The 55,661-nt window shown below is 67.8% G+C and carries 52 protein-coding genes, 1 tRNA gene and 1 riboswitch (2 of these 54 cut by a window edge); of the genes, 24 read left to right on the forward strand and 29 right to left on the reverse strand.

The genetic code is table 11. From position 1 onward, the window contains the following. The 4 genes from ACCD06_RS09770 to ACCD06_RS09785 all read right to left on the reverse strand — a co-directional run. Positions 1-779, reverse strand: the 5' portion of a protein-coding gene (locus tag ACCD06_RS09770; protein WP_109075694.1) for a homospermidine synthase. The gene continues 643 nt to the left of window position 1, outside the view; only the first 779 of its 1,422 coding nucleotides appear in the window; it begins with the start codon at positions 777-779; its stop codon lies beyond the left edge, outside the window. 144 nt (positions 780-923) lie between these two features. Beyond that, on the reverse strand, positions 924-2,207 hold the full coding sequence (locus ACCD06_RS09775) for a type III PLP-dependent enzyme (protein WP_413340341.1): 1,284 nt from the start codon (positions 2,205-2,207) through the stop codon (positions 924-926). A 439-nt stretch (positions 2,208-2,646) separates the two neighbouring features. Beyond that, complete coding sequence (locus ACCD06_RS09780) at positions 2,647-3,210, reverse strand: 1,2-dihydroxy-3-keto-5-methylthiopentene dioxygenase (protein ID WP_413340343.1); 564 nt, start codon at positions 3,208-3,210, stop codon at positions 2,647-2,649. A gap of 95 nt (positions 3,211-3,305) precedes the next feature. Further along, on the reverse strand, positions 3,306-4,526 hold the full coding sequence (locus tag ACCD06_RS09785; protein WP_413340345.1) for an MFS transporter: 1,221 nt from the start codon (positions 4,524-4,526) through the stop codon (positions 3,306-3,308). Positions 4,527-4,744: 218 nt separating this feature from the next. On the opposite strand from ACCD06_RS09785, the gene serS reads away from it, so the two are divergent. The 4 genes from serS to ACCD06_RS09805 are packed head-to-tail and all read left to right on the forward strand — an operon-like array spanning position 4,745 to position 8,746. Further along, a complete protein-coding gene (serS, locus tag ACCD06_RS09790) occupies positions 4,745-6,016 on the forward strand; it encodes a serine--tRNA ligase (protein WP_413340347.1) in 1,272 nt (423 codons plus the stop codon). After that, a complete protein-coding gene (gene surE / locus ACCD06_RS09795) occupies positions 6,016-6,798 on the forward strand; it encodes a 5'/3'-nucleotidase SurE (protein WP_109075689.1) in 783 nt (260 codons plus the stop codon). The genes serS and surE overlap by 1 nt, the downstream gene beginning before the upstream one ends. After that, positions 6,795-7,448, forward strand: coding sequence for a protein-L-isoaspartate(D-aspartate) O-methyltransferase (locus ACCD06_RS09800; protein ID WP_109075688.1), 654 nt, complete (start codon positions 6,795-6,797; stop codon positions 7,446-7,448). The genes surE and ACCD06_RS09800 overlap by 4 nt, the downstream gene beginning before the upstream one ends. 8 nt (positions 7,449-7,456) lie before the next feature. Beyond that, on the forward strand, positions 7,457-8,746 hold the full coding sequence (locus ACCD06_RS09805; protein WP_413340350.1) for a peptidoglycan DD-metalloendopeptidase family protein: 1,290 nt from the start codon (positions 7,457-7,459) through the stop codon (positions 8,744-8,746). Here ACCD06_RS09805 and ACCD06_RS09810 read toward each other — a convergent pair. Next, the gene (locus ACCD06_RS09810) at positions 8,703-9,569 is read right to left on the reverse strand and encodes an ATP-binding protein (protein WP_413340352.1); all 867 of its coding nucleotides are present in this window, start codon (positions 9,567-9,569) and stop codon (positions 8,703-8,705) included. The genes ACCD06_RS09805 and ACCD06_RS09810 overlap by 44 nt on opposite strands. A 252-nt stretch (positions 9,570-9,821) precedes the next feature. Between ACCD06_RS09810 and yajC the strand changes: the two genes are divergently transcribed. The 6 genes from yajC to ACCD06_RS09840 all read left to right on the forward strand — a co-directional run bounded on the left by yajC (position 9,822) and on the right by ACCD06_RS09840 (position 13,976). Beyond that, positions 9,822-10,250, forward strand: a complete 429-nt coding sequence (gene yajC, locus ACCD06_RS09815; protein ID WP_109075685.1) for a preprotein translocase subunit YajC — start codon at positions 9,822-9,824, stop codon at positions 10,248-10,250. 125 nt (positions 10,251-10,375) lie between these two features. After that, positions 10,376-11,974 (forward strand): protein translocase subunit SecD, encoded by a 1,599-nt coding sequence (secD, locus tag ACCD06_RS09820; protein WP_109075684.1) that lies wholly within the window; start codon positions 10,376-10,378, stop codon positions 11,972-11,974. An 11-nt stretch (positions 11,975-11,985) separates the two neighbouring features. Further along, positions 11,986-12,942 (forward strand): protein translocase subunit SecF, encoded by a 957-nt coding sequence (secF, locus tag ACCD06_RS09825; RefSeq protein WP_109075683.1) that lies wholly within the window; start codon positions 11,986-11,988, stop codon positions 12,940-12,942. 30 nt (positions 12,943-12,972) lie between these two features. After that, positions 12,973-13,350: an Mth938-like domain-containing protein gene (locus ACCD06_RS09830; protein WP_109075682.1), complete on the forward strand. Its 378-nt coding sequence runs from the start codon at positions 12,973-12,975 to the stop codon at positions 13,348-13,350. Between the two features lie 61 nt (positions 13,351-13,411). Continuing rightward, complete coding sequence (locus ACCD06_RS09835) at positions 13,412-13,627, forward strand: AbrB/MazE/SpoVT family DNA-binding domain-containing protein (protein ID WP_413340355.1); 216 nt, start codon at positions 13,412-13,414, stop codon at positions 13,625-13,627. Then, complete coding sequence (locus ACCD06_RS09840) at positions 13,614-13,976, forward strand: type II toxin-antitoxin system PemK/MazF family toxin (protein WP_413340357.1); 363 nt, start codon at positions 13,614-13,616, stop codon at positions 13,974-13,976. The genes ACCD06_RS09835 and ACCD06_RS09840 overlap by 14 nt, the downstream gene beginning before the upstream one ends. Positions 13,977-14,038: 62 nt before the next feature. Here the strand turns inward: ACCD06_RS09840 and ACCD06_RS09845 are convergent, their stop codons facing one another. The 4 genes from ACCD06_RS09845 to ACCD06_RS09860 all read right to left on the reverse strand — a co-directional run bounded on the left by ACCD06_RS09845 (position 14,039) and on the right by ACCD06_RS09860 (position 17,886). Then, on the reverse strand, positions 14,039-14,632 hold the full coding sequence (locus tag ACCD06_RS09845) for a superoxide dismutase (RefSeq protein ID WP_109075681.1): 594 nt from the start codon (positions 14,630-14,632) through the stop codon (positions 14,039-14,041). A gap of 5 nt (positions 14,633-14,637) precedes the next feature. Continuing rightward, positions 14,638-16,014: a hydroxysqualene dehydroxylase HpnE gene (gene hpnE / locus ACCD06_RS09850; protein WP_413340360.1), complete on the reverse strand. Its 1,377-nt coding sequence runs from the start codon at positions 16,012-16,014 to the stop codon at positions 14,638-14,640. Further along, the gene (hpnD, locus tag ACCD06_RS09855; protein WP_413340362.1) at positions 16,014-16,943 is read right to left on the reverse strand and encodes a presqualene diphosphate synthase HpnD; all 930 of its coding nucleotides are present in this window, start codon (positions 16,941-16,943) and stop codon (positions 16,014-16,016) included. The genes hpnE and hpnD overlap by 1 nt, the downstream gene beginning before the upstream one ends. Positions 16,944-17,013: 70 nt before the next feature. After that, the gene (locus tag ACCD06_RS09860; protein ID WP_109154610.1) at positions 17,014-17,886 is read right to left on the reverse strand and encodes a squalene/phytoene synthase family protein; all 873 of its coding nucleotides are present in this window, start codon (positions 17,884-17,886) and stop codon (positions 17,014-17,016) included. A 123-nt stretch (positions 17,887-18,009) separates the two neighbouring features. Here ACCD06_RS09860 and ACCD06_RS09865 point away from each other — a divergent pair, with 123 nt between their 5' ends. Beyond that, complete coding sequence (locus ACCD06_RS09865; protein WP_413340364.1) at positions 18,010-18,864, forward strand: phytoene/squalene synthase family protein; 855 nt, start codon at positions 18,010-18,012, stop codon at positions 18,862-18,864. A gap of 22 nt (positions 18,865-18,886) precedes the next feature. Here ACCD06_RS09865 and trmFO read toward each other — a convergent pair whose 3' ends face one another. From trmFO to ACCD06_RS09900, 7 genes are all read right to left on the reverse strand, one after another. After that, positions 18,887-20,230, reverse strand: a complete 1,344-nt coding sequence (trmFO, locus tag ACCD06_RS09870) for a methylenetetrahydrofolate--tRNA-(uracil(54)-C(5))-methyltransferase (FADH(2)-oxidizing) TrmFO (protein ID WP_413340367.1) — start codon at positions 20,228-20,230, stop codon at positions 18,887-18,889. A 33-nt stretch (positions 20,231-20,263) separates the two neighbouring features. Beyond that, positions 20,264-20,671, reverse strand: a complete 408-nt coding sequence (locus ACCD06_RS09875) for a nucleotidyltransferase substrate binding protein (protein ID WP_413340369.1) — start codon at positions 20,669-20,671, stop codon at positions 20,264-20,266. Then, positions 20,659-20,964 (reverse strand): nucleotidyltransferase family protein, encoded by a 306-nt coding sequence (locus ACCD06_RS09880; protein WP_413340371.1) that lies wholly within the window; start codon positions 20,962-20,964, stop codon positions 20,659-20,661. The genes ACCD06_RS09875 and ACCD06_RS09880 overlap by 13 nt, the downstream gene beginning before the upstream one ends. A gap of 132 nt (positions 20,965-21,096) precedes the next feature. Then, positions 21,097-21,294, reverse strand: coding sequence for a hypothetical protein (locus ACCD06_RS09885; RefSeq protein ID WP_109075673.1), 198 nt, complete (start codon positions 21,292-21,294; stop codon positions 21,097-21,099). Positions 21,295-21,356: 62 nt separating this feature from the next. Beyond that, positions 21,357-24,224 (reverse strand): excinuclease ABC subunit UvrA, encoded by a 2,868-nt coding sequence (gene uvrA, locus ACCD06_RS09890; protein ID WP_109075672.1) that lies wholly within the window; start codon positions 24,222-24,224, stop codon positions 21,357-21,359. 159 nt (positions 24,225-24,383) lie between these two features. Next, positions 24,384-25,991, reverse strand: a complete 1,608-nt coding sequence (locus tag ACCD06_RS09895) for a CYTH and CHAD domain-containing protein (protein WP_109075671.1) — start codon at positions 25,989-25,991, stop codon at positions 24,384-24,386. 84 nt (positions 25,992-26,075) lie between these two features. Further along, positions 26,076-26,594: a SixA phosphatase family protein gene (locus ACCD06_RS09900; RefSeq protein ID WP_136705614.1), complete on the reverse strand. Its 519-nt coding sequence runs from the start codon at positions 26,592-26,594 to the stop codon at positions 26,076-26,078. Between the two features lie 180 nt (positions 26,595-26,774). On the opposite strand from ACCD06_RS09900, the gene ACCD06_RS09905 reads away from it, so the two are divergent. Next, positions 26,775-28,922, forward strand: a complete 2,148-nt coding sequence (locus ACCD06_RS09905; RefSeq protein WP_109154617.1) for an RNA degradosome polyphosphate kinase — start codon at positions 26,775-26,777, stop codon at positions 28,920-28,922. Positions 28,923-28,945: 23 nt separating this feature from the next. After that, positions 28,946-30,514: a Ppx/GppA family phosphatase gene (locus ACCD06_RS09910; RefSeq protein WP_413340374.1), complete on the forward strand. Its 1,569-nt coding sequence runs from the start codon at positions 28,946-28,948 to the stop codon at positions 30,512-30,514. Between the two features lie 50 nt (positions 30,515-30,564). Here ACCD06_RS09910 and ACCD06_RS09915 read toward each other — a convergent pair whose 3' ends face one another. After that, positions 30,565-31,329, reverse strand: a complete 765-nt coding sequence (locus ACCD06_RS09915; protein ID WP_413340376.1) for an SDR family oxidoreductase — start codon at positions 31,327-31,329, stop codon at positions 30,565-30,567. Positions 31,330-31,938: 609 nt separating this feature from the next. Between ACCD06_RS09915 and ACCD06_RS09920 the strand changes: the two genes are divergently transcribed. Further along, positions 31,939-33,144 (forward strand): DUF2252 family protein, encoded by a 1,206-nt coding sequence (locus ACCD06_RS09920; RefSeq protein ID WP_247882749.1) that lies wholly within the window; start codon positions 31,939-31,941, stop codon positions 33,142-33,144. On the opposite strand, the gene ACCD06_RS09925 is transcribed toward ACCD06_RS09920, so the two are convergent. Genes ACCD06_RS09925 through ACCD06_RS09935 form a run of 3 tightly spaced genes read right to left on the reverse strand, consistent with a single transcriptional unit; the run spans position 33,120 to position 35,687 of the window. Beyond that, a complete protein-coding gene (locus ACCD06_RS09925) occupies positions 33,120-34,394 on the reverse strand; it encodes a CCA tRNA nucleotidyltransferase (protein WP_413340378.1) in 1,275 nt (424 codons plus the stop codon). The genes ACCD06_RS09920 and ACCD06_RS09925 overlap by 25 nt on opposite strands. A 43-nt stretch (positions 34,395-34,437) precedes the next feature. Continuing rightward, on the reverse strand, positions 34,438-35,076 hold the full coding sequence (locus ACCD06_RS09930) for a CoA pyrophosphatase (protein WP_109075664.1): 639 nt from the start codon (positions 35,074-35,076) through the stop codon (positions 34,438-34,440). A gap of 32 nt (positions 35,077-35,108) precedes the next feature. After that, positions 35,109-35,687, reverse strand: coding sequence for a DUF1285 domain-containing protein (locus tag ACCD06_RS09935; RefSeq protein WP_109075722.1), 579 nt, complete (start codon positions 35,685-35,687; stop codon positions 35,109-35,111). Positions 35,688-36,011: 324 nt separating this feature from the next. Here ACCD06_RS09935 and ACCD06_RS09940 point away from each other — a divergent pair, with 324 nt between their 5' ends. From ACCD06_RS09940 to ACCD06_RS09960, 5 genes are all read left to right on the forward strand, one after another. Then, positions 36,012-36,977, forward strand: coding sequence for an AAA family ATPase (locus tag ACCD06_RS09940; RefSeq protein ID WP_109075721.1), 966 nt, complete (start codon positions 36,012-36,014; stop codon positions 36,975-36,977). Positions 36,978-36,997: 20 nt separating this feature from the next. Beyond that, positions 36,998-37,915 (forward strand): DUF58 domain-containing protein, encoded by a 918-nt coding sequence (locus ACCD06_RS09945; RefSeq protein ID WP_413340380.1) that lies wholly within the window; start codon positions 36,998-37,000, stop codon positions 37,913-37,915. Positions 37,916-37,969: 54 nt separating this feature from the next. Further along, a complete protein-coding gene (locus ACCD06_RS09950; RefSeq protein ID WP_413340382.1) occupies positions 37,970-40,693 on the forward strand; it encodes a DUF4159 domain-containing protein in 2,724 nt (907 codons plus the stop codon). Then, on the forward strand, positions 40,694-42,799 hold the full coding sequence (locus ACCD06_RS09955) for a glutamine amidotransferase (RefSeq protein WP_413340384.1): 2,106 nt from the start codon (positions 40,694-40,696) through the stop codon (positions 42,797-42,799). It abuts the gene before it with no gap. A gap of 120 nt (positions 42,800-42,919) precedes the next feature. After that, a tRNA-Gln gene (locus ACCD06_RS09960) sits at positions 42,920-42,994 on the forward strand. Positions 42,995-43,211: 217 nt separating this feature from the next. Here ACCD06_RS09960 and ACCD06_RS09965 read toward each other — a convergent pair. Together ACCD06_RS09965 and ACCD06_RS09970 are read right to left on the reverse strand one after the other, a co-directional pair. Continuing rightward, the gene (locus ACCD06_RS09965) at positions 43,212-43,607 is read right to left on the reverse strand and encodes a lysozyme inhibitor LprI family protein (protein WP_109075660.1); all 396 of its coding nucleotides are present in this window, start codon (positions 43,605-43,607) and stop codon (positions 43,212-43,214) included. Positions 43,608-43,730: 123 nt separating this feature from the next. Next, on the reverse strand, positions 43,731-44,573 hold the full coding sequence (locus tag ACCD06_RS09970) for a helix-turn-helix transcriptional regulator (protein WP_109075659.1): 843 nt from the start codon (positions 44,571-44,573) through the stop codon (positions 43,731-43,733). Between the two features lie 98 nt (positions 44,574-44,671). On the opposite strand from ACCD06_RS09970, the gene ACCD06_RS09975 reads away from it, so the two are divergent. Then, the gene (locus ACCD06_RS09975; RefSeq protein WP_413340387.1) at positions 44,672-45,436 is read left to right on the forward strand and encodes a class I SAM-dependent methyltransferase; all 765 of its coding nucleotides are present in this window, start codon (positions 44,672-44,674) and stop codon (positions 45,434-45,436) included. On the opposite strand, the gene ACCD06_RS09980 is transcribed toward ACCD06_RS09975, so the two are convergent. Continuing rightward, complete coding sequence (locus ACCD06_RS09980) at positions 45,433-46,611, reverse strand: MFS transporter (RefSeq protein ID WP_413340389.1); 1,179 nt, start codon at positions 46,609-46,611, stop codon at positions 45,433-45,435. The genes ACCD06_RS09975 and ACCD06_RS09980 overlap by 4 nt on opposite strands. Before the next feature lie 130 nt (positions 46,612-46,741). Between ACCD06_RS09980 and ACCD06_RS09985 the strand changes: the two genes are divergently transcribed. Continuing rightward, positions 46,742-47,644, forward strand: a complete 903-nt coding sequence (locus ACCD06_RS09985; RefSeq protein ID WP_413340391.1) for a LysR substrate-binding domain-containing protein — start codon at positions 46,742-46,744, stop codon at positions 47,642-47,644. 71 nt (positions 47,645-47,715) lie between these two features. Here the strand turns inward: ACCD06_RS09985 and ACCD06_RS09990 are convergent, their stop codons facing one another. The 3 genes from ACCD06_RS09990 to ACCD06_RS10000 all read right to left on the reverse strand — a co-directional run bounded on the left by ACCD06_RS09990 (position 47,716) and on the right by ACCD06_RS10000 (position 49,979). Next, positions 47,716-48,198 (reverse strand): single-stranded DNA-binding protein, encoded by a 483-nt coding sequence (locus ACCD06_RS09990; RefSeq protein WP_413340393.1) that lies wholly within the window; start codon positions 48,196-48,198, stop codon positions 47,716-47,718. A 351-nt stretch (positions 48,199-48,549) separates the two neighbouring features. Further along, positions 48,550-48,978: a response regulator gene (locus ACCD06_RS09995; protein WP_413340395.1), complete on the reverse strand. Its 429-nt coding sequence runs from the start codon at positions 48,976-48,978 to the stop codon at positions 48,550-48,552. 206 nt (positions 48,979-49,184) lie between these two features. After that, on the reverse strand, positions 49,185-49,979 hold the full coding sequence (locus ACCD06_RS10000; protein ID WP_413340397.1) for a hypothetical protein: 795 nt from the start codon (positions 49,977-49,979) through the stop codon (positions 49,185-49,187). Positions 49,980-50,248: 269 nt separating this feature from the next. Between ACCD06_RS10000 and ACCD06_RS10005 the strand changes: the two genes are divergently transcribed. Beyond that, a complete protein-coding gene (locus ACCD06_RS10005) occupies positions 50,249-51,913 on the forward strand; it encodes a hypothetical protein (RefSeq protein WP_413340399.1) in 1,665 nt (554 codons plus the stop codon). 75 nt (positions 51,914-51,988) lie between these two features. On the opposite strand, the gene ACCD06_RS10010 is transcribed toward ACCD06_RS10005, so the two are convergent. The 3 genes from ACCD06_RS10010 to ACCD06_RS10020 form a co-directional block, all read right to left on the reverse strand. Then, positions 51,989-52,543, reverse strand: a complete 555-nt coding sequence (locus ACCD06_RS10010; RefSeq protein WP_109154633.1) for a hypothetical protein — start codon at positions 52,541-52,543, stop codon at positions 51,989-51,991. Further along, positions 52,540-53,142, reverse strand: a complete 603-nt coding sequence (locus ACCD06_RS10015) for a hypothetical protein (protein WP_109075651.1) — start codon at positions 53,140-53,142, stop codon at positions 52,540-52,542. Before ACCD06_RS10015 ends, ACCD06_RS10010 begins: the two co-directional genes overlap by 4 nt. 163 nt (positions 53,143-53,305) lie before the next feature. Further along, entirely contained in the window at positions 53,306-54,433 is a 1,128-nt protein-coding gene (locus ACCD06_RS10020) for an acetoin utilization protein AcuC (protein WP_413340401.1), read from the reverse strand. A 147-nt stretch (positions 54,434-54,580) separates the two neighbouring features. After that, positions 54,581-54,687: riboswitch (TPP riboswitch) on the forward strand. 35 nt (positions 54,688-54,722) lie between these two features. Between ACCD06_RS10020 and ACCD06_RS10025 the strand changes: the two genes are divergently transcribed. Together ACCD06_RS10025 and ACCD06_RS10030 are read left to right on the forward strand one after the other, a co-directional pair. Beyond that, complete coding sequence (locus ACCD06_RS10025) at positions 54,723-55,454, forward strand: ABC transporter ATP-binding protein (protein WP_413340403.1); 732 nt, start codon at positions 54,723-54,725, stop codon at positions 55,452-55,454. Beyond that, positions 55,451-55,661: the 5' portion of an ABC transporter permease gene (locus ACCD06_RS10030; RefSeq protein WP_109154637.1), read on the forward strand. It continues 557 nt past the right edge of the window; 211 of the gene's 768 nt are visible here — the first part of the coding sequence; the start codon lies at positions 55,451-55,453; the stop codon falls past the right edge of the window. The genes ACCD06_RS10025 and ACCD06_RS10030 overlap by 4 nt, the downstream gene beginning before the upstream one ends.

Raw genomic sequence — 55,661 nt, forward strand, 5'->3', positions numbered from 1 at the left:
AACTCGTGTCGACGGCCGTCGGGCGGCAAGGCCTTCTCATGCGTGCCCCAGCCCAGTTCGGCCGGCTGGCAGCCCTCGCTGACGAAGCCGTCGATCGACCAGGTGTTGACGAACTCGCCGATCTGCTTGGGCTGGTTCGACACCTGGGTGTCGCGCTCCGCTACATGGATGGTCTTGATCCCCAGCTTCTGCGCCAGCCGTCCCCAGCCGTCGCGATCGGTGGGGACATCGGTCTCGACCCCGGTGTCGGCGGCGATGTTCAGCAGCGCCTGCTTGACGAAATGCGACACCAGACCCGGATTCGCCCCATGGGTGATCAACGCGGTCGGACCGCCTTCGAAACGGCGGCGCAGCGCCAGCGCCGATTCGCGCAGCGCATAGTTGGAGCGCAGCGACGGCGACAGGTTGGAATCGGTATAGCCGCCGGCCCACGGCTCGGTGCAGGTGTCGGTGTAGAAGGCGCCGACCCGTTGGCAGAATTCGATCAGCGCGATCGACGACACGTCGACCGACAGGTTGACCAGGAAATCGCCCTTGTCGATCAGCGGCTTCAGAACCTGGAAGAAATTGTCGTTGTCCAGCGGGTTGTTGTGGAACGCGACGCCGTAAAGCTCCGCCTCCTCCCGACCGCGCTCCTCGGCGGTGACGATGGTGATTCGGTCAGCGGTAAGTCCGTCGATGTGACGGAGAAGCAGCGGCAAGACACCCTGGCCGATCGAACCGAATCCAATGATGACCATACGGCCTGTGAACGTGCAGAGCTTCGTGTCCAGGGCCATGATTTTTTGTCTCCCCGAGGTAGTTTAGGCCAACGACATAGCCCGACGCTCCCGCCCACTTCGGAGAAGAGGAATCGGGATGCGCCGGGCCACTGAATGTTACGGATGTCTTTACGCTTTATCCACGGAAAACCGGCCTCGATTTCAGGCCGCGCAGGAGCGCAGCTCGTAGCCGGGGGTGGCGAGCAGCGGTGCGTCCGACACTTCGACGACCCGCGCCTGATCGAAACCGTTGAAGGCGGTGCGCAGGCAGGAGCCGTAGGCGCCGAGCTGCCCCAGCTCGATCCAGTCGCCGGCCTTCACGTCGGCCGGCAGATGGAAGGGGCCAGCCATCTTGTCGGCGCTGTCGCAGGTCGGGCCGTAGAAGCTGAAGGCTTCGCTCTCGGCGTCGGTAATCGCCTCGAACGGGCGGATCAGCCGTGCCGGGAAGCGGAAGCCGGGCACGCCGGCATCCGACAGGGCGCCATAGACGCCATCGTTGATGAACAGCTCGCTCCCGCGACGCTTGACCACCTGCACCACCAGCGAGACGCCGGGGGCGACCAGCGCGCGGCCGGGCTCGCACCACAGGCGGCAGTGCGCCGGCAGGTCGATGGCGGCGATCCCGCGGGCGATGGCGGCCATGAAATCGCCGAGCGGCGGCGGGGTGACGCCCGGATAGGACACCGGGAAGCCGCCGCCGACGTCCAGCACGTCGATGGCGACACCGCTCTCCGCGATGACGCGGCCGGCCAGCGCGATGGCGCGCTCGTAGGCTGACGGGTCGAGCATCTGCGAGCCGACATGGAAGGACAGCCCGACCTTCGGCGCGACGGCGCGCGCGGCGCGCAGCAGGTCCACCGCGTCGGCCGTGGCGGCGCCGAACTTGCCCGACAGGTCGTAGACCGCGTTGCCCTTCGGCAGCGCCAGCCGCACGACGAGGCCGAGGTCGGCGGCACCGTCGGTCTCCGCCAGGATCTTGTCCAGCTCTTCCCGGCTGTCGAGCACGAAGTCGCGGACGCCATACTGGTGGTAGGCGTTGCGGATGGCCTGACGGCCCTTGACCGGGTGCATGTAATGCAGGACGGCGTCCGGGAACATCTGGCGGATCAGGCGGATCTCACCGGGGGAGGCGACGTCGAAATGGCGCACGCCGCCGGCCCACAGGGCGCGCAAAACCGCCGGCTCCGGGTTGCACTTCACGGCATACAGAACGTCGCCGCCACGGCCGATCGCATCCGTCGCACCGGCGAAGGCCGTCAGGAAGCTGCCGGCGGTGTCGGCCAGCACGCCGGGGCGGATGCAGTGCATCGGCTCTTCCGGGCGGTGCAGGGCGACGGCCTGGGTCACGGTCGAGCGGCGGCCGGTGGACAGCGAAACGGCGCTGCTGTCGTTCAGGCCGACGCGGCGGAGCGGGGTGACGGCGGAACGGGAACGCAGGAAACCCATGGCGCACTCCTATCCCCGGACGGCGGCGTGCAAACCGGCCCGGTGAGCAGACGGCGATCCCCGGCCGCGTCACGAACCGGCCAGCACAGGGCTTGGGCGCGGGTGGCGCAGCGGAATCGGCGATTGATCGGATTTTGGAAAGGGGGGGAAACGGAAATAGCCGGTGCGAGCAGCGGCCCCGGGCTGTGAAGCTCCAGGCAACAGCGCGTCGTTTACCGGCTAAAGGGCTACCGTCTCACAGCCCCACCGTGGGCAGCGTACATACTGACCTCCCTCTCGGGACCGACCCACTGGAATGGTCGGTTCTGCCAAAAAGGACGCGGTACGTCGTAGCATAACCACAGAGGGCCATAGGCACGTGCGGGTGCGTCGTGCCGATTGATTTACGCTTTTCCGCCCGTGATTCAAGTGAATTTTTTGGGACGGAAATGGGGCGGAGTCAGGCTGCCTCCACAGCCTCCGGTTCGAAAAGCGGGAAGCGTGCGGCAATGGTGTCGCCGGTCGGCGTCGCCACCCAGCCGTCGGGCCGGCTGAAGAAGCGGATGGTGGTGAAGCGCGGCCGCGGCCCCATGTCGAACCAGTGCGGCGTGCCAGCGGGAATGCTCAGCAGGTCCCCCGCCTCGCACACCACGCGGAAGACCCGCTGGTCAAGATGGATGTAGAAGGCGCCGGAGCCCTCCACGAAGAAGCGCGCCTCGTCCTCGTCATGGGTGTGTTCGTACAGGAACTTTGCGCGCAGGGCCTCGACGCCGTCGGTCTTGGGAGTGACGCGAACCACGTCCACGGTGCAGAAGCGGCGGCCCACCTTCAGCCGGTCGATGGACGCGGCATAGGCCCGCTGCACGGCGTCGCCATCGGCGGAGGCGGGCAGGGGGGCGTCGGCGGTCCAGCGTTCGTACAGGATGCCGATATGGGCCAGATGGCCCGCCATCAGCGCCGGTTCGGAGGTGCGGAGTTCCGGCCGGCGGGCATCGCTTTCCAGATAGACGGTCAGGTTACTCAACGCGCGCCCTCCTGCCGATCGAACCCCTACAGCCTGAGGCGCGGGAAAGCGCAACGCAATAAGGCGAATCGCTGGCGCGACCGTTCGCCGCGCCATCAGCGGCTGCGCTGCAACCCGGCCGTCACACCGACCGCGATCAGGATCAGCAGCCCGACGAAGGCGGCGACCCCGGTCCAGCCGAAGCCGTGCCAGAACAGCCCGCCCAGCGTTCCGGCGACCGTGGACCCCAGATAGTAGCAGAACAGATAGATCGATGAGGCCTGCCCGCGCGCCACCGCCGCCCGCCGGCCGATCCAGGCCGAGACAATGGAATGGGCACCGAAGAAGGCGAAGGTGAACAGTGCGATGCCGGGGGCGATGGCGAACAGGCTGTCGATCTCCATCATTGCCAGTCCAACGACCATCAGCGCCACCGCCGCCGCCAGCGTGCGGTTCGATCCGAATCGACCCGACCAGCCGCCGAACAGAGGTGAGCTGACCACGCCGAAGCTGTAGACCAGGAACACCGCACCGACGATGGCCGGCCGCAGCTCGAACGGCGGTTCACTCAGGCGAAAGCCGATATAGTTGAAGACGGTGACGAAGCCGCCCATCAGCAGGAAGCCGAGCGAGAACAGACCGAGCAGCGCCGGGTCGGTCAGCAACCCGCGCCACGCCCGCACCAGCGCCGGCAGCCCGGCGGCGCGGCGGACGAAATGGCGCGACGGCGGCAGGGCGAGCCAGACGGTGACGGCCGCCGCCACCGCTAGCGCTCCGACCACCCCCACCGCCAGCCTCCAGGTTCCGAGATCGGTGACGACGGCGGTCAGCACCCGGCCGGACATGCCGCCGATGGCGGTTCCGCCGATATAGAGCCCCATGGCGACGCCGGCCGATTTCGGATCGACCTCTTCGGAGACATAGGCCATCGCCACCGCCGGCAGGCCGCTCAAGGCCAACCCCTCCAGCGCCCGCACCGCGAGGAATCCGTGCCAGCCCGGCATCAGCGCGCCGATGATCCCGAGGATGCCGGCGCCGAGCAATGCCGCCACCATCACCGGCTTGCGCCCGATCCCGTCGGAGATGGCGCCCGCCACCAGCAGCGCCACAGCCAGCACGCCGGTGGTCAGCGACAGCGACAGGCTGGACTCGGCCGGCGTCACCCCGAACTCCTGCACGAACTCCGGCAGCAGCGGCTGGACGCAGTAAAGCGTGGCGAAGGTGGAGAAGCCGGCGACGAACAGGATACGGCTGGCACGGCGATAGGCGGGGGTGCCGGCCTGCAGATAGGCGACCTCTGCATTGGTCTCAGCACCGGTCTCGATCTCGTCGCGCACGCGCTCGGCTCCGTTTTTCTGACATTGGCGCCGTCCACTGCGGCGCACAACAGACATTGCCCCGCCGCACCCGTCGGTTCCAACAACAGCCGGGGCGCAGCCGCCATGCCGTTTGCGCAGATCCATATGGACCGTGTGGATGGACGGGCTTGCACTGGACCTTGGCGGGGTCGCGCCGTATAACCAATCCCCCACACAATTCGTTGATTGTTCGAGCCATGCACGACCTTCGCGCCATCCGTGAGAATCCCGAAGCCTTCGACCGCGGCCTTGGCCGCCGGGGATTGGCGCCGATGTCGTCCTCCGTGCTCGACCTCGACGGCCGCCGCCGCGCCGCGCAGACCCAGATGCAGGAAATGCAGGCCCGCCGGAACGAGGCGGCGAAGGAAATCGGCCTCGCCAAGCGCGAAGGCCGCGATGCCCAGCCGATCCTGGACGAAATGGCGACCCTGAAGGAGCGCCTGCCCCAGGTCGAGGAGGAGGAACGCGCGCTCGGCGCCGAACTCGACGCGCTCCTGGCCGGCCTGCCCAACATCCCGGCCGACGACGTGCCGGAGGGGCCGGACGAGACCGCCAACGTCGAGGTCCGCCGCTGGGGCACCCCGCCCGACATCGCGAACCCCAAGCAGCATTACGAGCTGGGCGAGGCGCTGGGCCTGATGGACTTCGAGGCGGCCGCCCGCATGTCCGGCGCCCGCTTCACCGTGCTGAAGGGCGGTCTGGCCCGGCTGGAACGCGCGCTCGCCGACTTCATGCTGGACATCCACACGTCGGAGCATGGCTTCACCGAGATCGCGCCGCCGCTGATGGTGCGCGACAACGCCCTGTTCGGCACCGGCCAGCTGCCGAAGTTCGAGGAGGATCTGTTCAAGACCACCTCGACCGACCATTACCTGATCCCGACCAGCGAGGTTCCGCTGACCAATCTGGTCAACGACCAGATCGTGGCGTCTGAGGAGCTGCCGCTGCGCTACACCGCGCTGACCCCCTGCTTCCGCGCCGAAGCCGGGTCGGCCGGGCGCGACACCCGCGGCATGATCCGCCAGCACCAGTTCTGGAAGGTGGAGATGGTCGCCATCACCACGCCGGAACAGTCGGAGGACGAGCACCAGCGCATGACCCGCTGCGCCGAAACGATCCTGGAACGGTTGGGTCTGCCCTACCGCACCATCGTTCTATGCACCGGCGACATGGGCTTCTCCTCGCGCAAGACCTATGACGTCGAGGTCTGGCTGCCCGGTCAGAACGCCTACCGCGAGATCTCCAGCATCTCCAATTGCGGAGATTTCCAGGCGCGGCGGATGAAAGCCCGTTGCAGGCCGAAGGGCGAGAAGCAAACTCAATTCGTGCACACCCTCAATGGATCGGGTGTGGCGGTCGGGCGCTGCCTGATCGCGGTGCTGGAGAACTACCAGCAGCCCGACGGTTCGATCCTGGTTCCCGAAGCGCTCCGTCCCTACATGCGCGGAGTGGAGAGGATTTCCATCTGATGTTCGACCTGCCGCTCGACCTGTCCCGGACACGCATCCTCGTCACCAATGACGACGGCATCCATGCGCAGGGATTGAAGGTCCTGGAAGCCATCGCGCGCGAACTGTCCGACGACGTCTGGGTCGTCGCGCCGGAGATGGAGCAGTCGGCGGCCAGCCATTCGCTGACCATCAACCGGCCGCTGCGCCTGCGCAAGCTGGACGAACGCCGCTTCACCGTCGATGGCACGCCGACCGACTGCGTGTTGCTGGCGGTCAACCATGTGATGAAGGACGCCCGTCCGACGCTGGTGCTGTCCGGCGTCAACCAGGGCTCCAACATCGGCGAGGACGTGACCTACTCCGGCACCATCGCCGCGGCGATGGAGGCGACCCTGCTGAACGTCCCCGCCATCGCCATGAGCCAGCATTACGAGCCGGGCCAGCCGATCGACTGGTCCGCCGCCGCCGCCCATGGCGCCGACGTGGTGCGCAAGGCCGTGACGGTGGCCTGGCCGAAGAACGTGCTGCTGAACGTCAACTTCCCGGCCCGCCCGGCGGCGGAGGTGACGGGCATTCAGGTGGTGCGCCACGGCAAGCGCAAGATCGGCGACGAGCTGTTGGAGCGTGTGGACCCGCGCGGCAAGCCCTATATCTGGATCGGCACCCTGCGCGGCGAGGCCGACGTGTCCGACGACACCGACATCCATGTCGTGTTCAACGGCGGCATCTCGGTGACGCCCGTCTATCTCGACCTCACCCACACGCCGACGCTGCAGACGTTGAGGCAGGCCTTCGTGTGACATACAACCCGCGCAAGATCCGCTTGCTGATGGCCCTTCGCGGGGCCGGAGTCACCGACACCAAGGTGTTGGCGGCCATCGAGCGGATCCCGCGCGAGCTGTTCGTCCCCGAGGCTTTCCAGGACCGGGCGTGGGAGGACACGGCGCTGCCGATCGACCTCGGCCAGACCATCAGCCAGCCGCTGGTGGTCGGGCTGATGACCCAGGCGCTGGAGCTGCAGCCGCGGCATCTTGTCCTGGAGGTCGGCACCGGCTCCGGCTATCAGGCGGCGGTGCTGTCGCGGCTCTGCCGCCGGGTCTTCACCATCGAGCGGCTGAAACCGCTCCTGTGCGAGGCGGAGGCGCGTTTCAAGGCGCTCGACATCGGCAATATCACCACGCGGCTCGGCGACGGGACGCGGGGTTGGCCGGAGCAGGCGCCCTTCGCCCGTATACTGGTCACAGCCGCCGGTGGGCCTGAGCCGCCAAAAGACTTGACGGATCAACTCGCCGTTGGTGGTGTCTTGGTCATTCCGTTGGGGACCGATCACCGCGACCAGAGGGTCGTGCGTTTCCGGCGCTCCGAAGCTGGCCTTATCCGGGAGGACCTGTGGCCCGTCCGTTTCGTTCCGCTGCTGTCCGACCCGCCGCAACCGGTCCGTTCCGCATGAAATCCGCCATGCCCAAGCGCCTGCTGTCCGCCATGGTCCTGTCCACCGCCGTCCTGGCGCTCGGCGCCTGCGAACGGGTGGGCGGGCTCGCCCCCTTCACCACCGTCTCCGATGTGCCGGATTCGGCCGGCGGCGCCGTCACGGTGCAGAAGGGCGACAGCGCCTACAGCCTGTCGCGCCGGTACAATGTGCCCCTGCGCGACCTGATCGAGGCGAACAAGCTGGCGGCGCCCTACCGGCTGGAGGTCGGCCAGCGGCTGGTCCTGCCGACCTCGCGCCAGTACATCGTGCAGAAGGGCGACAGCCTTTACAGCATTTCCCGCATGTACAATGTCGACGTCAGCGAGCTGACGCGGCTGAACAACCTGACGCCGCCCTATGCCGTGAAGGTCGGCCAGCCCCTGCGTCTGCCGGGCGCCAACGACGGCAGCGGCACCATGGTGGCCTCCGGCGGCGCGGCGAGTGGCGGTGCCATCGCCCTGACGCCGCAGGGGACAGCGCCGGGCGGCACTCCCGCCGGGCATGGCTCGATCCAGTCGGCCGAACTGCCGCCGCCGGGTGCGTCCTCCCCGTCGGGCGGCATTTCGGCCACGCCGCTGCCGCCGCCGTCGAAGCCAGGCGCCATGCCGGAACCGTCCGCCCAGCAGACGCCCACCGCGCCGGCCGCCCAGGGTGACACGACCTATCAGCCGGGGCAGGCGCCGACGATGCTGCGCCCGCCCGGCAGCAAGCCGGCTCCGACGCCGATCCCCGCCCCGGCCCCGGCGGCAACCACGCCGCCACCGGCTGCCGCTCCCCAGCAGGAGGTGGCCACCGCCGCGCCGCCGCCCAAGCCGGAGCCGAAGGCCGAAGTCGGCGCTCCGCCGCCGCGCGGCAGCGCCCGCTTCCTGTGGCCGGTGAAGGGCAAGCTGATCTCCGGCTTCGGGCCGAAGCCCGACGGGCTGCACAATGACGGCCTGAACATCGCGGCGCCAAAGGGCACGGCGGTGGTCGCCGCCGACAACGGCGTGGTCGCATACGCCGGCAACGAGCTGCGCGGCTTCGGCAACCTGCTGCTGCTGAAGCATTCCGACGGCTGGATCACCGCCTATGCCCATCTCGACAAGATCGAGGTGGAACGCGGCGCGACGGTGAAGCGGGGGCAGGTGATCGCCCGGGTCGGCCAGACCGGCGGCGTGTCTTCGCCCCAGCTGCATTTCGAACTGCGCAAGGGCAGCCAGGCCGTCGACCCGAGCGATCAGATGGACCGCAAGGTCAGCGAAGGGGCTGCCCGAGGCGACCGGCCAGGTCCTGGATGAACTGCCAGGCCACCCGGCCCGACCGGCTTCCGCGCGTGACCGACCATTCCACGGCCTCCGCGCGCAGCCGGTCCGCCGGGATGTCCAGTCCGAAATGGCGGACATAGCCCTCGATCATCGCGAAGTAGGTATCCTGGTCGCAGTTGTGGAAGCCCAGCCACAGCCCGAAGCGGTCGGACAGCGATACCTTCTCCTCCACCGCCTCCGCCGGGTTGATGGCGGTCGACCGCTCGTTCTCGATCATGTCGCGCGGCATCAGGTGGCGGCGGTTGGAGGTGGCGTAGAACACCACATTGTCCGGCCGTCCCTCGATGCCGCCGTCCAGTACTGCCTTCAGCGACTTGTAATGGGCGTCGTCATGGTCGAAGGACAGGTCGTCGCAGAACAGGATGAAGCGCCGCGCCTCTCCCTTCAGGCGGGTCAGCAGGCGGGGCAGGGTGGGGATGTCCTCCCGGTGGATTTCCACCAGCGCCAGCTCGCCCGGCCGCTCCAGGCAGATGGCGGCGTGGGCCGCCTTGACCAGCGAGCTTTTGCCGGTGCCGCGCGCCCCCCACAGCAGGGCGTTGTTGGCCGGCAGCCCGGCGGCGAAGCGGCGGGTGTTGTCCAGCAGGATTTCCCGCTGCCGCTCGATCCCCTGCAGAAGCATGATGTCGACGCGGTTGACCACCGGCACCGCTTCGAGCCGGTCCGGATCGGGATGCCAGACGAAGGCGTCCGCCGCGCCGAAGTCCAGCGGCCGGTCGGGCGGCGGGGCCAGACGCTCCAGCGCCTCGGCGATGCGGGTCAGCAGGGGGAGAAGCGACTGATCTGCACCAGCGCCCATGCCTGAGCTATTGACGGATTGCGACATAATTTTCCGGATATTTTTTCAGGATGTTCCATGGAAAGTGGGCGCCCGCGCAGCCATCTTTCCGACGCCTTCGCACGGTAACACAGCAGGGCAAGCACACAAGCTGTGGCCGCCCTGCGGATTGTGGCGCATCACCATTGCATCCCAGTCATGGGCGGCTATAGTCGCGGCGTCCCGGCGGAACGCCGATTGGGTGCCGAGACCAAACCTGTAAGGAGCTTCCAGATGTTCGTTTCGACGGCTTATGCACAGACGGCGGCCCCGGCTGGCGGCGGCGGTGACATGCTCGTCCAGTTTCTGCCGCTGATCCTGATCTTCGTCGTCTTCTACTTCCTGCTGATCCGTCCGCAGCAGAAGAAGATGAAGGAGCATAAGACCATGCTGTCGGCCATCCGCCGCGGCGACCGCGTCGTGACCGGCGGCGGCATCATCGGCACCGTCACCAAGGTCGGCACCGACGACGAGATCACCGTCGAGATCGCGGAGAACGTGCGTGTGCGCTGCCTGCGCTCCACCGTGAACCTCGTGCTCGCCAAGACCGAGCCGGCCGGCAAGTCCGGCGGCGACGCCACCACCCCGGCCACCGAGGGCGAGGCCAAGCCGGCTGACACCACCGCCGCCGGCGGGATCGGCAAGCTGTTCGGCCGCAAGTAAGCCGCAGCCGGGCCCCTCTTCCGCGGGTCGGCCCGAAGGCGCTTCCCGTCCGGCCCGGCCGTCGTCCGCCCGCAAGCGGCGGACCGGTCGCCCGGACCGGGTGTCTGATCGGATTCGAGTGACGCATGCTCTATTTTTCGCGCTGGAAGATTTACCTGATCCTGGCGACCTGCATCGCCGGCTTCATCCTGATGCTGCCCAACTTCCTGGGCCGCGACACGCTGGCGGCGCTGCCGTCCTGGTATGCCAACACCCGGGTGTCATTGGGTCTCGACCTGCGCGGCGGATCGCATCTGTTGCTTGAAGTCGACATGGCCACCGTCATCCGCGACCGGGTGGAAGGTCTGGTCGATGGCGCCCGGCAGCAACTGCGCACCGCCAACATCGGCTACACCGCGCTGAACGCCGGCGAGCGCGCCGTGACCGTCCAGCTGCGCGACCCGGCCCAGGCCGAAGAGGCGGTGAAGGCCCTGCGCCAGCTCTCCAGCCCGGTGGGCCGCACGGCGCTTGGCGGTGGGCAGCCGGACTTGGACGTGACCGTCAACGGCAGCACGGTGACCGTGGCGCTGAGCGAGGTCGCGCTGCGCGACCGCGCCACCCAGGCCATCGAACAGTCGATCGAGATCGTCCGCCGCCGCATCGACGAGACCGGCGTGAACGAGCCGACGATCGCCCGCCAGGGCAACGACCGCATCCTGGTCCAGCTGCCCGGCGTGGAAGACCCTGACCGCATCAAGCGGCTGCTGGGCACCACCGCCAAGATGACCTTCCGGCTGGTCGACGTGAACGCCGACCCCAGCACCGGCCGCGCCCCTCCGGGGTCGGAGATCCTGCCGTCGGCCGAAGGCGACCGCTACCAGTCCAAATACGTCATCCGCAAGAAGGTCGAGGTCGACGGCGCCACGCTGCAGAACGCATCGGCCGGCACCAACCCGCAGACCGGCGAATGGGTGGTGAATTTCGAATTCAACACGGCGGGCGCCAACCGCTTCGCCGAGGTGACCAAGCAGAATGTCGGCCGGCCCTTCGCCATCGTGCTCGACAACAAGGTCATCAGCGCCCCCGTCATCCGCGAGCCGATCACCGGCGGCCGCGGCCAGATCAGCGGCAACTTCACCGCTGCCAACGCCAACGACCTCGCCGTCCTGCTGCGCGCCGGCGCCCTGCCGGCCCCGCTGAAGGTGATCGAGGAGCGGACCGTCGGGCCCGACCTGGGCGCCGATTCGATCCGCGCCGGCCTGACCGCCGTCGTCGTCGGCTTCCTGATGGTCTGCGTCTACATGATCGCCTGCTACGGGCTGTTCGGTGCCTTCGCCTGCTTCGCCCTGCTCGTCAACATCGTGCTGACCATCGCGGCGCTGTCGCTGCTTCACGCCACGCTGACGCTGCCGGGCATCGCCGGCATCCTGCTGACGCTGGGTCTGGCGGTCGACGCCAACATCCTGATCAACGAGCGCATCCGCGAAGAGACGAAGAAGGGCCGCGGGGTCTTCGCCTCGATGGAGGCCGGTTTCAGTCGCGCCTACAGCACCATCGTCGACTCCAACCTGACGACGGCCATCAAGATGGCGCTGCTGTTCGTCTTCGGCACCGGCACCATCAAGGGCTTCGCCGTCACCATCACCTTCGGCATCCTCATCTCCATGTTCACCGCCACGGTGCTCGTGCGCCTGATGATGGTGACCTGGCTGCGCCGGACGCGTCCGGCCGCGTTGCCGGTCTGAGAGGTCTTACGATGTTCCATCTCCGCCTCGTCCCCGACAACACCAAGATCCCGTTCATGAACGGCCGCATCGCCGGCCTCGTCGTGTCGGCGATCCTGTCCATCGCGTCCGTCATCCTGTTCTTCCACCCCGGCCTGAATTACGGCATCGACTTCCGTGGCGGCATCGTCATCGAAGCCCGTACGCCCCAGGCCGCCGACTTCGCCTCGCTGCGCCATACCCTGTCCGGCCTTGGCATGGGGCAGGTGGCGTTGCAGGAGTTCGGATCGACGCAGGATGTGCTGATCCGCCTGGAACGCCAGCCCGGCGACGATGCCGCCCAGCAGGTGGCCGCCGACAAGGTGCGCAACACGCTGGCGCAGGCGATCCCCGGCACCCAGGTCCGCCGTGTCGAAGCGGTCGGCGCGTCGGTCAGCGGCGAACTGTTCGCCAACGGCATGCTGGCGCTGGGCCTCGCCATGCTGGCGATGCTGGTCTACATCTGGTTCCGCTTCGAATGGCAGTTCGGCTTCGGCGCGGTGGTGACGCTGATCCTCGACATCACCAAGATCGTCGGCTTCTACGCCATCACCGACATCCAGTTCAACCTGACGGCCGTGGCGGCGATCCTGACCGTCATGGGGTATTCGGTGAACGACAAGGTGGTGGTCTATGACCGCATGCGCGAGAATCTTCGCATCTACAAGAAGATGCCGCTGCGCGACCTGATCGACATGTCGATCAACGAGACGCTGAACCGCACCGTCGGCACCTCCGTCTGCACCCTGCTGTCGATCATTCCGCTGGCGCTGTTCGGCGGCGAGGCGCTGCAGGACTTCGGCATCGTGCTGATCTTCGGCGTTATCCTTGCGACCAGCTCGTCGGTTTTCATCGCCGCCCCCATCTTGCTGTTCCTTGGCGAGAACCGCCTGCGGCGCGGTACACCCGATGCCGCCTCGGCGGGCAACACCCCGGCGACCACGCCGTAACGCCGGACGTTTGGGGAAGGAGAGGGCAGCATGGCCGACATCATGCCGATGATCCCGTCTGACCGTCAGGTCATCGACGGCTATGGTCCGGGACAGTTCTGCATTTCCGGCCAGTGGCGCGTCGGCGCGGTGATCGTCCTGCCCGACCGCACCCTGGCATGGGAGGCGTCCGACGCCGCCTCCCTGTCGGTGGGCCACTTCACCCCCGTGCTGGAGGCGGAGCCGAAGGTGGAAATCCTTCTGCTCGGCACAGGCCCCACCATGCGGATGATCCCGAAGGACCTGCGCCTCGGCCTGCGCGAACAGGGCGTGGTGGTGGAGCTGATGGACAGCCGGGCGGTCTGCCGCACCTACAACGTCCTGCTGGCCGAAGGCCGGCGGGTCGCGGCGGCGATGCTGCCGGTTTAGCAACCATTGAAACTCTAGCATCTGGACACTAAGGTAAGGATGTTCCTTACCTTGGTGCCCCATGATCACCAGCAAGCTGACCAGCAAGGCCCAGACGACGATTCCGCAGCCGGTACGGGCTGCATTGGGTCTGCACGAGGGCGACGAGATCGCCTATCGCATCGAAGACGGCCGCGTCATCCTGACCCGAGCCACGCCGGCTGCGGTCGACGACCCGTTCCGCTGCTTTACGGAATGGGACAGCGAAGCGGATCGGCAGGCTTATGCCGACCTTTGAAATCTGGAACGTCGTCAAGGTCCCATTCCCCTACGCCGACCGTCCAGTTCGCCAGCGTCGACCGGCATTGGTCGTGGCTTGCGGTGATCTGCAGACAAATCACAGCCTGCTATGGGTCCTGATGATCACCAGCGCCGAAAACCGGGGCTGGCCGTCGGATGTGCCTGTCGGCGACCTTGAAACGGCAGGACTTCCAGCCTCCTCGGTCGTGCGTACGGCGAAGGTTGCCGTGATCGACGCGCGTGATGCGGAACTGCTCGGCTCGCTTGCCGCGGCGGATCGCGGGGCTGTCAGCCGGCAGGTGGGCCGCCATCTTGCAGAGATACTGAAGGCGGGCAGGGACGCTTGACCTTGGAAACGACAAAGGCGCCCTTTCGGGCGCCTTTGCGTTTTCAACCCTCGACGGGAAAATTACGCAGCCAGCTGCTCGGCGGCGAAGTCCCAGTTGGCGAGGTTGTCGATGACCGCCTTCACGAAATCGGCGCGGCGGTTCTGGAAATCGACGTAGTAGGCATGCTCCCACACGTCGATGGTGAACAGCGGCTTCTGGCCGTGCGCCAGCGGGGTGTCGGCGTTGCCGGTCTTGCCGACCTTCAGCTTGCCGCCGTCCAGGTACAGCCAGGCCCAGCCCGAGCCGAACTGGGTCAGGGCGGCCTGGGTCAGCTCTTCCTTGAACTTCTCGACGCTGCCGAAGTCGGCGACGATGCGCTGCTCCAGGGCCGCCGGCATCTTGCCGCCGTCCTTCTTCAGGCACTGCCAGAAGAAGGTGTGGTTCCACACCTGGGCGGCGTTGTTGAAGATGCCGACCTTGGACGCGTCGCCGGCGGAAGCCTTGATGACCTCCTCCAGGCTGGCGTTGGCCAGCGGGGTGTCCTTGGTCAGGTTGTTCAGGTTGGTGACGTAGGTCTGGTGGTGCTTGTCATGGTGCAGGTGCAGGGTCTCCGACGAGATGTACGGAGCCAGAGCGTCGTACGCATACGGAAGCGGCGGAAGTTCGAACGCCATTTGATTTACCCTCTCTTCTTTGATTGTCCTTCCGGGCCGGGCCTTGCGAGCACGGCACCTCCGTCCGTCCAAATAGGCCGATGACGGAAGCTTGTGAAGGCCGGAAACGGTCCCGACCGTCGTATAGGGTTATTTCCATTCGATAAAGTGGCATCGGCAGCCCGGTTTCCCGAGCGCACGGCAGCCTCCAACGTGGCAGGAAGCCCCGTTTCCGTCCAGTCGCCGGCCAGCGTCAGGTTGCTCCAGCGGGTGCGGGCGCCCGGACGGCGCGCGACCGATTCGGGCGACTGCTCCGGCGTCGCCCGCCGCTCTTTCACCACGCGGAAGGGCGGTGTCGCACCTCCGAGTCGCAGGTGCGGGGCGATCTCGGCCCACAGTCGGGCAGCGATCTCCTCGGCCGGCAGGTCGGCCAGCGTGTCGGCGTCACTGACGGTGACTGACAGCAGGTCGTCGCGGGCGAACAGCCATTCCGCGGTGCCGCCGACCAGCCCGACGAAGGGAAGGCCGCCCGGCAGCCGCACCGGCCCGTCCAGCCGGACATGCAGGTTGACGATGGCCGGTCCCGGCGGCGGCACGGTCAGCCCCGGCACCAGCCGCTCCGCCACCCAGGCCGGTGCGGCGAGAACCACGCTGTCGAGCGGACCGAGCGCTACCGCACTGCCGCCGGCGGAAAAGCCGGTCACGCGGTCCTCGTCGAAGGTCAGCCCCTCCACCCGCGCGCCCAGATGCAGCGCCGCACCGGCGGCCCGCAGCCGTGCCAGCACCGGATCGACGAAGGCGGCGGACAGGCCACGCGGAGCCAGCACCGGCCGGCAGGCCGCCTCGCCACGCAACAGCGTCTCGCGCAGCACGGCGCCGAACAGACGGGCGGAGACGCGCTCCACCGGCCCATTGAGCGCGGAGACCGCCAGCGGGCGCCACAGCGGCTCGAACAGCATTCCGTTGGGTGACAGGCAATCGGCGACCGACTGCCCCCGCCGGGCGGTCAGGCAACGGAGGGATGCCAGATAGTCTCGCGGCCGGCTGCCGGGCACCCGGCGGGCCGGGTCGAATAACCACAGCCCGCCAGGGCGAAGCGTCCAACTGGCGCCGTCGCGCAGGTCGAGGAAGGGAAAGGCCGCCGGCCGCAACTCTTCCAGTGCATCGCTACCGCCGGTCCGCTTCGCATAGTTGAGAAGCTCCCGATTGCCGCTGAGCACCATATGGTTGCCGTTGTCGATCGACCGGCCGAGCGTGGCGTCGTGAAAGCTGCGGCAACGCCCACCGGCCTGCGGAGCCTGCTCATAGACCGCGACACGCCGACCGGCCTCCGCCAGCCGGACGGCGGCGGCCAACCCGGCCAGCCCGGCGCCGATCACATGGACGATGCCCGCCTCGCTCATCAGGCGGCCGGGGGGAAGCCGAGCATGCAGCGCACCGCCACCCAGGCGCTTTCACGCCGGCCGACCCGGACACGCGCGTTCAGGTCGCGCCAGCCGGCGGCACGCAGGCGTCTCAGCAGCCGGTGATACAGCACCATCATGGCGGTGGCCGCCCACAGCGAACCCCGCGCATGACCTGCGATGGCGGAGCGCGCTTCGGCGAAGCGGGCCTCGGCCAGTTCGGCCAGCGCCTCGCAGGCGCGGGGCAGGGCGGGATGGGCCAGGACCTCGTCCGGGCGGTCGCTGTCGATGCCGGCGGCCAGCAGAAGTTCCCGCGGCAGGTAGAGCCGGTCCAATTCGGCATCCTCGGCCAGATCACGAAGGATGTTGGTCAGCTGCAGGGCCTCGCCCAATGCCAGGGCGAAGCGTTCCGTTGCCGGATCGGCGCGGTCGAACACGCGGATCGCCAGCATGCCGACGGCACCGGCGACCCTGCGGCAATAGAGCCGGAACGTATCGAGGTCGGGCGCCCGCATGCCGCCGGAACCGGGCGCCTCGCCAGCGACATCCATCGCCATGCCGTCGATCAGGGCCTCCAGCTCCGCCCGTGGCAGGCCGTACCGCTCGATCGCGCCCTTCAGTGCCGCGGTCAGCGGGCCGCCGGGAGCCCTGCCGACATAGAGATCGCGGATGTCGCACCGCCAGACGTCCAACGCCGCCCGTTTGGCGGCGGGCTCGCCCGGTTCGTCGGCGATGTCGTCGATGCGGCGGCAGAAGGCATAGATCGCGAACATCGCCGCCCGCTTGGACGCGGGCAGCAGACGCATCGGCCAGTAGAAGGTGCTGCCCGATTTCGCGGTGACGCTGGTCGCCGTATCGGGTGACTTGTCGTCCGGCAACGTCGTGGATACCGGTTCCAGCGGGGCCGTCTCCAGCGGCGGAGGGGTCATCTGTAGCATCCTGGGCATTGCCCGTCCTGACGTGCCTTTTGGCGCACGTCGCGACGTGTGGCCCAGGAGTTTATGCGGCGGAGAAGCTCCGCGCCAGCCCCCGCGCCACGGCGGCCAGCTTGTGATGGGCGCCCAGGGTAACCCGCGCCTTCATCGGGTCACGCGCTTTAAGCCGCCGCGACAGCGATTCGGCGAGGCTGAGGATCACCGCCGCCTCCATCCGCAGGCCACGGTGCTGGATCAGGCCGGGCAGGGCGGCAGCACGCTCCAGCAGCCGGTCGGTATGCTCCAGCGCCTGATCGAAGATGGCGCGCAGGCGGGCGTCGCTCTCGACCTCCACCAAGCGTTCGACGCTGATTCCCGCCTCGTCGAACCAGCCCAGCGGGATGTAGCAGCGGCCGAGCTGGGTCCAGTCCTCCCGCGCGTCCTGCAGATGGTTCAGTACCTGCAGCGCGGAGCACAGCGCGTCCGACGCCGGCCCGGCGGCCACGCCCTCGCCATGCAGATCCAGCAGATAGCGGCCGACTGGGTTGGCGGAGAAGCGGCAGTAGAGCAGCAGGTCGCTCCAGCTGTGGCAGCGGGCACCGACGGAGTCGCGGCGGAAAGCGCGCAGGATCTGGCGGGCATGGCGGTCGCTGACGCCGGTCTTCTGCAGGCTCTCGCGCAGCTCGGTGGCCGGCTTCAGATAAGCGTGCTTGGCTTGGCCGGAGGTCAGCGCCCGTTCCAGCGCCTCCAGATAGGCCAGCTTGGTCTCCGGCTCGAGATCCGGATCGTCGGCGATATCGTCGGCCAGACGCACGAAGCGGTAGAAAGCGATCACATGGGGACGCAGGTGCTTCGGAATCAGGCGGGAGGCGACCGGGAAATTCTCACCCGTCTCGTCCTTGCGGGCGACCGGGCCGGTCTTGCGGGGTTTCGTCGGGGCGATGTTGAAATCCGTCATGGGATCCCTGCCTGCTGCGCGTCGGGGCTGGCGGTGCGACCGTGTGTGCTTCATATAGGCGTAGCAACTGGCTTTGGCCCGTCCTTCCATCGCTCCTCCCCTCTTTTTCCAATCGAGCATCACATGGTGAAGGCTGCGACCGACCTGTCCTATTGCGGACGGGAGGTTCGGAAATATGACAACGACCACTTTCTGGCAGGTTTGTTTACCCCAGCCGACAGGCGGGAGGCGACTTTTGCGCTCTACGCCTTCAACCTGGAGATCGCGAAGACGCGCGAGGTGGTCAGCGAACCGATCCTGGGCCAGATGCGGCTGCAATTCTGGCGCGACGGCATCGAAGCCGTCTATGAGGATGGACCCGTACCGCGCCACGAGGTGATGGAGCCGCTGGCCCAGGCCGCGCGCGGACTGGGGCTGAGCCGTGCCCTGTTCGACAAGTTGATCGACGCGCGCGAAGCTGATCTGGACGACACCCCGCCGGCCGACCTGACCTGTCTCGTCAATTATGCCGAGGTGACGGGGGCGCCGCTGGTCCAGTTGGCCTTGGAGATCGTTGGCGTGCGGGATGTCGCGGCAATGACGGCCGCGCGTCATGTCGGCATCGCCTATGCCCTCTCGGGCATTCTGCGCGCGGTTCCCTTCCTCGCCCGCCAGCACCGGCAGCGTCTGCCGGACGACCTGATGCAGCGGCATGGCGCCGGCAGCGAGGATCTGTTCGCCGGCCGCTCGACGCCGCAGCTGCGGCCGGTGGTGGGGGAGATCGCCGAGGTCGCCCGCAAGCATCTGGCCGAGGCCCGCGCCCTGCGCCGCGAGGTGCCCAAGGCCGCGGTTCCGGCGCTGCTGCCGGCGACGCTGGCCGACCTGCATCTGGGCGTGATCGCGCGGGAGGGCCACGACGTGTTCGCCCCGCGCGTGATGCTGGCCAACCCGTTCCGTCAGCTTCGGCTGGGCTGGGCGGCGATGCGCGGGCGCTACTGACGCCCGCGCTTCTGGTTGCCGGTCAGTCCTTCAGCCAGCCGTCGAGATCGGCCAGAGCCCGACGGGTGTAGGCAAGCTTGCGGTCGCGGCCCCGGATCTTGTCGTCCACCGGAGGGAACAGGCCGAAATTGACGTTCATCGGCTGGTAGGTCTCCGCCTCGGCTCCACCGGTGATGTGGCCGAGGATGGCGCCGAGCGCCGTGGTCACCGGCGGCGTGCTGATCTCCTGGCCCAGACGCTCCGCGGCGGCGAAGCGGCCGGCGAGCAGGCCGACGGCCGCACTCTCGACATAGCCCTCGCAGCCGGTGACCTGCCCGGCGAAGCGCAGGCGCGGCAGCGACTTCAGCCGCAGGGCGCCATCGAGGATGCGCGGGCTGTTCAGGAAGGTGTTCCGGTGCATGCCGCCCAGCCGCGCGAACTCGGCGTTCTCCAGGCCGGGGATCATGCGGAAGATGCGCGCCTGTTCGGCATGGCGCAGCTTGGTCTGGAAGCCGACGAGGTTGTACAGCGTGCCCAGCGCATTGTCCTGGCGCAGCTGGACCACCGCGTAGGGGCGGCGCTCCGGCTTGTGCGGGTTGGTCAGCCCGACCGGCTTCATCGGTCCGTAACGCAGGGTGTCGACGCCGCGCTCCGCCATCACCTCGATCGGCAGGCAGCCTTCGAAGTAGGGGGTGTTCTTCTCCCACTCCTTGAAGTCCAGTTTCTCGCCGGTGATCAGCGCGTCGATGAAGGCACGGTAGTCATCCTTCTCGAAGGCGCAGTTGATGTAGTCCTTGCCGGTGCCGCCGGGGCCGGGCTTGTCGTAGCGCGACTGGAACCACGCCTTCGACAGGTCGATGCTCTCCAGATAGACGATCGGGGCGATGGCGTCGAAGAAGGCCAGCGACTCCTCGCCGGTCTGGCTGCGCACCGCCTCGGCCAGGGCCGGGGAGGTGAGGGGGCCGGTGGCGACGATGACGCTGTCCCACTCCTCCGGCGGCAGGCCGGCGACCTCCTCGCGCTGGATGGTGATGAGGGGGTGGGTGGAGACGGCCTCCGTCACCGCATCGGCAAAGCCGTCGCGGTCCATGGCGAGCGCGCCGCCGGCCGGCACCTTGTGCGCATCGGCGCAGCGCAGGATCAGCGAGCCGCAGCGCCGCATCTCCTCATGCAGCAGTCCCACCGCATTGTATTCGGCATCGTCCGACCGGAAGGAGTTGGAGCAGACCAGCTCCGCCAGCTTGTCGGTGTCGTGGGCCTCGGTCTTGCGGACCGGCCGCATCTCGTGCAGCACGACGGGCACGCCGCGGGAGGCAAGCTGCCACGCGGCTTCCGAGCCGGCGAGACCGCCGCCGATGACATGGACGGGGCGAAGGGTGTCGGTCATTGGACTTTCCAGAACACTGTAGGAGCAGGCGGATCAGGGGCGGGTTATGGCGCTCTGCATCGCCGAGATCCAGGATTCAATGAGTGCGGCATGGGCAGGTAGGCGCGAAAACAGCTCGTTCGCCTTTTCTTCATCGTAGGTGTGAACCGTCAGATTACGGTCGTTCATCATTCTCATTGCCGCCTCAGCCTGCTCCTCAGTCAGAAAACCGGCAATCTGGCTTTCTCGGACCATGGCTTTCGGACTTGCCGAAGTGAGGTGTTCGGCTCCCATCTGGTCGTCGATCACCGACCTTGCAGCTTTCCAGGCCGTCTCGGTTGCCAAGGCGAAGCGCAGAATTGCGGAATCGCGAACGACATCATCAACGGGGCGGGCGAGGACCTCCTGAAAACGTGCCAGGGCTTGGCGTGCGTTGTCGAGCTTCCGGCTTACCTTGTCCATTCGATACCTTCCCGTTCGACCTCCTGCCGGACCTCCTGTCCAGCCGTCCGGAGATCCACCACATCGACGAAGTATGGAACAGTGCTCTCTTCCAACTCTTCGTTGATCTCGCCGATCAGACCGGGAGGAAGCGGTTCGAGCGGGTCGATGGCTACGTCGATGTCACTCCAGTGCCCTACGTCGCCGCGGGCACAGGAGCCGAACAGGTAGACGCGGGCTGGATGCCCCGCCAATTGCTCAAGGACTATGTGCTTCACGGCGTCGAGAGCGCGCAGGCGTACCGGGTTCATCATGACCGCAGTTTAACACAATTCAGAACAGGATACGGTCACAGGAAAAGGCCGGCCCCCGCAAAGAAGGCCGGCTGCAAGTCGATCAGGAGTCAGTCAGAACATCGAGCCAGAAACGTCAACCGGAGCGACGGCTCACTCGCTCTTCGTCGTCGTGCTGCGCTCGACGGTGGTCGAACCGGTGGGCGGCGGCGGCACGGCCGTCGAACCATAGCCGGGGCTGGTGGTCGTCGTGGTCGTCGTGCTGGTGGTGGATTTGTCAGACCCGCAGGCCGCCAGCAGGAGGGCCGCACCCACGGCGGCCCCCAAGCCGGTCAGAAGCGTCTTGCTCATGCCTCTCGTCTCCCATGCAATGCGAACTCTGCAGGGGAGAACGTGGCGCAGCTTGTGTTTGTTCACGCCCTCTTTCGGGTTGCCGATTTCCGCACCGCCGGCTTCGCCTTCAGGTAGGGGGCGAGGTAGCGTCCGGTATAGCTCCGCTCCACCTTTGCGACATCCTCCGGGGTGCCTTCGGCGACGATCTCGCCGCCGCCGGTGCCGCCCTCCGGACCCAGATCGATGATCCAGTCGGCGGTCTTGATGACCTCCAGATTGTGCTCGATCACCAGCACCGTGTTGCCCTGGTCGACCAGCGCATGCAGCACCTCCATCAGCTTTTCGACGTCGGCGAAATGCAGGCCGGTGGTCGGTTCGTCGAGGATGTACAGCGTGCGGCCGGTGGCGCGGCGGCTCAGTTCCTTGGACAGCTTGACGCGCTGCGCCTCGCCGCCCGACAAGGTCGTCGCCGCCTGCCCGATGTGGATGTAGCCGAGGCCGACGCGTTCCAGCGTATCCATCTTGTCGCGGATGCCGGGCACCGCCTTGAAGAACTCCTTGCCCTCCTCGACCGTCATATCCAGCACGTCGGCGATGGTCTTGTCGCGGTAGGTGACCTCCAGCGTCTCGCGGTTGTAGCGCTTGCCGTGGCAGACGTCGCAGGTGACGTAGACGTCGGGCAGGAAGTGCATCTCGATCTTGATGACGCCGTCGCCCTGGCAGGCCTCGCAACGCCCGCCCTTGACGTTGAAGGAGAATCGGCCGGGGCCGTAGCCGCGCGCCTTCGATTCCGGCAGGCCGGCGAACCAGTCGCGGATCGGCGTGAAGGCGCCGGTGTAGGTCGCGGGGTTGGAGCGCGGGGTGCGGCCGATCGGCGACTGGTCGATGTCGATGACCTTGTCCAGATGCTCCAGCCCCAGCACCGCGTCATGGTCCGCCGGATGCTCGCGGGCGCCCATCAGCTTGCGCGCAACCGCCTTGTAGAGCGTCTCGATGATCAGCGTCGACTTGCCGCCGCCCGACACGCCGGTCACGCACGTGAAGGTGCCGAGCGGAATCTTGGTCGAGACGTTCTGCAGATTGTTGGCTCGGGCGCCCTGCACCTCCAGGAACTGGCCGGGATGGCCGGGCCGGCGGGTGTCGGGCACGGGCACGAAGCGGGTGCCGTTCAGATACTGGGCGGTGATGCTGTTGGGGTTCTTCTGAACCTCCTCCGGGCGGCCCTGGGCGATGACGGTCCCGCCATGCTGGCCGGCGCCGGGACCCATGTCGACCAGATAGTCGGCGCTGCGGATGGCGTCCTCGTCATGCTCGACGACGATAACGGTGTTGCCGATGTCGCGCAGACGCTTCAGCGTCTCCAGCAGCCGGTCGTTGTCGCGCTGGTGCAGGCCGATGGACGGTTCGTCCAGCACATAAAGCACGCCGGTCAGGCCGGAGCCGATCTGCGAGGCCAGCCGGATCCGCTGGCTCTCGCCGCCGGACAGCGTGCCGGACCCGCGGCTGAGCGTCAGATACTCAAGCCCGACGGCATTGAGGAATCCCAGCCGCTCGTTGATCTCCTTGAGGATGCGATAGGCGATCTCGCGGTCTTTGGGGCGCAGATGCTCGTTCAACTCGCTGAACCACGCACCGGCGCCGGCGATGGACAGTTCCGCCGCCTCCGAGATGTTGCGACCGCGGATCTTGACCGCCAGCGCCTCCGGCTTCAGCCGCGCGCCCTTGCAGACCTCGCAGGGCTGGGAGGACTGGTATTTCGACAGCTCGTCGCGCGTCCAGGCGCTGTCGGTCTCGCGATAGCGCCGTTCCAGATTGTTGACGATGCCCTCGAACGGCTTGTTGGTCTGGTAGCGCCGCAGCCCGTCGTCATAGGTCATGGTGATGGCCGAGCCGCCGGAGCCGAACAGGATGGTCTGGCGCACCTTTTCCGGCAGATCCTGCCAGGGCGTGGTCATCGACGCGCCGAAATGCTCGCAGATGCTTTCCAGCGTCTGGTCGTAATATTTCGAGGTCGATCCGGCCCACGGCGCGATGGCACCCTTGGCGAGCGTCAGCCGCTCGTCCGGCACCACCAGCATCGGGTCGAAATAGATCTTGCTGCCCAGCCCGTCGCAGGCCGGGCAGGCGCCGAACGGGTTGTTGAAGGAGAACAACCGCGGCTCGATCTCCGGAATGGTGAAGCCGCTGACCGGGCAGGCGAACTTCTGCGAGAAGACGGTCTGCTCGTTGGTCTCGGCATTCTCGACCCAGACGATGCCGTCGGCCAGCCCCAGCGCGGTTTCCAGCGAATCGGCCAGACGGTTGCCCAGCCCCTCGCGCACTACGATGCGGTCGACCACCACCTCGATGTCGTGCTTCAGCTTCTTGTTGAGCGCCGGCACCTCGTCGATCTCGTACATGGTGCCGTCGACCCGCACGCGCTGGAAGCCGCGCTTGCGCAGGTCCTGGATTTCCTTCTTGTACTCGCCCTTGCGGCCGCGGACGAAGGGGGCCAGCAGCAGCAGGCGCGTGCCCTCCGGCATCGCCATGATGCGGTCGACCATCTGGCTGACCGTCTGGCTTTCGATGGGCAAGCCGGTGGCCGGCGAATAGGGGATGCCGACCCGCGCCCACAAGAGGCGCATGTAGTCGTAGATCTCCGTCACCGTGCCGACGGTGGAGCGCGGATTCTTCGACGTCGTCTTCTGTTCGATGGAGATGGCCGGCGACAGCCCCTCGATCGAATCGACATCCGGCTTCTGCATCAGCTCCAGGAACTGGCGCGCGTAGGCCGACAGGCTCTCCACATAGCGCCGCTGCCCCTCGGCATAGATCGTGTCGAAGGCAAGCGACGACTTGCCCGATCCCGACAGGCCGGTGATGACGATCAGCTCGTCGCGCGGCAGATCCACATCGACGTTCTTCAGGTTATGTTCCCGCGCGCCGCGGACGCTGATGTACTTGTTCATGGAGTGTTCTTTTACCCGAAGCTTTTCCGGATGGAAAGCGGCAAGGCGCCGCGACGCATGACGAAAAACGGCCGGCCGAAAAGCGGTGCCCCTAAGGCCGGCCGGCTGACGATATATGCGCTGGGCGCGCCATTGCCACCGGCGCCCGGCGCGGGTCGGTCATGACCAGAAGGGCGGCACCGCGCGGAAGCGCTTCCACAGATCGGGCAGCGCCTTGCGCCGCTTGTCTGACTGGCGGTCGATCCAGGCGGCGACGGCAGCGGCCGTCTTCTGTTCCCCTCCCTTCAACGATCCCAGCATGCGGGCGCCGGTGATGGCGTCCTGCTCGGCGTCCAGCGCCGCCTGCAACGGTTCCAGCGCCGCGAAGAAGGGCAGGGTGGCGGCCTCCGGATACAGGCCGCGGAAGAAGTCGGCGGTGTAGCGCAGCGTGCGCAGCCGCCGGCGCAGCTTGTCGCGCGCCTTGGCATCCTCCGGCGGCTTCGCCGTCTTGCCGAGCTTCGCCATCCGCGCCGACAGCCAGCCGCCGGCCACCGTCGTGACCGGGGCCGACAGCGCGGCCCGGCGGTCGCCGTCGGCCTCCGACATCCAGCGGCCATGCTCCAGCCACGCGGCGAGCGCCAGGACCATGGTCGTGCAGCCCGGTGCCAGGATCGCCGCCATCGCTTCCCGCGCCGGTCCGGCACCCGCGGTCCGGGCGAGCGAGGCCAGCCGCTCCAACGCCGTGCGGTCGATGCCCGGCGCTGCCTTCGGATTGGCGAGAAGCGGGTCGATGACGCCGGACATCAGCACGTCCCACCCGCGCGCCGGCCCCAGCCGCTTGGCGAGCGCGCGGCTTTCCTCCACCAGCCGGTCGGCCTCGGGGGAGGCGACCAGCGGCGCGAAGAAGCGGTGGGCGATGCGCAGCCGCCGCAGCGCGACGCGCATGCGGTGCAGCCCCTCCACATCGCCGCCCGCAAGCGCGCAGGATTCGTTGGCGAGGAACTGGCGCAACGCCTGCCGCAGGATGTGCCGGTAGGCCTCGGCCACTGTGGTCAGCGGCGACAGGCCGAGCGGTTCGGCCTCCACCGGCCCCGGCGCCTTGCCGGTGACCAGCCGCAGCCCGGCCTCCGCCTTGCTTTCGGTGCCGATGCGCATGGGGATGGCGGCTTGCAGGGTCAGCGCCAGATCGAACAGGCTGGCGACCTTGCCGGCCTTCAGCTCCAGTTCCACCTCGCCGACCGGCAGAGAGTTGCCGCCGGCATAAATGGCGCCGTCATCCACCGCCAGCTCGACCGCCGTCAGCGTATCGGGGCGCAGCAGCAGGGTGGTGCGGCGGAAATCGGTGATGAACAGGCAGTCCAGCGCATCGAGTGCCGCCGCCGGAACCAGCCCGGCGACGCCGGGATCGCTCAGCACGCCGATATCCACCGCTTCGCCCGCGACGACCCATTCCCATTCCCGCCGCACCGCCACGGCGGCGGAATCGCCGGGGCTGGCGCTGTTCACGGTCTTCAGCGTCTGAATGAAGCGGTCGCCCTCCTGCCGCACGCGCAACGCCACGCCGTTCGCCGCCAGCTTCAGGTCGGGGGTGTCGAAATAGGCGGTGCGCAGCCGCTGCGTCGTCGCCGGCCCGTCGGCCAGCGCCAGCAGCCCCGGAAGGGAGGCAACCCGAGCCAGATCCGCCGATGCGGCATGGAGCTTCAGCTCCACCTCGCGGAAAGCGGCGGGGGTTGAGGGCTGCGCATCGGGAAGTACGGACGGGCTGACGGGCGGAATGGCGGGTGGCAAGGGTCGGCATCCTCCCGAATCCGGCCGGAGCGCGGCCTCGAATGAACCAGGTGGCTCCGTGGATACCCCAACCGTCGCCGCAGGTTAAGAGAGTTTACGCGGCTGCACAAAATCCGCCAGCCGACCGGCTCCCAATTCCAGGTCGGCCCAATGCAGAGTTTCGAAGACGAGGACGGCACAGGCGCCGGTCGGGAACTTGTCGGCCAGCGCATGGCGCAGCCCGTGGTCGCCGCTGCCGGTCAGGGCGTTCGCCAGCTCGTGCAGGTCCGGATTGTGCGCCACCAGCATCAGGCCGGTCGCCCTATCCGGCGCGTCGCGCAGCCGTTCCAGCAGCGTGCGGGCGCCGCACAGGTAAAGTCCCCGCTCATGCTCGACCGGTGGGTATGGCGCGCCGATGGCCGCCATCACGCGCTTGCGTGTCTCCACCGCTCGCACCGCCGTGGAACACAGGACGAGGTCGACGTGGGCGTGATGCTTGGCCAGATAGCCGCCGACCAAGGTGGCCGCCTTCTCGCCACGGGCGTTCAGCGGCCGGTCGTGGTCGCCCAGCGACGGATCGTCCCAGGAGGATTTGGCGTGGCGCAGCAGGAACAGCGTCTTCATGGCGGAAACCGGCCGGCAGGGGGGATGAGCAGGGGAGGGACAGGTTGCAGTGTTTAGCCAAATGGGAGTCCTGAAACCGTAACGCATATGGGATACTCTGTCTGCCCACCATATAACCGTCGTCGGCACCGCTGGAAGGCAGGCGCCGGCGCCCAGGGTTTCAAGATTTCAGAGGTCGACGTGACGCAACTCCAGGAACTCGATTCGGTCGGTATCGAGCCAAACGCTCCGGAACGCTTCATCAATCGGGAGCTGTCGTGGCTGGCCTTCAACCAGCGTGTCCTGGACGAGGCCGCCAACCCGAATCACCCGCTTCTGGAGCGGCTGCGCTTCCTGTCGATCTCCGCCAGCAACCTCGACGAATTCTACATGGTTCGCGTCGCCGGCCTGAAAGGGCAGGTGGCCGCCGGCGTGAAGGCGCCGAGCCCGGAGAATCTGACGCCCGCCCAGCAGCTGGCCGCGGTGAAGCAGCGCATCGCCCTGCTGATGGACAGCCAGCAGACGATGTGGCGCACGCTGAAGGGCGAGCTGCGGGAAGCCGGAATCTCCGTGGTCGATCCCAAGGATCTCAGCGAGGGCGAGCTGGACTGGCTGGAAGCCAAGTTCCTGGACGACATCTTCCCGATTCTGACCCCCATCGCCGTCGATCCCGCCCACCCCTTCCCGTTCCTGCCCAATCTCGGATTCTCGCTGGCTCTGCAACTGCATGATCCGGTCAAGGGCCGTCATATCGACGCCCTGGTGCCGCTGCCCTCGCAGTTGGAGCGGTTCCTGCGCCTGCCCGGCTCGGACATCCGCTTCCTCCAGCTGGAAAAGGTGGTGATGCAGTTCATCGACCGCCTGTTCCCGCCGTTCCAGGTCAAGGCGCACGGCGTCTTCCGCGTCCTGCGCGACAGCGAGATCGAAATCGAGGAAGAGGCTGAGGATCTGGTCCGCACCTTCGAAAGCGCGTTGAAGCGCCGCCGCCGCGGCAGCGTCATCCGGCTTGCCACCGACAGCGGCATGGCGGCCGACCTGCGCGATTTCCTGCGCCATGAGCTGAACGTCGCCTCGGACGACGTCTTCATCCTGGATGGGCTGATCGGCCTGAGCGACACCAAGCAGCTGATCGTCGACGAAAGGCCGGATCTGGTCTTCCGCCCCTTCAACGCCCGCTTCCCGGAACGAATCCGCGATTTCGGCGGCGATTGCTTCGCGGCGATCCGCCACAAGGACATCGTCGTCCACCACCCCTACGAATCCTTCGACGTGGTGGTGCAGTTCATCCGGCAGGCGGCGCGCGACCCGCAGGTGGTGGCGATCAAGCAGACGCTCTACCGCACCAGCAAGGACAGCCCCATCGTCGCCGCGCTGATCGAGGCGGCGGAGGCCGGCAAGTCGGTGACCGCGCTGGTCGAGCTGAAGGCCCGTTTCGACGAGGAGGCGAACATTCGCTGGGCGCGCGACCTGGAACGCGCCGGCGCCCAGGTGGTCTACGGCTTCGTCGACCTGAAGACGCACGCCAAGGTGTCGCTGGTGGTGCGGCGCGAGAAAAAGGCGCTGCGCAGCTACGTCCATTTCGGCACCGGCAACTATCACCCGATCACCGCGAAGGTCTACACCGACCTGTCTTTCTTCACCTGCGATCCGGCGCTGTGCCACGACGCCGCCGTCATGTTCAACTTCATGACCGGCTACGCGACGCCGAAGGTGCTGGAGAAGATCGCCATCGCGCCGATCACTCTGCGCCAGCGCCTCTTCGACCTGATCGAGGCGGAAATCGCCCATGCTGCCGCCGGCCGTCCGGCGTCGATCTGGGTGAAGCTGAACTCGCTGGTCGACCCGGTCATCATCGACAAGCTGTACAAGGCGTCGCAGGCCGGGGTGCAGATCGACATGATCATCCGCGGCATCTGCTGCCTGCGGCCCGGGGTGAAGGGGCTGTCGGAGAATATCCGGGTGCGCAGCATCGTCGGCCGATTCCTGGAGCATGGCCGCGTCATCTGCTTCGGCAACGGCCATCCCATGCCCAGCAATCAGGCCAAGGTGTTCATCTCCTCGGCCGACTGGATGACCCGCAACCTGGACCGCCGCATCGAAACGCTGGTTCCCATCGAAAACCCGACGGTGCATGAACAGGTGCTCGACCAGATCATGGTCGCCAACATGAAGGACGACGCAAGCACCTGGAAGCTGGGGCCCGATGGCGTGTACCATCGGATCAAAGCTGGCCCGGACGCGTTCAGCGCCCATAATTACTTCATGACCAACCCCAGCCTGTCCGGCCGGGGCAGCGCGCTCAGCAGCAAGCGCACGCCGCCGCGGCTTATGCTGCACGCGGTGTCCTGAGGGCGGGTGACGGGAGCGAGAGTATGAGCAAGGACAAACGCGCGGCCGCCATCCCGGGCGACGTCGGGCAGGCGGGCGCCGGCGGATTCGGCTTGGCTGCCGCTACCGAAAATGCTGGCGAGCGCGTCGGCGTGATCGACATCGGTTCCAACTCGATCCGTCTGGTCGTCTATGACGGGCTGACCCGGTCACCGCTGGCCCTGTTCAACGAGAAGGTGCTGTGCGGCCTCGGCCGCGGTGTTGAGAAATCCGGCGTGCTGAACCCCGATGGTGTCGCCCAGGGGCTGGTGGCGCTGGAACGCTTCGCCACGCTGGCCCAGGGCATGCGCGTCGGCCGTTTGGACGTGATCGCCACCGCCGCCGTGCGCGACGCCCGCGACGGCGCCGCCTTCGTCGATGCCATCCGCCGCCGCGCCGGCCTGACCGTCCGCGTCATCAGCGGTGAGGAGGAGGCGCGACTGTCGGCCATGGGCGTGCTGTCCGGCACCCCCGGCGCCGACGGGCTCGTCGGCGACCTCGGCGGCGGCAGCCTGGAGTTGGTCCCGCTCGACCGTGGCGTGATCGGCAGGCAGGTGACTTTGCCGCTCGGCCCGCTGCGGCTGATGGAGGTCGGCTCGTCCAAGGGTGGTCCGGCCAAGCTGATCGACCAGCATCTGGAATCGCTGCCCTGGCTGTCGGCGATGAAGGGGCGGCCCTTCTATCCGGTCGGCGGAAGCTGGCGCGCCATCGCCAAGCTGCATATGGAGCAGTCCGGCCATCCGCTGCACATCATCCACCACTACACTATCCCCGCCGCCGACGCGCGGGAGTTCACCGGGCTGATCGGCCGGCAGAGCCGCTCGTCGCTGGAAAAGATGGCGGGATCGCGTCGCCGGCTCGACACGCTGCCCCTGGCCGGGCTGGTGCTTGAACGGCTGCTGCGCATCGCCCAGCCCTCGAAGCTGGTCTTCTCCGCCTATGGCCTGCGCGAGGGGCACCTCTATTCGCTGCTCTCGCCGGAGGGGCAGCGCGAGGATCCGCTGATGGCGTCGGCCGCCGATTGGGCGCAGCGCTTCGTGCGGATGGGCGATCCGGCCCTGCTGATGTCCTGGACCGCCGGGTTGTTCGCCGGGGAGGACGACAACGCCATCCGCCTGCGCCATGCCGCCTGCCTGCTGAGCGATGTCGGCTGGGCCGACCATCCCGATTACCGGGCGGAGCATGCCTTCCTGCGCGTGCTGCGCTATCCGTTTCCGGCGCTGGACCATGACGAGCGGGCGTTCCTGGCGCTCGCCGCCCACGCCCGCTATTCCGGCACCATTGACGTGCCGCTGACCGCACCGGTGCGGACATTGGTTTCCGAAGGGCAGGGCATGAAGGCGCTGGTGCTGGGTCTGGCGCTCCGTCTCGCCCACACGCTGTCCGGCGGCGCTACGGCGCTGCTGGAACGTACCAGTCTGAAGGTCGGCGACGGCCGGGTGGTGCTGACCCTGCCCGACGATGGCAGTGTCCCGTCGGGTGAAGCGGTCCAGCGCCGCATCGATGCGCTTGCCAAGGCGATGAATCTCAAGGGCGACGTGGTCCAACCGTTGCGGCCGCAGGCGGCGGAATAGGGCAGGGCAGGTGGGCCGCCCGTCGACGAATGACAGGCGGCCCTACCCCGTCAGGTTCGGGTGATCGACACGCCGCCGTCGACAAGCAGCGCGGTTCCGGTGGTGAAGCTGGACGCATCCGACGCCAGATAGAGCGCCGACTGTGCGATTTCACGCGGCGTGGCGAGCCGCTTCAGCGCATGAAGACCTTGGACGAAAGCCAGAGCCTCCGGCGTGTTTGACACGGCGCGTCCCATCGGTGTGTCGGTGCCGCCCGGCAGCAGCGCGTTGGCACGGATGCCCTGCGGTCCGTACTCGGCGGCGATCACCTGCATCAGCCCGATCAGTCCGGCCTTGCTGGCCGCATAGGCGGCCATGCCGGGAAAGCCGACCGTGTGGCCGACGAAGGTCGAGGTGAAGATCAGCGATCCGCCACCACGGGCGAGCATAGCCGGAATCTGGTGTTTGGCGGCATGGAAGGCGCTGGTCAGATTGGTGGCGATCACCTCATGCCACATCTCCGCCGTCATTTCCGGAACCGGCACCATCGCGCCGGTCGTTCCGGCATTGTTGAAGGCGACGTCAAGGCCGCCGAACTGTCGCGTGGCGACCTCCACAGCTTCGCGCGCGGTGTCGGCGTCAGCGACATTGCCGGCCACGGCAACGGCATCACCGCCATTGTCCTGGATCTCGTCGGCCAGCCGTTCCAGTTCGCCGCGCCGCCGAGCCACGAGCACGAGCTTCGCGCCGTGTTCGGCAAACAGCAGCGCCGCCTCGCGTCCGATACCGGAACTGGCGCCCGTGACGATTGCAGTTTTCCCGTCGAGCTGTTTCATTGCCATTCTCCCTTGCGATGAACGGCCCGAGGGTCGCGAATTTGGTGCTGTCCGGGCTATCCGGTTCTTGCTTTCGAATTCGCAAGGCTGGAGCGGCTGATGATGGGTTTAATTTCCATAACCGTCCTTATGTGTTTTTTTGCTCACACTCACAGGCCGTATTCCCGAAGGCTGCAATAGCGATATAACGCCAGAGCATGGTTGTTGAATGACCGGAATCCATTTATCTTAAGGAAAGGTGCGTCAAGGGGTCGGATCCTCGACGCACCTGCCCGATCAGCGGTTCAGGTACTCAAGCACGAGCTTGATCACCTGCAACAGCAGGATCAGGAACTTGAGGATATCTAACATCCTCGGTCTCCTAGCGGAGCAGCGGTGGCGGCCAGCCCGTCACCGCGTCCGCACTCCGTTTATACCCAGTGGCGCTTTCTTGCGGGAGTAGAGACGAGCGGCAATTGGTCAATTTCTCGCGGAAAAATCTTAGTTGGAAAAAATGGCTCTTCGCAGCCGGAATATTGTATTTTTAGCTTGACTGACTACGGCGTGGCAATTCGGACGCCCGCTACCCATTTCCGGCGTCGCACCTTCTGACCCGGATGGATGATGTCGTTGAAGAACCAGCCCACCCCGCCCGACCAGCGTCAGGCGGTTCTATCCCAGCGCCGCAACCTCAAGATGGCCCAATCCGCCCACGCCTATGTGCGCGGCAGCACGGTTAAGTTTTACGAATGGCTTGAGCAGTCCGGCGGCAAGGTGCCGGACGGGCCGCCGGTCTGGATCTGCGGCGACTGCCATGTCGGCAATCTCGGGCCGGTCGCCAATGCCAAGGGCCGCATCGACATCCAGATTCGCGACGTCGACCAGACGGTGGTCGGCAACCCCGCCCACGACCTGATCCGCCTCGGCCTGTCGCTCGCCACCGCGGCGCGCGGGTCGGATCTGCCCGGCGTCACCACCGCGCTGATGCTGGAGCAGATGATCGAGGGCTACATGATGACCCTTGACGGAGATCTCGGCGGCGAAACCCTGCGGAAGAAGCCGTCGGTCGTCCGCGTCGGCATGCGTCAGGCCATCGGCCGCACCTGGAAGCATCTGGCCAAGGATCGGATCAAGGACATCCGCCCGACGATCCCGCTCGGCAAGCGCTTCTGGCCGCTGACCGACGAGGAGCGCGCGGCGGTGGAGGAACTGTTCGCCAGGGATCAGGTGCGCCGTCTGGTGACCGCCCTGCACTCCCGCGACGACGATGACCCGATCGAGCTTCTGGACGCCGCCTATTGGGTAAAGGGCTGCAGTTCGCTGGGCCGGTTGCGGGTTGCGGTGCTGCTCGGCGTCGGCGAGGGTCATTACGACGAGGGCGGTCTCAGCCTGATCGACATCAAGGAGGCGGTGCAGGCCGCCGCTCCCCGCGCTACGAAAAATGGCATGCCGCGCGACAATGCCGAGCGTGTGGTGACCGGCGCGCAGAATCTCTCACCCTATCTCGGCGACCGCATGCGCCCTGCCCGCCTGCTCGACCGCGCGGTATTCCTGCGCGAACTGCTGCCGCAGGACATCAAGCTCGACTTCGACCATCTGACGCGCGAGGAAGCGACCCGCGCCGCCTTCTTCCTGGCCGCCGTGGTCGGCAAGGCGCATGCCCGCCAGATGGACGAGGCGACACGCAAGTCATGGCAGGCCGAATTGGCGCGCAACCGCACCAAGAGCCTGGATGCGCCGTCCTGGCTGTGGTCCAGCATCGTCGATCTGATCGTCGGCCACGAGGCGGCCTATCTGGAGCACTGCCGCCGCTACGCCGAACGCCCGGACGGCTGATCGAGGAACCCCGTCGCCATCTCCAGGCAGGCGTCGCGGCCCGGCTGGAAATCCTCGGCGATCCACCGTTCCTCGACGCGCTTCAGCGTCTCGCCGACCGCCGGACCGCGCGGGACTCCCAATTCCAGCAGGTCGCGGCCGGCGATGGGCAGCTTCAAACCCGGCAGGTCGGCCGCCACCGCCGTCGCCCGGCGCAATGCCGTGAGGTCCAGCGGGCCGTCGTGAATGGCTGCGGCGATCAGCAGCAGGTCGCCGAACAGCTCGGCGTCGCCAAGGCGGTAGAGCGCCTGTCGCAGAGCCTTGCGGTCGCCAGCGGGCGTTAGTGCGGCCGGTGCCAAGGCGACCGGCGGCTCGACCATGGCCAGCAGACGGTCGCGCTCGTGGTTGGACAGGCGCAGCGCCTCGGCGGCCCGCAGCGCGCCCGGCCGGTCGCTGTCCAGCACCGCCGCCAGCCGGCGGGTCGGATCGGGCGTCACCCCCAGGTCGCGCTCCACCGCGATCAGCCGTTCCAGCCGGTCGGTGTCCATCGCCTCCGGCAGCAGATGGACCATGATCCCCTGCCCCATCATCAGCTGCCAGACCGAAGCCGCGCAGGGGGCCGTCAGCAGGCGGAACAGCTCCCCCCGCACCCGCTCGCCCGACAGGGTCGGCAGGCGCGGCGCCAGCTCGCGGCAGGCGGCCATCGCCTCCGCATCCGGCTCGCCCCGGCCGTAATGGGCATGGAAGCGGAAGAAGCGCAGCAGGCGCAGCACGTCCTCCTCGATCCGCCGCCGCGCCTCGCCGACGAAGCGGACGCGGCCGGCGGCAAGGTCGGCCAGACCACCGAACGGATCGAACATGGAGCCGTCCGGCGTGCAGCTCAGCGCATTCATGGTCAGGTCGCGGCGGGCGGCGTCCTCGATCCAGTCGTCGGTGAATTCGACGCGGGCATGACGGCCGAAGGTCTCCACATCGCGCCGCAGAGTGGTGATCTCATAGGGCTTGCCGCCGCACAGCGCGGTGACGGTGCCATGGGCGATGCCGGTGGGGATGACGCGAATCCCGGCGCCTTCCAGCAATTCCATCACCCGTTCCGGCGGAGCATGGGTGGCGATGTCGATGTCCTTCACCGGCCGGCCGAGCCACGCATCGCGCACACAGCCGCCGACGAAGCGCGCATCGGCGCCGCCCGACGCCAGGGCATCGAACACCGCGAGGCTTTCGGGGGAGGTCATCCAGGGTTGGGGCGACAGGCGTGCGGCAACGGTCATGGCGCGGGACGCTATCCGATTCCCGTTTCCCGTTCCACCGTTGTCAGTTTGGTCCCTCCCCCGCCTCCCGCACGGCGGCGCCCAGCACGTCGCGCAGGTTCACCAGCATGCCGGCGGTCGCCCCCCAGATGTAGCGCTGCGGATAGGGGAAGGCATAGAACCAGCGCGGCTTGCCCAGAAATTCGCGGCTGTGGCGCTGCGGGTTGGACGGGTCGAGGATGAAGGACAGCGGCACCTCGAACACCTCCGCCACCTCGGTCGGGTCGGGCGTCAGCATGAAGGGCGGCGTCACCACGCCCACCACCGGCGTCACCCGGAACCCGGTGCGCGTGACATAGGTGTCCAGCCGGCCGACGATCTCGATCCGGCCGCGCTCCAGCCCGATCTCCTCCGCCGTCTCGCGAAGCGCCGTTTCCTCCGGGCTGCCGTCCTCCGGCTCCATCCGGCCACCGGGGAAGCTGATCTGGCCGGCATGGGCGCTCAGCGTCGTCGTGCGCTGGGTGAAGATGACGGTCAGTTCCTCCGGCCTGTCGACCAGGGGGACGAGAACCGCCGCCTCGCGCAGGGTGGATGGCGGACCCATTTCCGGATTGAGGTCGTGGTCGCCCCTGATCTTGGCCGCCGTCCTGGGCGGCATCCGGTTCGAATGAACGGCATTTTCGACAGCCGCATCGGTGCTCATCGCCGGAAAGCGTCGGCGGACCTCGTCCAGACTCAGTCGCCAGGCAGCTTGCCCAGCGCGAAGAAGACCTTGTTGCTCCATAGACCCACCTCGGACTCGCCGGTTTCGGTGCGGCGCGTCTCGCTGCGCTCCACCATGTCGTAGAACACGGCCCGCAGGATAAGCGCCTCCAGCCGGCTTCTGATTTCGATGTAGGGTGCCGGCTCCCCGGTTTCAGGGTTCACGGCGACGCGGATCGGGTGTTCGGGGCCGGCCTCCACCCAATGGTCCAGGTTGGTGCGGAAGGACAGGACCTGTTCGGCCCCGCTGCCGGCCACCGTCATCTCCACCGCGACGAAGGGAGCGTCCTCCACGACGATCTTGCCGCGCTCGACCGGCGTGATCAGCCAGTAATCGCCGTCGTCGTCGCGCTTCAAAACGGTGGAGAACAGCTTCGCCAGTTCGATCCGGCGGATGGGATCGCCATTGTGGAACCAGGTGCCGTCGCGCGCAATGCGGATGTCGTACTGCTCCAGAGTCGGCGTCCGGCCCAGCGCGGCCGGCAGGTCAGACGGCAGGTCCGGCGGCGTCCCCGAAACGGTTTGTCCATCTGAGCGCTTGTCATTCGCCATCGCGTTACCGACCTTCATGGAGTTGGGAGCCGTTTTGTCCCCGGACATGCGCATTTTCGCCACACTCGACCGCTAGGTCCACCCTGTTGGTCCTGCGGCCATCCGTCCGGCGGTCCATCCGGCGGCGGAATTCGGAAAATGGGTGTCGACAAGGCGCAGGAACAGGGCCAACCATGCGGATCCCGTGTTTCACGTCACGGCAACCTTACCAAGGGTGGCCGCGACGACGACACCGACCGGCCCATCATCGGGGAGCAGCAGACCTTGAGCGCACAGGACATCCTGAGGGGGCAGCCTCCCGTGCCGGAGGACCCGCAACGGCTGATGGAGGAGATCGAGGCGCTGGGCGACCGGCTCGCCTCGGTCCGCGACCGCATCGGCCGCGTGATCTTCGGCCAGCACGAGGTGATCGACCGCACCCTGGTCACGCTGCTGGCCGGCGGCCATGTCCTGCTGATCGGCGTTCCCGGCCTTGCCAAGACGCGGCTTGTGGAAACGCTGGGCACCGTGCTGGGCCTCGCCGAAAAGCGAATCCAATGCACACCCGACCTGATGCCCGCCGACATCCTCGGCTCCGAAGTGCTGGAGGAGGGGGAAAGCGGCCGCCGGTCCTTCCGCTTCCTGCCCGGCCCGGTGTTCAGCCAGCTGCTGATGGCGGACGAGATCAACCGCGCCAGCCCGCGCACCCAGTCCGCCCTGCTCCAGGCGATGCAGGAGCACCGGGTGTCGGTGGCCGGCCAATACCATCCCCTGCCCGAGCCATTCCATGTCCTGGCCACCCAGAACCCGCTGGAGCAGGAAGGCACCTATCCGCTGCCGGAAGCCCAGCTCGACCGCTTCCTGATGCAGATCGACGTCGATTATCCGGACCGCGAGGCCGAACGGCGGATGATGATCGCCACCACCGGCTCGACCGACGAGCGCGCGGTGACGGTGCTGTCGGCCGCCGATCTTCTGACTGCACAGCGCCTCGTCCGCCGCGTGCCGGTCGGTGAAGGGGTGGTGGACGGCATCCTCGACCTCGTCCGCCGTGGCCGGCCGGAAATGTCGGAGCTGTTGGAGGTGCGCCAGCATGTCGCCTGGGGCCCCGGCCCGCGCGCCAGTCAGGCGCTGATGCTCGCCGCCCGCGCCCGCGCGGTGCTGGATGGCCGGCTGTCGCCGTCGCTGGACGATGTGGTGGCGCTTGCAAAGCCGATCCTGAAGCACCGCATGGCGCTGAATTTCGCCGCGCGGGCCGACGGGGTGACGCTGGACGACGTCATCGACCGCCTCTGCGCCCCCCTGATGTGACCCTCCGCAGCGGAGCCGCAATGCCGCGAAGCCCAACCTCCCCGCAACCGGGTCAGCTGTCGAACACCCTGTTGGCGCGCCATCGCGCGGAGGAGCTGGCGTCCGCCCTGCCGCCGCTTCTGGTCGCGGCGGAGCGGGTGGCCGCCACCGTCGCCCAGGGCGTCCACGGCCGCCGCCGTGTCGGTCTGGGCGAGACCTTCTGGCAGTTTCGCCGCTACCAGCCGGGCGACGCGCCGTCGATGATCGACTGGCGCCAGTCGGCCAAGACCCAGCCCGTCTATGTCCGCGAGAATGAATGGGAGGCGGCGCAGAGCGTCTGGCTGTGGCGCGACCGCTCCGCCTCGATGGATTTCCGCTCCGCACCCGGGCTGCCGACCAAGCGCGAGCGGGCCGATTTGCTGACGCTCGCCACCGCTGTCCTGCTGGCCCGTGGCGGCGAGCGGGTGGCGCTGCTGAACAGCGGCGTGCGCCCCGACCATGGCAAGACCGCCATCGACCGCATCGCCCGGCTGATGACCGACCCGCGCGCCGCGGCGGCACCCGACCCGCTGCCGCAGGTGGAGCCCCTGCCCCGCCATGCCCAGGCGGTTCTGTTCGGCGACCTGCTGTCTCCCCTGCCGGAGATCCACGCCACCGTCGCCGGGCTGACCGGCCGCGGCCTGCGCGGCCATCTGGTCCAGATCCTCGATCCGGCGGAAGAAACGCTGCCCTATGACGGCCGTGTCGATTTCCACGGCATGGAGGGTGAAACGAACCTTCTGGTCCCCCGGGTGGAGGCCGTCCGCGAAGCCTACCGCGAGCGGCTGAAGGCCCAGCAGGACGGGTTGGCGGCGCTGGCCCGCACCGCCGGCTGGAGCTTCGCCGTCCATCGCACCGACCGTTCGCCGCAATCAGCGCTGCTCACCCTTTGGGGTGCAATGGCGATGGAGGCGGTGTGACGCGCCGGCCGACCACGTCACCCCCTTGCCCTTTCCCCTCTTGAAGACGCGCCAATGCTGGGTCTAGGACCGATCGCCTTCGCCGCCCCCTGGGTCTTGACCGCACTGGCAGCCCTGCCGGTCCTGTGGTGGCTGCTGCGCGTCACGCCGCCGGCGCCGCGCACCATCCGGTTCCCCGCCATCCGCCTGCTGCGCGACCTGACCGCGCAGGAGGAGACGCCGGCCCGCACGCCCTGGTGGCTGCTGCTGTTGCGGCTGATCGTGGCGGCGCTCATCATCCTGGCGCTGGCCGGGCCGCTGCTGAATCCGCGCGCAGCCCTGCCCGGTGGCGGGCCGCTGTTGCTGGTGGTGGACAATGGCTGGGCCGCCGGACGCGACTGGCCAACCCGCAAGCGCACGATGGACGAGCTGATAGCCCAGGCCGACCGCCAGCAGCGCCCGGTGATCCTGCTGCCCACCGCCCCGCCGGCCGATGGCCAGCCGATCCATGCCAGCGCCATCGTTCCGGCGCAGGAGGCGCGCCGTCTGGCCCAGGCGATGGTCCCCCTGCCCTGGCCGACCGATCGCGCCGCAGCGCTGGAGGCCCTCAAGGCGGTGGCGACGCAGGCCAATGGACGCGGTTCCATCCACGCGGTTTGGCTCAGCGACGGCGTCGGCGACAACCAGGCCGCCGCGCTGGCCGCCGGATTGCAGCGGCTGGGGTCCGCCGACGTTCTCGACGATTCCGCCGAGCATCCACCGCACCTGCTTCTGCCGCCGTCCAGCGAGGGCACCGCCCTGACCGCCCGTATCGTGCGCGCCGACCCGTCCAAGCCGGAACCGGTCACCGTCCGTCTCGGCGCCACCGACGGCCGGCTGCTGACCCGCCAGACCGTCGCTTTCGAACCCGGCCAGAAAATGCGCGAGGTGCGGCTGGATGTGCCGACCGAACTGCGCAACGACGCCGCCAGCCTGCGGGTGGAGGGCGACACCACCGCCGGCGCCACCGTCCTGCTCGACGAACGCTGGCGCCGCCGTCCCGTCGGCCTCGTTTCCGGCCGGTCGGAGGGGGAAAGCCAGCCGCTGCTGTCCGACCTCTATTACCTCGAACGTGCGCTGTCGCCCTACAACGAGGTGCGGCGCGGCGAGACGCTGGACCTGCTGAAACGCGATCTGGCCGTGCTGATCCTGTCCGACATCGGCGCCCTGACCGGTACCGAAGTGCAGGACATCGAGGATTGGGTGAAGAAGGGCGGCGTGCTGATCCGCTTCGCCGGCCCGCGTCTCGCCCAGCATGCCGACACGCTGGTGCCGGAGCGGTTGCGCATCGGCGACCGCGCTTTGGGCGGTGCCCTGTCCTGGTCGGAGCCGGCCCGGCTGCAGCCCTTCCCGCCCAAGTCGCCCTTCGAGGGGCTGACCATCCCGCCCGATGTGCAGGTAAACCGGCAGGTGCTTGCCGAACCGGCGCTGGATCTGGCCGACCGCACCTGGGCGAGGCTGGCCGACGGCACGCCGCTGGTCACCTCGCAGAAGCGCGGCGACGGCTGGGTCGTGCTGGTCCACACCACCGCCAGCCCGGACTGGTCCAACCTGCCGCTCTCCGGCCTGTTCGTCGACATGCTGCGCCGTCTGGTGGCGCTCAGCGGCGGCGTGACGGGAACGGCGGCGACCGCCTCGCTCGATCCGGTGGAGGTGCTGGACGGCACCGGCCGGCTGGTTCCGCCGCCGCCGACCGCCTTCCCGATCCCCGGCAACGCCACCGCCGACGTGATCGGGCCGCGCCACCCGCCGGGATTCTATGGCACCGACGATGCGCGGCGCGCGCTGAACCTGACCGCCGACGTCACCACCCTATCCCCGCTGCCGCCGATGCCGGCCGGGGTCGGGCGCGACGGCTATGGCGCCCGCGGCGAGGTTCCGCTGAAGCCGTCGCTGCTGGCGGCGGCGCTGGCCCTGCTTTCCATCGACCTGCTGATCGCGCTGGCCCTGCGCGGCCTGCTGCGCCCGCCGCGCCTGCGTCGTGGCGCCGGGGGTGCCGCGGCCGGCCTGCTGCTCGCCCTGGCACTGACATCGGCACCGCAGGCCGCCCGCGCGCTGGATCAGGACAAGGCGGTCAAGGTGACGGAGGAAACCTACCTCGCCTATGTCCGTACCGGCGACAGCAGCGTCGACGACACCGCCCGCGCCGGACTGGAAGGGCTGGTCAGCGTGCTCGGCCTGCGCACGGCGGTGGAGGCCGCGGGCGCGGTCAGCGTCGATCCCGAACAGGATGAACTGGCCTTCTATCCCCTGCTCTACTGGCCGGTGTCCGACCGGCAGAAGCCGCTGTCCGATCAGGCGCGCCAGCGGGTGAACGAGTACATGCGCAACGGCGGCACCATCCTGTTCGACACCCGCGATCAGTCGCCGGGCGGCGGCCCCGCCGTGCTGCAGACTCTGGTGGAGGGGCTGGACATTCCGCCGCTGGCCCCGGTTCCGCAGGACCATGTGCTGCGCAAGTCCTTCTACCTGCTGTCCGACTTCCCGGGCCGCTATGCCGGTGGCCAGCTGTGGATCGAAGCGCGGGAGGGGATGGCCAATGACGGCGTTTCCTCCGTCGTCATCGGCGGCAACGACTGGGCGTCGGCCTGGGCGGTCGGCCGCAACGGCCAGCCCCTGTTCGCCGTGATCCCCGGCGGCGAGCGCCAGCGCGAGATGGCCTATCGCTTCGGCGTCAACCTCGTGATGTACGCGCTGACCGGCAACTACAAGGCCGATCAGGTCCATGTGCCCGCCATCCTGGAAAGGCTCGGCCAGTAAATGCCCGTCGATCTGCTCTCCGGACTTTCCGTGGCGCTGGCGCCTCTGCTGCCCTGGCCGGTGCTGGGCGCCCTGATCGGCTTTGCCTTTCTGGTCGTGCTGGTCGCGGCGCTGCGCCGGGCGCGCGGCACATGGCTGCGCCTGCTGGCGGTGGCGGTTCTGGCGCTCGCGCTCATCAACCCCTCGCTGGTCCAGGAGAAGCGCGACCCGATCAAGGACGTCGCCGTCGTGGTGATCGACGATTCGCCGAGCCAGGCCATCGGCGATCGCCGCGCCCGCACCGAACGCGCAGCCGAACAGCTGACCGAGCGGCTGAAGCGCTTCGACGATCTGGAGGTGCGCGTCGTCCGCAGCACGGAAGGTGCGGACAATGGCGGCTCGATCAACGAGACCCACCTGTTCGACGCGCTGAATCGCGCCATGGCCGACGTGCCGCGCCGCCGCATGGCCGGCGCTGTCTTCATCACCGACGGTCAGGTGCACGACGTCCCGCAGGTGCCGGGCAAGCTGGCCGACATCGGCCCGATCCACACCCTGCTGACCGGCGACCGCGACGAGGGCGACCGCCGCATCGCCATCGTGCAGGCGCCGAACTACGGCATCGTCGGCAAGCCGGTGGAACTGACCATCCGCGTCGACGACATGCCCGGCCACCAGTCCGCCGACGCCGCGGTGACGCTACGCCAGGATGGCGGCACGCCGGGGACCATCCGCGTGCCGGTCGGCCGCGACGTGCGGGTCGACCTTCCCGTCACCCATGGCGGCCAAAATGTGCTTGAGCTGGAGGTCGAACCGGCGAAGCAGGAACTGACGCTCGCCAACAACCGCGCGGCGGTCGTGGTCAACGGCGTGCGCGACCGGCTGCGCGTTCTGCTGGTCTCCGGCGAGCCCCATGCCGGGGAGCGCACATGGCGCAACCTGCTGAAGGCCGACCCGGCGGTCGATCTGGTCCATTTCACCATCCTGCGCCCGCCGGAAAAGCAGGACGGCACGCCGATCCGCGAGCTGTCGCTGATCGCCTTCCCGATCCGCGAACTGTTCGAGGTGAAGCTGGACGAGTTCGACCTGATCATCTTCGACCGCTACCGCCGCCGTGGCGTGCTGCCGCAGATGTATCTGGAAAACATCGCCGACTATGTCCGCAAGGGCGGCGCCCTGTTGGAGACCTCCGGCCAGGGCTATGCCGGCCCGCTGTCGCTCTACCGCACGCCGCTGGGCTCGATCCTGCCGGCGGCGCCCAGTGGCCAGACGGTGGATCGTCCCTTCCTGCCGACCGTCACGGATGTTGGCCGCCGCCATCCGGTGACCGCCGGGCTTCCCGGCGACCGGCTGGATGCGCCGCCGACCTGGGGCCGCTGGTTCCATCAGGTCGATGTGACGCCGAACAACGGCACGGTGGTGATGCAGGGCGCCGACAACCGTCCCCTCCTGGTGCTCGACCGCGTCGGCAAGGGCCGGGTGGCTCAGCTCGCCTCCGACCAGATCTGGCTGTGGAGCCGCGGCTTCGAAGGCGGAGGCCCGCAGGCGGAGCTTCTGCGCCGCCTCGCCCACTGGCTGATGAAGGAACCGGAGCTGGAGGAGAACGACCTGCGCGCCCATGTCGACGGCAACCGCATCACGGTCGAACGCCGCTCCCTCACCCCCGATCCGCGCTCCGTCACCATCACCGACCCGTCGGACCAGACCAGCACGCTGCAACTGACCGACGACCGCACCGGCCGCGCCATCGCCACGGTGACCGCCGCTGCCCCCGGCATCTACCGCATCTCCGATGGGGAACGGACGACACTGGCCGTGGTCGGTGCGGTGAACACGCCGGAGTTGGCCGACGTCCGCTCCACTGGCGACCGCATGAAGCCGGTGGCCGAGGCGACCGGCGGCGGCATCCATTGGGTGACCGACACCGACAGCGGCCCCAATCCCGGGATCGATGTGCGCCGCACGCAACCCGACCGCAGCCAGACCGGCTCCGGCTGGATCGGCCTGCGCGCCAACGGCGACTATACGGTGACCGGAGTGACCGACGTGCCGCTGCTGCCGGTGGGCGCGGTGCTGGCCCTGGTGCTGGGCGGACTGCTGATGGCATGGCGCCGGGAGGGGCGTTGAGAGGTCCTCCGGATGTCTGATTTGGCAGTGAAAATTTTCTGAAAACAGCCTGTTGCGTTCAGCCGGGCTTCCGATTATGGTGCCGCTCCTTCCGGCGATACGAACGATCGCCGCGCCGGTTGGGGCGTCGCCAAGTGGTAAGGCAGCGGTTTTTGGTACCGCCATTCCCAGGTTCGAATCCTGGCGCCCCAGCCAATTTTCTTTCAATCCAAAAACCGGCAAAATCGTTTCAGGCATCGGCCCAGTTGGCTTGCTTCCTGCCAATCCTGAAGACTGTGTCGAAGCTCCGAAATTTCAACGTTCTGCCAAGTTACCCAAACTGCACGCGCATTGTCGGTTCTGATCGTCCCGTGGCTTCGTAGCGTGGTGGTTGGAAGCGCGGATGAGACAGCCGCGCTCTTGCACCCGCTTTCTATTCCTGTGTGAAACCTTTCAATTCGTCCGCTCGTTCCGCTGTCATATGCAGCATGCACGAGTTGCTCTCGATACGAGCCATCTGCCCTTCGCCCCCGGCCAGGAAGCCGCAGTTCAAATCGCGAAATTTGATCCAGGCACGCTGTGCCTCCTTAAGCTCCTGCACACGCTTGCCTTCAAGCTGTTTTGTTGCAGCTTTGTAGGCGGCGTTCAGGCGCTTGTCCTGCTGTTCGTATTCAACCGTCATGCAGTCGATCATCGAAAAGGTTGCGCCCCCACTATTCTCCATACAGGTAGCATAGGAGGGTGTCAGATTTTTGGACTCAGCGAGTGCCGAAGACGCGACGGTTGCATACAGCCCCAAGGTAACGACGACCAAAACGGCACGATTCATTTATCTCTCCAGTTGGTGCATAATCCGAAAAACCTCGGCGCAACTGGAGTATGCAAAGACACGCAGATGGAGTCGAGGCGGGACTTCATCCTGATAGCGCTACAACTCGCTCAAACAAGTGGGCTAAGCCGCGCTTTCCGCCGGCTCCAGCAGCATGACCAGCGTGTAGGCGGATCGGCCGCCGGGGCGCAGGGTCAGCTGTTCCAATGTCAACGGCCCGTCCAACGGATGGTCGAAGCGGCGCAGGCCCCCTTCCCGCTCCAGCACGCCATGGTCTTCCCACATCCTTGAGAAAAGCGTGCTCTCCCGCCGCAACCCGGCGACCAGCGCCTGCACCGCCGGGTCTTCGGGATGACGGGCGGTTTCTGCGCGGAACTCCGCCAGCAGGCGACGGGCGCGATTGTCCCAATCCAGGATGAAGCTCCGCGCCGTGGGATCGAGGAAGACGTAGCGCAGCAGATTGCGCTCTGTACCCCCCTGCCCCAGCCAGCCGCCGAACAGACGCTCCGCCGCAGGATTCCAGCCGACCGCCGTCCATAGCCGGTCGAGAAGATAGGCCGGAGCGGTCATCGCTTCCAGCGCCGCCAGCAGCGACGGCGGCGGGCGATCCATTAGACCGGCCGGCGGCGCATCCGGATCGCGCTTGCGCGTCATTTCGAACAGATAGGCCCGTTCCGCCGTGGTCAGGTGCAACGCCTCGGCCAACCGGGCCAGCGCGGCGGACGAAACCGATACGTCCCTCCCCTGTTCCAGCCAGCTGTACCAGGTCGGGCTGATGCCGCAGAGCTGCGCCAGTTCCTCGCGCCGCAGGCCGGGTGTACGGCGGCGGGTGGAACCACCCTGCAAACCGGCTTCCGCCGGAGTCAGCCGCTCGCGATGGCGGCGCAGGAAGGCGCCGAGCAGGCGCCGGCGTTCTGCGGACGGATCGGCGGCGGGAGCAGTGATTTCAGAGGTCGCAGAGGTCATGGTGGCAGTATTTATACCAGGATAACCACCCGCCTTGTACCCGGTTGAAATCGGCGCGACGCTTGCCCCATCAGCCACCCCGTCACAAGGAAGCCCCCATGACCCAAAGCCACCATGGCGTCATCGCCGAGAATTACGGCCCGCGCGCCGACGCCTATGTCTCCAGCGCCGTCCATGCCGGCGGTGCCGACCTCGAGCAGATCGAACAGGCTCTGCGCGGCCGATCCGACGCGCGGGTGCTGGATCTGGGCTGCGGTGGTGGCCATGTCAGCTACCGCGCCGCGCCGCATGTGGCGGAGGTAACGGCCGTCGACCTGACGCCGGAGATGCTGGAGGCGGTGACCCGTACCGCGGCGGAGCGCGGCCTGACCAACATCGCCACCCGGCAGGCCGCAGCCGAGCGGCTGCCTTTCGATGACGGCCGGTTCGACGTGGTGCTCTGCCGCTTCACCGCCCACCATTGGCGTGATTTCGAGGCGGGCCTGCGCGAGGCGCGGCGGGTGCTGGCGCCCGGCGGCACCGCGATCTTCATCGACTGCATCGCCCCGGCTGCCGCCGTGCTGGACACCCACCTGCAGGTGGTGGAGGTGCTGCGCGACCCCTCCCACGTCCGCAACTATACGGCGGCGGAATGGATGGCGGCCCTGGCTCGGGCGGGCTTCGCCGTCCGGTCGCTGACCCCGCGTCGCCTGCGCATGGAGTTCCCGGTCTGGACCGCCCGCACCCGCACGCCCGACCTCCATGCCCAGGCCATCCGTTCGCTCCAGCGCAGCGCGGCGGCCGAAGTCCACAACCATTTCGACATCACCGACGACGGCAGCTTCCTGCTCGACACGCTGACGCTGGAGGTCGATGCGGTTTAGCAAGCCGGAACGGCCTGTTCCCGCCGGTCGAGCGCACCGCTCGCCAGCGTCAGGACCAGACCACCCAGCACGAACAGTCCGCCGACCCAAGGCGTGGCGCCGAGACCGAGCGGGGAGGACACCACCTGCCCGCCGAAGAAGGCGCCCGCCGCGATGCCCAGGTTGAAGGCGGCGATGTTCAGCGCCGACGCCACGTCGACCGCCCCCGGCGCATGGCGCTGCGCCAGCTGGACGACATAGAGTTGCAGCCCCGGAACATTGGCAAAGGCCAACGCCCCCATGCCCGCCAGCGTGACCAGCGCCGGGATCTTGGAATCCGCGGTGAAGGTGAAGACGATTAGAACCAGTGCCTGCAGGGCGAATAGCCAGGCCAGCGCCCGCACCGGCCTGCGGTTGGCCAACTTGCCGCCGACGAGGTTGCCGACCGCGATGGCGGCACCATACAGCACCAACACGAGGCTGACGGTGGCGCTGGAGAATCCGGTGATCGTCTCCAAAATCGGCGCCAGGAAGGTGAAGGCGACGAAGGTGCCGCCATAGCCCAGTGCGGTGATTGCGAAGGCCAGCAGAAGGCGCGGCTTCGCCAGCACGCCAACCTGCACACCCAAACCTGCGGCCGGCGGCTGGCTGAGCCGTGACGGAACCAGCGCCGCGACGCCCACCCCGCCGACGACGCCCAGCCCCGACACCGCCAGGAAGGTGGCGCGCCAGCCGAAGGTCTGGCCGATCCAGGTACCGAGCGGAACGCCGGTGACGATGGCGATGGTCAGGCCGGAGAACATCATGGCGATCGCGGAGGCACGCTTGTCCTCCGGCACCAGATCGGCGGCGATGGTCGACCCGACCGAGAAGAAGACGCCATGGGCGAAGGCGCTCAGCACCCGCGCGACCAACAGCGTTTCGTAATTGGGGCTGACGCCGGCCAGCAGGTTGCCGGCGATGAACACCCCCATCAGCCCGAGCAGCAGCGGCTTGCGCGGCACCCGGCCGGTCAGCGCGGTCAGCACCGGCGCCCCGAAGGTGACGCCCAGCGCATAGACGCTGACCACCATACCGGCCAGTGGCAGGCTGACATCCAGGTCGTTCGCCACGGTAGGAAGCAATCCGACGACAACGAACTCGGTCGTCCCGATCGCATAGGCGCTGATCGCCAGCGCCAGCAGTGCGAGAGGCATTTCAAAACTCTCCATTCCAGGAATGACTGTGCTGGGGAGACGATGTGCGCCATAAGGTCGGGAACGGGAATGCCCACCGCATTCCCATGATTTTGTCATTCAGAGACAAGGTGAGAGCGGAGATGCCAGCATGAGCGATCCACGCGCCTGGGAAATGCGGGTGTTCCTGCGGGTTGCCGCCCGCGGCAGCTTCAGCGCCGCCGGCCGTGATGTCGGGATGACGCCATCATCCACGGCGAAGTTGATCGGGCGGCTGGAAGAACGGCTGGGCGTGCGGCTGGTCGAACGCTCCACCCGCAAGCTGCGGCTGACGGCCGAAGGGGAACTCTACCGCGAAAGGGCGGACGCGCTGCTGGCGGAGATGGACGCGCTCGACGCGGAAATCGCCGGCGGGGCCCGCGCGCCGACCGGTCTGATCCGCGCCAATGCCTCGGTCCCGTTCGGCCAGCATTGCCTGCTGCCGCTGCTGCCGGAATTCCTGCGCGACCATCCCGGCATCACGCTGGACGTGACGATGACCGACGAGGTGGTCGACCTCTATGCCGCCCGCGTCGATGTCGCCTTCCGCGCCGGACCATTGAGCGATTCGGCACTGCTGGCCCAGCGGCTGGGCGTCGTCCGGCGCCGGATCGTCGCCTCGCCCGCCTATCTGGAACGCAAGGGCGTGCCGATGTCCGCTGCCGACCTTGAGACGCATGACTGCCTGGGCTTCAACTTCCGCCGCGCCGCCGCGGTCTGGCCGCTGAAATCCGGCGGCCGTCTGATCGACCGCGAGGTGCCGACCCGCATCCTGGCAAACAATGGTGAGACGGTGCGCCATATGGCACTGCTCGGCCTCGGGCTGGCGCGGCTGGCCGATTATCACGTCCGCGCCGATCTGCGCGAGGGCCGGCTGGTGGCAGTTCTGGACGACGCGCTGGTCGACACCGAGGAGATCCACGCCGTCTACACCGGCCGCGACCGTGCGCCGCGTCGCGTCCGCGCCTTCCTGGACCACATGGCGCCGCGACTGCGGGCGATGCTCGCGGATTGATCGGCCCGAAAAAGAAATCGGCCGGATGACAGGCATCCGGCCGATGGATCCTACCGCTGTGGCGTGGCGCCTCAGAACGGGATTTCGTCGTCGAGATCCTCGTGACGGGGCGGAGCACCGCCGCCGCTGCGACCGCCGCCGTAGTTGCCGCCGCCACCACCATAGCCGCTGCCGCCACCGCTGCCGCCGCCACGCGATTCGTAGCCGCCGCCACCGCCGCCGAAGCTGCCGCCGCCGCCCTCTTCACGGGCACCGCCGGTGAAGTCGATCTCGGCTACGCGGACCGACAGGCCGGCGCCGCGGGTGCCGTCGCGCTTCTCATACTCGCGCAGGGTCACCTCGCCCGACACGACGACGCTCTTGCCCTTGGTCAGGTGCGGAGCGAGCGACTCGGCGCGGCGGCCCCAGATCGAGCAATCGACCCACTGGGTCGTCTTGCGCTCGCCGAAGCCGACGTCGTTGGCGACGCGGAAGCCCAGCACCTTCTCGCCGCTCTGGGTCGTGCGCAATTCGCCGTCCGCGCCCAGGCGTCCCGTAAACGTCCAAACATTCATCGCTCGTTGCTCCTAAGCGCGAGTGTCCCAGCATCCATGCCGACCCGTCAGGATGCCCGGCGGAGGCATCCAGATGCCGAGGGTTCCCATTCGCAGGGCCGGCTGTTCAATGGCGACCATCCCCCCGGTCCCGCGCAACGAAGCACGAGGGACCGACGCCGGTCAACCGCCGTCGGACATGCCCCGGCGATGCCCGGACCGACGCACTCGCCCAGCCGCTCCGCACCAGAACACTCCAAGAACAAATATAGCAGAGCAGTGGGCGCCGGAAAACCAATTCCTTCGCCAAAGCGCAGGATTCCTGCTGGCCCAAGCGGGACCACCGAAGTCGGCATTCAAGGAAAGCCGGGTTCAGCGAAGGCGGCGGGCGGCCAGATCCAGGGCGATCTTCAATTGGGCATGGGAAAACGGCTTGTGCACGACGCCGAGCGGATAGGTCTCGGTGATGCGGGCCATGGTGCCGTGGTCGCTGTTCCCCGACAGGAAGATGGACCGCAGGCCATGGTCCAGGTTCAGCCTCCGCGCCGTGGCGATGCCGTCCCCGCCGCCGAATCGCACATCGGTCAACGCCAGATCCGGCCGCTCACGTCCGGCCAGTGCCGCCGCCTCGACCTCCGTCCGCGCGACGCCGCAGACGGTGTGGCCCAGGTCCGCCACCAGGATGGACAATGCGTCGGAAACGGCGTCGTCATGTTCAAGCACCAGCACGCGAAGCGGCTGCCCGGGCGAACGGACGCGCTGGGACATATTCTGCTTGGCGATGGAGTCGATCCTGAGCATGTGACCGACCTCGGGCGTTCCCAGTGTTGCGGAATAAGCGGAGAATTTTGGTAAATTTTTCTTTACCGATAGGCCGTTTGTACTAGAACCAACCCGAATTTGCAAGCTCTATCGTTCAGATCCTGACCTTTTGCGCACCGATGTGCACGAGAGTCATCGACCCGAGTCGCGACCCGGCCAATAAGTCTCCAGCCATCGGAAAAGGGTCAACGCCCTGCCGGTCCGAGCCAGTCGATACCGCCCGGGGTGCGCTGCCCTCCGCCGCTTGCACGCACCGTCGCGGCGCGCGAAGGCGGCGGCGGCGGCGCCGGTTCACCAGCCAGCCAGGAGGCGTGTCGCTCTGACACAGGCGCCTCTGGCTTGGCCTCCTCTGCCACAGGGACCTCGGGCTTTGCTCGCGGTCGGGCGCCCGCCGGTGCAGTCAGGAAGGGCTCCGGGACCGGTGCGGGCGAAAGAGGCTCCGGCGGGCGCGGTGCGGCCAGCGCCTGCTGCCCCGCGCGAGCCGGCGGGCTGGTCGGACGCGGCGGCTGTGCATCGAGCGGAACCGGGGCCGGATCCACGTCCATCCCCCCGTCGTCGCTGTCCGATCGGTGGTCGGCATGATCGTCCCAAACCGTTGCAGCCGGCTGTCGCAGGCGCGGCGCATCGGCGGCGCCCAGCCAGGACGGGCGTTCGTCGTCCGCCAGCGGTCCGGTCTGGGTGTTGAGCTGCCGCGCCTGCTCGCGAATATCCAACAGGGTGGTGACCGCCAACTGCAGCAGCGGGGCCAAAACCATGGGGTCGGCCATTTCCTCCGCGCTCAGCGCGGCGAAGCGGTCGCGCACGATCTCGACCGCGTTTTCCACGCCGTCGCGCAGGGCGCCGGCCTCATACGCCAGCCGCTCCAAATCCTCGCGCAGGGCGGAGATTTCGCACGCCTGCCGCAACTCGTGGAAGCCGATACCCGCTCCCAGGAGGGGCGCGGATCGCCGGTCCCGTGATGAACCAAAATCGTGAGGCATCGTGGCCTTACCCCGGTTCCAATCCCAGCCCGATGAAGGCGCCCGGCCGGCATGATGCGGCAGTGCCCCCGTATGGCAACCCGCGCAACCGACGGCCGGTTCCAAAAGCCGACATGATGGCGCGAACTGCCGGAACGTCGGCGAAGTTGCACCAGTCACGGCCCGCCCCTGATCGGGCAACGATGTTTAGCGCCGTTGATGTCGTTTGGAAACCGTTTGCGCGTGATGGCCGCTTGTACTATTTTTTCGGCCCCAGGGGAATGGAATCCTTGCGATCCAACATCCAGGCGCTTCCCCGCCGCCATTTCATCTTGCCGGAATCCCATACGGTGTCGATCGACCGCTCGGAACTTGAACGGCTCCTTGCCGATCGCCCGGCAGGCAACCGCAGCGCCATGCAGGCGGTGCGCGAGAGCTACGCCGACATCGGGCTGATGCGTGAACGCGGCCTGTCCTGGGCCGAGATCTCCGATCTGCTGGCGAAGCTGGGCGTGACCGCCCGCGACAACCAGCCGATTTCGCCCGTCACCCTGCGCTCCGCCTTCTTCCTTGTCGGGAACGAGGGGCGCGGCGAGGCTGCCGACGACCATGCCGGCGCCTCCGTTATGCCGGCGGAGACGCTGGCTGCCGTCCACGAAGCCGCGCTGTCCGCCGGTTTGAACGACGCGGAGGAGGACGAAGCAGCCGACTCCGATGCGGAAGCTGTGGACGAGGCGCCGGTGTCGGCTTCCGAACCGGAACCTGTGGCGGAGGCTGCAGAGGAAGCGGTTCAGGACGCCGTCGCGGATACCGTGGCGGTGGATGAACCGGTAATGGAAGAGCCTGAGCTGGCTGGATCAGAGCCCGACGTCGCCGCATCTGCACCGCAGGCGGACGAGACCGAACCCGCCTCCCCCGCACCGGAGGACCTGCTCGCCCCGGCGATCCCGATTGCCGAGGATGGGCCGGCGGAGGAAGGCAGCGCCGACGACAGCGCGACGCAAGACGCCTCTTCCGACTCCAAGATCTCCAAGCCGGAACCACAGCCGGCCACCAACCAGACCCCCGCGGCGGCTGCGCGGGACACCGGTTCGCCGGCGTCTCCGCCTGTGCCTCCCACGACGACCCAAGACGAATCAACGAACGCATACTGGAAAGGCGATCGCATGCTGGGCACGATCTTCGTCCTCAATGACCGCGGCGGCGTCGGCAAGACGCTGCTGTCCCATCACCTGATGGCGACCGCCATGCTGGAAGGCCTGCAGCTGAAGGTCGTCGAGTACGAGGTGAACGAGCGTCTCGCCCGCCTGTTCGGCCCGGACGTGGTCGAACATCGCCGCATCACCCAGGACTTCATGAACATGATGGGGTCGGGCGACGGCTTCTACGAGTTCTGGGATCTGATCGGTCCGGAACTGCAGCGCGGCGGCCGTCTGTACGACTTCGGCGGCAACATCTCGCAGTGGTTCTTCAACTGGGCCGAGGTGTCGGGCTTCGACTATTACGTCGGCGACGGCGAACGGCTGACCTTCATGGTTCCGGTGACCGTCGACCTCGCCTCGCTCTCCACCGGCATGACGACGCTGGAGCGGGTGGCGACCATCGCCCCGAAGGCCAAGCGCGTCCTCGTCGAAAACGGCTTCTCCGGCCCCTTCTCGCAGCTTGAGGACAGCCAGTACGCCCGCCGCAAGGCCGAGATGGTGGAGCGCGAGGGCCTGCAGGTCATCTCCATGCAGCCTTGCACCGCTCCGGCCTGGGCGCGCCTGACCGGCCACCGGCTGGATCAGGTTGCGACGATGACCCGCGAGGATCTGGTGAAGCTGGGCATGACCCCGCCGGTCGCCTCCCGCTCGCTGATCATCATCCACGAATGGCTGCGCAACATGCGTCAGGCGCTGTCGCCCTACCTGCACGACGCCTTCCGCCAGACCCCGGCCACCGCCAAGGCGCGCTGAGGCTGGACCGACAGGTCAGCTTGTTCTTGTTTCCGGAAGCCCTTCTCCTACCCTGGGAGAAGGGCTTTTCCGTCTCTACGCCGCGCTGCGGGCGGCACTGGGGCTGTAGAGGTCTTCCTTGACCGGTGCCACCGACCGCACCTGATAGCCGGGACGTGCGCTGAACCGGCGGTTGGCGCGTTCGGCCGCCTCGCGGTCTGATTCCGCCCACACCAGATAATTGCGCCCGCGTGCCCATTCAACCGCCAGCGGGTGGGTGGCGTCGATCTCGCCGATCTGCTGGTTCACCACGGTCACCAGCCATTCCTTGTCGCCGGGATTGCGCCGGTCGGTCAGCACCAGGATCTGCGGGCGGCGCTTCTGCTGCGCTTCGGTCAGTCGCTGCTGGACCTCGACCTGCTTCTTGCGCAGTTCCACGATGTCCCGCGTCAGCTCCTCGATCTCGGCATGGAGGTTTTCCTCCTCGCGGTGCAGGCGGTGTATGGTGGCGTCCAGCTTGTCCAGCCTGTTGCGCACGCCGCGCACGCGCTGGCGCGCCTGCGACACCCGCTGTTCCACGGTCATCAGCACATTGCCGAGCCAGGCGCCGATCGCGACGATCGCCAGGACGATAATGAAGTTGATCATCATGTCGCGGCACCGGCCTTGGCGCGAGCGGTGGCGGGCGGCACCGGCACGCCCCCCTTGCCGCCGGTCCTCGCGTCCCCCCGCATGAAGGTCTTCTGGAACCCCAGCTTGAAGGGGAAGGCGACGTCGCACATCTGCTTCGCCTCGTCGAAACTGGAGGCCCAGACCTCCGCCACGTTGGCGCAGCGCCAGATCGGGTTCACGGGCCCGCGGTCGCCGGCGGCCCTTGCGGCGGCCGAAGCCTTCTCCTGAGTGACGGTGGCGACGAACTTCATCAGGCCGGCCTGCGGGTCACCGACCTCATGCACGAACATCGGCGGCTGCTCGGCCAACTCGCGGATCTGCTTTTCCGCCTTGCGGATGTCGCTTTCCAGCCGGTTGCGGTCGGAGGACTGGCTGTTGCGGCGCTGAACCAGCTGGTTGACCCGGTTCTGAAGCTCCTGCGATTCCGCATGCAGCACATAGACGCGGTTCTCGATCTGCTCCAGACCGCTGCTCTTTTCCATGATGTTCGGCAGGAAATCCTTCAGCATCATGGCGACCGGGACGGCGGCCAGCATGATGATGACGATGGCGATCAGGAACAGGGTCGTGTTCGACATCCGCCCGCCCGTTCTCCTACCAAAGCCCGGCCCAAGGCCGGATCATCCGACGCGGAAGCTGCACCGGCGCAGTGGAATGAGGATCACCGAACAATCCAGGTCCGTCAACGAATCGTCACGGCTTGGTTCGAAATTCGACCCAAATGAAACGATTTGCTGCGGTTCAGGACAGCGCCATCTCCGCCACCCGTTTCACCGCGTCGCGCACCGGGCCCGGCCGGCGTTCGTCGCCCAGCGTGGTGAACCAGTGTTCCGGCGGATTGCGGCCGGCGGCGCGGCTCCAGGTCAGGGCGCGCAACACCGCCTCCGCCTCCGCCGTCGGCTTGATCGCGGGGTCGATGCCGTTCATCACCGCCCAGATCCCTGCCCAGCAGCGCCCGACCGACCAGGGGTTATAGCCGCCGCCGCCCACCACCAGCACCCGCGGCGCCAGCGGCAGCAGGGCCGCCACCGCATCCCACAGCGCGCGGTTGGACAGCTCCAGCCGGCTCAGCGGGTCTTCGGCCAGCGCGTCGGCGCCGGTCTGGATCACCATCGCCTGCGGACGGAGGGCACGGGCCAGCGGCAGCACCGCCGCCTCCATCACATGCTCCATCTCGCTGTCGTTGAAGCCCGGCGGCACCGGCAGGTTGCGGGCCATGCCGCCGGCGCGATCCTCCGCCTTGCCGGTGTAGGGCCAGCGACCATCCTCGTGGATGGAGATCGTCAGAACCCGATCGTCGTCGACGAAGGCCTCCTCCACCCCATCGCCATGGTGGGCGTCCAGATCGACGTAGAGCACCCGCTCCAGCCCATGGTCCAGCAGTTCCAGGATTCCAAGCACCGGCGCGTTGAAATAGCAGAAGCCGCTTGCCCGATCGCGCCGCGCATGGTGGGTCCCTGCCGCCGGCGCATAAACCAGACCGGCCGGCCGGTCGCCCAGGATCCGGGCCGCCTGCAAGGCCGATCCACTGCTGTGGGCCGGCCGCCGGTACATCTCGGCGAAGATCGGATTCTCCAGCTTGCCGAGATTGTGGCGGGCGGCAGTGGCTTCATCCACCCGCTGTTCGGCTTCCGCCCGTTTCAGCGCCGCGATGTAATCGGCGGTGTGGAAGCGCGCCAGTTCCCGTTCGCTCGCCACATGGGTGTCGAGATAGACCTCGTCCGGCAGCCAGCCCATGGCGCGGCTGAGGTCGATGGCGGTCGAGACGCGCGGGATCGCCAGCGGATGTTTCGGCCCATAGGTCGAGCCGCGATAGATCTCGCCGCCGATGAACAGCGGGGTGCGAAAGGGCGTGGTCAGGGCTGGCACTCCATGATGCCCGCCAGAAACTAGGCGCGGCCACGCTCCGGTCAAGCGCCCGCTTCCACTGGACGGCATCCACCTACCGGCTTCCACGGGCCGGAACTCCGATCCGGCAATGCTTGCGGTCGCGGATCGTCCGCGCCTATAGTCGCCGCCTTCACTGGGGGGAGCCGATGGGCGGCTGAGAGGTCCTGTTGCGGGACGACCCCTGGAACCTGATCCGGTTCATGCCGGCGTAGGGATCAGTGATGCGGGACCGCACCCACTCCTTTTCCGCCAGAACGACATGCTTGCGATGACGCCGCTTTCGGTGACGATCTCGCGCGCCCGGCTGACCTATGGCGGCACGCTGCTGTTCTCCGACCTGACGCTGGAGCTGCCGGCCGGCCGGACCACCTGCCTGCTGGGACCGAGCGGCGTCGGCAAGACCACCCTGCTGCGCATTCTTGCCGGTCTCGCCGAACCGGAACCGCCAACGGAGGTCGTCACCGGCGACGGGCAGCCGCTGGCCGGCCGCATCGCCTACATGGCGCAGCAGGACCTTCTGCTGCCCTGGCTGACCGTCCTCGACAATGTCCTGCTCGGCGACCGGCTGCGCCATCGCCGGCCCGGCCCGGCGCGGGTGGAGCAGGCCCGCGCATTGCTGGACCGCGTCGGTCTGGCGGGGCGGGAACGCGACCGCCCCGCCGCCTTGTCCGGCGGGCAACGGCAGCGGGTGGCGCTGGCCCGCACGCTGATGGAAGACAAGCCGCTGGTCCTGATGGACGAGCCCTTCTCCGCGCTTGACGCCATCACCCGGCTGCGGCTGCAGGAGACGGCGGCGGAGACATTGGCCGGCCGCACCGTCCTGATGGTCACCCACGACCCGCTGGAGGCGCTGCGCATCGGCGACCGCCTGCATGTGATGACCGGCCGTCCCGCCGTGATGGGGCCGGCGCTGGAGCCGTCGGGCCCGGTGCCGCGCCGTGTCGACGATCCCGGCCTGCTGGCCCATCAGGCCGAGCTGCTGCGGAGGCTGGCGGAATGAAGGCGCTGCTGCGCGCCCTGGTCACCCTGCTGGTGCTGGTCGCCGGCTGGCAGGCGCTGGTCTGGGCCACCGGCCTGCCGCGTTACCTGCTGCCCAGCCCACTGGCGGTGGCCGACGCGATGCAGAGGCAGGCGCCCCTGTTGCTGACCCACGGCCTGACCACCCTGTCGGAGATCCTGATCGGGCTGGTGGCCGGCGTGGCGCTGG

It is taken from the genome of Azospirillum sp. CT11-132, assembly GCF_047302835.1.
Classification (GTDB): Bacteria; Pseudomonadota; Alphaproteobacteria; order Azospirillales; family Azospirillaceae; genus Azospirillum.

Coding starts and splice junctions, on each gene's coding strand:
- ACCD06_RS09775 (WP_413340341.1), bottom strand. CDS start 2,207: ATGGGTTTCCTGCGTTCCCGTTCCGCCGTCACCCCGCTCCGCCGCGTC.
- serS (WP_413340347.1), top strand. CDS start 4,745: ATGCACGACCTTCGCGCCATCCGTGAGAATCCCGAAGCCTTCGACCGC.
- surE (WP_109075689.1), top strand. CDS start 6,016: ATGTTCGACCTGCCGCTCGACCTGTCCCGGACACGCATCCTCGTCACC.
- ACCD06_RS09805 (WP_413340350.1), top strand. CDS start 7,457: ATGCCCAAGCGCCTGCTGTCCGCCATGGTCCTGTCCACCGCCGTCCTG.
- ACCD06_RS09810 (WP_413340352.1), bottom strand. CDS start 9,569: ATGGGCGCTGGTGCAGATCAGTCGCTTCTCCCCCTGCTGACCCGCATC.
- yajC (WP_109075685.1), top strand. CDS start 9,822: ATGTTCGTTTCGACGGCTTATGCACAGACGGCGGCCCCGGCTGGCGGC.
- secD (WP_109075684.1), top strand. CDS start 10,376: ATGCTCTATTTTTCGCGCTGGAAGATTTACCTGATCCTGGCGACCTGC.
- secF (WP_109075683.1), top strand. CDS start 11,986: ATGTTCCATCTCCGCCTCGTCCCCGACAACACCAAGATCCCGTTCATG.
- ACCD06_RS09830 (WP_109075682.1), top strand. CDS start 12,973: ATGGCCGACATCATGCCGATGATCCCGTCTGACCGTCAGGTCATCGAC.
- ACCD06_RS09835 (WP_413340355.1), top strand. CDS start 13,412: ATGATCACCAGCAAGCTGACCAGCAAGGCCCAGACGACGATTCCGCAG.
- ACCD06_RS09840 (WP_413340357.1), top strand. CDS start 13,614: ATGCCGACCTTTGAAATCTGGAACGTCGTCAAGGTCCCATTCCCCTAC.
- ACCD06_RS09845 (WP_109075681.1), bottom strand. CDS start 14,632: ATGGCGTTCGAACTTCCGCCGCTTCCGTATGCGTACGACGCTCTGGCT.
- hpnE (WP_413340360.1), bottom strand. CDS start 16,014: ATGAGCGAGGCGGGCATCGTCCATGTGATCGGCGCCGGGCTGGCCGGG.
- hpnD (WP_413340362.1), bottom strand. CDS start 16,943: ATGACCCCTCCGCCGCTGGAGACGGCCCCGCTGGAACCGGTATCCACG.
- ACCD06_RS09860 (WP_109154610.1), bottom strand. CDS start 17,886: ATGACGGATTTCAACATCGCCCCGACGAAACCCCGCAAGACCGGCCCG.
- ACCD06_RS09865 (WP_413340364.1), top strand. CDS start 18,010: ATGGTGAAGGCTGCGACCGACCTGTCCTATTGCGGACGGGAGGTTCGG.
- trmFO (WP_413340367.1), bottom strand. CDS start 20,230: ATGACCGACACCCTTCGCCCCGTCCATGTCATCGGCGGCGGTCTCGCC.
- ACCD06_RS09875 (WP_413340369.1), bottom strand. CDS start 20,671: ATGGACAAGGTAAGCCGGAAGCTCGACAACGCACGCCAAGCCCTGGCA.
- ACCD06_RS09880 (WP_413340371.1), bottom strand. CDS start 20,964: ATGATGAACCCGGTACGCCTGCGCGCTCTCGACGCCGTGAAGCACATA.
- ACCD06_RS09885 (WP_109075673.1), bottom strand. CDS start 21,294: ATGAGCAAGACGCTTCTGACCGGCTTGGGGGCCGCCGTGGGTGCGGCC.
- uvrA (WP_109075672.1), bottom strand. CDS start 24,224: ATGAACAAGTACATCAGCGTCCGCGGCGCGCGGGAACATAACCTGAAG.
- ACCD06_RS09900 (WP_136705614.1), bottom strand. CDS start 26,594: ATGAAGACGCTGTTCCTGCTGCGCCACGCCAAATCCTCCTGGGACGAT.
- ACCD06_RS09910 (WP_413340374.1), top strand. CDS start 28,946: ATGAGCAAGGACAAACGCGCGGCCGCCATCCCGGGCGACGTCGGGCAG.
- ACCD06_RS09915 (WP_413340376.1), bottom strand. CDS start 31,329: ATGAAACAGCTCGACGGGAAAACTGCAATCGTCACGGGCGCCAGTTCC.
- ACCD06_RS09925 (WP_413340378.1), bottom strand. CDS start 34,394: ATGACCGTTGCCGCACGCCTGTCGCCCCAACCCTGGATGACCTCCCCC.
- ACCD06_RS09930 (WP_109075664.1), bottom strand. CDS start 35,076: ATGAGCACCGATGCGGCTGTCGAAAATGCCGTTCATTCGAACCGGATG.
- ACCD06_RS09935 (WP_109075722.1), bottom strand. CDS start 35,687: ATGGCGAATGACAAGCGCTCAGATGGACAAACCGTTTCGGGGACGCCG.
- ACCD06_RS09940 (WP_109075721.1), top strand. CDS start 36,012: ATGGAGGAGATCGAGGCGCTGGGCGACCGGCTCGCCTCGGTCCGCGAC.
- ACCD06_RS09945 (WP_413340380.1), top strand. CDS start 36,998: ATGCCGCGAAGCCCAACCTCCCCGCAACCGGGTCAGCTGTCGAACACC.
- ACCD06_RS09950 (WP_413340382.1), top strand. CDS start 37,970: ATGCTGGGTCTAGGACCGATCGCCTTCGCCGCCCCCTGGGTCTTGACC.
- ACCD06_RS09955 (WP_413340384.1), top strand. CDS start 40,694: ATGCCCGTCGATCTGCTCTCCGGACTTTCCGTGGCGCTGGCGCCTCTG.
- ACCD06_RS09965 (WP_109075660.1), bottom strand. CDS start 43,607: ATGAATCGTGCCGTTTTGGTCGTCGTTACCTTGGGGCTGTATGCAACC.
- ACCD06_RS09970 (WP_109075659.1), bottom strand. CDS start 44,573: ATGACCTCTGCGACCTCTGAAATCACTGCTCCCGCCGCCGATCCGTCC.
- ACCD06_RS09975 (WP_413340387.1), top strand. CDS start 44,672: ATGACCCAAAGCCACCATGGCGTCATCGCCGAGAATTACGGCCCGCGC.
- ACCD06_RS09980 (WP_413340389.1), bottom strand. CDS start 46,611: ATGCCTCTCGCACTGCTGGCGCTGGCGATCAGCGCCTATGCGATCGGG.
- ACCD06_RS09985 (WP_413340391.1), top strand. CDS start 46,742: ATGAGCGATCCACGCGCCTGGGAAATGCGGGTGTTCCTGCGGGTTGCC.
- ACCD06_RS09990 (WP_413340393.1), bottom strand. CDS start 48,198: ATGAATGTTTGGACGTTTACGGGACGCCTGGGCGCGGACGGCGAATTG.
- ACCD06_RS09995 (WP_413340395.1), bottom strand. CDS start 48,978: ATGCTCAGGATCGACTCCATCGCCAAGCAGAATATGTCCCAGCGCGTC.
- ACCD06_RS10000 (WP_413340397.1), bottom strand. CDS start 49,979: ATGCCTCACGATTTTGGTTCATCACGGGACCGGCGATCCGCGCCCCTC.
- ACCD06_RS10010 (WP_109154633.1), bottom strand. CDS start 52,543: ATGATGATCAACTTCATTATCGTCCTGGCGATCGTCGCGATCGGCGCC.
- ACCD06_RS10015 (WP_109075651.1), bottom strand. CDS start 53,142: ATGTCGAACACGACCCTGTTCCTGATCGCCATCGTCATCATCATGCTG.
- ACCD06_RS10025 (WP_413340403.1), top strand. CDS start 54,723: ATGACGCCGCTTTCGGTGACGATCTCGCGCGCCCGGCTGACCTATGGC.